This is a genomic window from Ruegeria sp. CDSB029 (assembly GCF_059611125.1).
This window is the reverse complement of sequence record NZ_JBXWOX010000006.1, coordinates 227519-278354: the sequence shown is the minus strand read 5'-3', so window position 1 is coordinate 278354 and position 50836 is coordinate 227519. Positions and strand designations below refer to the sequence as shown.

Annotated in this window: 53 protein-coding genes (1 of these 53 only partly in view); 26 read left to right on the top strand and 27 right to left on the bottom strand. The window is 57.3% G+C overall.

All coding sequences use genetic code 11. From position 1 onward, the window contains the following. Positions 1–32 precede the first annotated feature (32 nt). From AC2FI8_RS10050 to AC2FI8_RS10025, 6 genes are all read right to left on the bottom strand, one after another. The gene (locus AC2FI8_RS10050; protein ID WP_496778830.1) at positions 33–566 is read right to left on the bottom strand and encodes a hypothetical protein; all 534 of its coding nucleotides are present in this window, start codon (positions 564–566) and stop codon (positions 33–35) included. Next, the gene (locus tag AC2FI8_RS10045; protein WP_496778828.1) at positions 559–1656 is read right to left on the bottom strand and encodes a site-specific integrase; all 1098 of its coding nucleotides are present in this window, start codon (positions 1654–1656) and stop codon (positions 559–561) included. The genes AC2FI8_RS10050 and AC2FI8_RS10045 overlap by 8 nt, the downstream gene beginning before the upstream one ends. 302 nt (positions 1657–1958) lie before the next feature. Further along, positions 1959–3095 carry an N-acetylglucosamine-6-phosphate deacetylase gene (gene nagA / locus AC2FI8_RS10040; protein ID WP_496778826.1) on the bottom strand — a complete coding sequence of 379 codons (1137 nt, stop codon included), beginning with the start codon at positions 3093–3095 and terminating at the stop codon, positions 1959–1961. Then, the gene (locus AC2FI8_RS10035; RefSeq protein ID WP_496720966.1) at positions 3092–4120 is read right to left on the bottom strand and encodes an SIS domain-containing protein; all 1029 of its coding nucleotides are present in this window, start codon (positions 4118–4120) and stop codon (positions 3092–3094) included. Before AC2FI8_RS10035 ends, nagA begins: the two co-directional genes overlap by 4 nt. A gap of 19 nt (positions 4121–4139) precedes the next feature. Beyond that, positions 4140–4889 (bottom strand): GntR family transcriptional regulator, encoded by a 750-nt coding sequence (locus AC2FI8_RS10030; RefSeq protein ID WP_496778824.1) that lies wholly within the window; start codon positions 4887–4889, stop codon positions 4140–4142. Then, positions 4876–5751, bottom strand: a complete 876-nt coding sequence (locus tag AC2FI8_RS10025; RefSeq protein WP_496778822.1) for a glucosamine kinase nucleotide-binding domain-containing protein — start codon at positions 5749–5751, stop codon at positions 4876–4878. The genes AC2FI8_RS10030 and AC2FI8_RS10025 overlap by 14 nt, the downstream gene beginning before the upstream one ends. A gap of 169 nt (positions 5752–5920) precedes the next feature. Here AC2FI8_RS10025 and AC2FI8_RS10020 point away from each other — a divergent pair, with 169 nt between their 5' ends. The 7 genes from AC2FI8_RS10020 (at position 5921) to AC2FI8_RS09990 (ending at position 14051) form a co-directional block, all read left to right on the top strand. Next, the gene (locus AC2FI8_RS10020) at positions 5921–6808 is read left to right on the top strand and encodes an N-acetylmuramic acid 6-phosphate etherase (RefSeq protein WP_496778820.1); all 888 of its coding nucleotides are present in this window, start codon (positions 5921–5923) and stop codon (positions 6806–6808) included. A gap of 25 nt (positions 6809–6833) precedes the next feature. Then, entirely contained in the window at positions 6834–8087 is a 1254-nt protein-coding gene (locus AC2FI8_RS10015; RefSeq protein ID WP_496778818.1) for an ABC transporter substrate-binding protein, read from the top strand. Between the two features lie 72 nt (positions 8088–8159). Then, a complete protein-coding gene (locus AC2FI8_RS10010) occupies positions 8160–9074 on the top strand; it encodes a carbohydrate ABC transporter permease (RefSeq protein WP_170558883.1) in 915 nt (304 codons plus the stop codon). Positions 9075–9084: 10 nt separating this feature from the next. Beyond that, positions 9085–9924 carry a carbohydrate ABC transporter permease gene (locus AC2FI8_RS10005; RefSeq protein WP_496778816.1) on the top strand — a complete coding sequence of 280 codons (840 nt, stop codon included), beginning with the start codon at positions 9085–9087 and terminating at the stop codon, positions 9922–9924. After that, positions 9921–10955 (top strand): Gfo/Idh/MocA family protein, encoded by a 1035-nt coding sequence (locus AC2FI8_RS10000; RefSeq protein ID WP_496778814.1) that lies wholly within the window; start codon positions 9921–9923, stop codon positions 10953–10955. The genes AC2FI8_RS10005 and AC2FI8_RS10000 overlap by 4 nt, the downstream gene beginning before the upstream one ends. Further along, positions 10952–11947, top strand: a complete 996-nt coding sequence (locus tag AC2FI8_RS09995) for an ABC transporter ATP-binding protein (protein ID WP_496778812.1) — start codon at positions 10952–10954, stop codon at positions 11945–11947. Before AC2FI8_RS10000 ends, AC2FI8_RS09995 begins: the two co-directional genes overlap by 4 nt. A gap of 214 nt (positions 11948–12161) precedes the next feature. Next, positions 12162–14051: a PhoX family protein gene (locus AC2FI8_RS09990; protein ID WP_496778810.1), complete on the top strand. Its 1890-nt coding sequence runs from the start codon at positions 12162–12164 to the stop codon at positions 14049–14051. A 52-nt stretch (positions 14052–14103) separates the two neighbouring features. Here the strand turns inward: AC2FI8_RS09990 and AC2FI8_RS09985 are convergent, their stop codons facing one another. Both AC2FI8_RS09985 and AC2FI8_RS09980 read right to left on the bottom strand, forming a co-directional pair. Next, on the bottom strand, positions 14104–14670 hold the full coding sequence (locus AC2FI8_RS09985) for a tetratricopeptide repeat protein (RefSeq protein WP_496778809.1): 567 nt from the start codon (positions 14668–14670) through the stop codon (positions 14104–14106). Positions 14671–14700: 30 nt separating this feature from the next. Further along, complete coding sequence (locus tag AC2FI8_RS09980) at positions 14701–15189, bottom strand: Lrp/AsnC family transcriptional regulator (protein WP_496733979.1); 489 nt, start codon at positions 15187–15189, stop codon at positions 14701–14703. Between the two features lie 102 nt (positions 15190–15291). Between AC2FI8_RS09980 and putA the strand changes: the two genes are divergently transcribed. Both putA and AC2FI8_RS09970 read left to right on the top strand, forming a co-directional pair. After that, positions 15292–18693, top strand: a complete 3402-nt coding sequence (gene putA / locus AC2FI8_RS09975) for a bifunctional proline dehydrogenase/L-glutamate gamma-semialdehyde dehydrogenase PutA (RefSeq protein WP_496778807.1) — start codon at positions 15292–15294, stop codon at positions 18691–18693. A 42-nt stretch (positions 18694–18735) separates the two neighbouring features. Beyond that, positions 18736–19479, top strand: a complete 744-nt coding sequence (locus AC2FI8_RS09970) for a rhomboid family intramembrane serine protease (RefSeq protein WP_496724112.1) — start codon at positions 18736–18738, stop codon at positions 19477–19479. A gap of 8 nt (positions 19480–19487) precedes the next feature. On the opposite strand, the gene AC2FI8_RS09965 is transcribed toward AC2FI8_RS09970, so the two are convergent. Further along, the gene (locus AC2FI8_RS09965; protein ID WP_496724110.1) at positions 19488–20309 is read right to left on the bottom strand and encodes an IclR family transcriptional regulator; all 822 of its coding nucleotides are present in this window, start codon (positions 20307–20309) and stop codon (positions 19488–19490) included. Positions 20310–20499: 190 nt separating this feature from the next. Between AC2FI8_RS09965 and bhcA the strand changes: the two genes are divergently transcribed. Genes bhcA through bhcD form a run of 4 tightly spaced genes read left to right on the top strand, consistent with a single transcriptional unit; the run spans position 20500 to position 24842 of the window. Next, on the top strand, positions 20500–21690 hold the full coding sequence (gene bhcA, locus AC2FI8_RS09960; protein WP_496778805.1) for an L-aspartate--glyoxylate aminotransferase BhcA: 1191 nt from the start codon (positions 20500–20502) through the stop codon (positions 21688–21690). Between the two features lie 10 nt (positions 21691–21700). After that, positions 21701–22672, top strand: a complete 972-nt coding sequence (bhcB, locus tag AC2FI8_RS09955) for a beta-hydroxyaspartate dehydratase BhcB (protein WP_496778803.1) — start codon at positions 21701–21703, stop codon at positions 22670–22672. 11 nt (positions 22673–22683) lie between these two features. Further along, on the top strand, positions 22684–23847 hold the full coding sequence (bhcC, locus tag AC2FI8_RS09950) for a 3-hydroxy-D-aspartate aldolase BhcC (protein WP_496778801.1): 1164 nt from the start codon (positions 22684–22686) through the stop codon (positions 23845–23847). A gap of 11 nt (positions 23848–23858) precedes the next feature. After that, positions 23859–24842, top strand: a complete 984-nt coding sequence (bhcD, locus tag AC2FI8_RS09945) for an iminosuccinate reductase BhcD (RefSeq protein WP_496778799.1) — start codon at positions 23859–23861, stop codon at positions 24840–24842. A gap of 55 nt (positions 24843–24897) precedes the next feature. Here the strand turns inward: bhcD and AC2FI8_RS09940 are convergent, their stop codons facing one another. Further along, positions 24898–25683, bottom strand: a complete 786-nt coding sequence (locus AC2FI8_RS09940; RefSeq protein WP_496738164.1) for an inositol monophosphatase family protein — start codon at positions 25681–25683, stop codon at positions 24898–24900. A 96-nt stretch (positions 25684–25779) separates the two neighbouring features. Then, positions 25780–26685 (bottom strand): LysR family transcriptional regulator, encoded by a 906-nt coding sequence (locus AC2FI8_RS09935; protein WP_496738331.1) that lies wholly within the window; start codon positions 26683–26685, stop codon positions 25780–25782. A gap of 94 nt (positions 26686–26779) precedes the next feature. Between AC2FI8_RS09935 and metF the strand changes: the two genes are divergently transcribed. Both metF and AC2FI8_RS09925 read left to right on the top strand, forming a co-directional pair. Continuing rightward, positions 26780–27646, top strand: a complete 867-nt coding sequence (metF, locus tag AC2FI8_RS09930) for a methylenetetrahydrofolate reductase [NAD(P)H] (protein WP_496724099.1) — start codon at positions 26780–26782, stop codon at positions 27644–27646. Between the two features lie 170 nt (positions 27647–27816). Further along, positions 27817–28467 (top strand): J domain-containing protein, encoded by a 651-nt coding sequence (locus AC2FI8_RS09925; RefSeq protein ID WP_496778797.1) that lies wholly within the window; start codon positions 27817–27819, stop codon positions 28465–28467. A 50-nt stretch (positions 28468–28517) separates the two neighbouring features. On the opposite strand, the gene AC2FI8_RS09920 is transcribed toward AC2FI8_RS09925, so the two are convergent. Further along, positions 28518–29036 (bottom strand): YHS domain-containing (seleno)protein, encoded by a 519-nt coding sequence (locus AC2FI8_RS09920; RefSeq protein ID WP_058275938.1) that lies wholly within the window; start codon positions 29034–29036, stop codon positions 28518–28520. Positions 29037–29286: 250 nt separating this feature from the next. On the opposite strand from AC2FI8_RS09920, the gene yghU reads away from it, so the two are divergent. Next, on the top strand, positions 29287–30165 hold the full coding sequence (gene yghU / locus AC2FI8_RS09915) for a glutathione-dependent disulfide-bond oxidoreductase (protein WP_496769015.1): 879 nt from the start codon (positions 29287–29289) through the stop codon (positions 30163–30165). A gap of 42 nt (positions 30166–30207) precedes the next feature. Here the strand turns inward: yghU and AC2FI8_RS09910 are convergent, their stop codons facing one another. Both AC2FI8_RS09910 and AC2FI8_RS09905 read right to left on the bottom strand, forming a co-directional pair. Next, the gene (locus AC2FI8_RS09910) at positions 30208–30996 is read right to left on the bottom strand and encodes an SseB family protein (protein ID WP_496769017.1); all 789 of its coding nucleotides are present in this window, start codon (positions 30994–30996) and stop codon (positions 30208–30210) included. Beyond that, complete coding sequence (locus tag AC2FI8_RS09905; RefSeq protein ID WP_496778795.1) at positions 30989–31576, bottom strand: uracil-DNA glycosylase family protein; 588 nt, start codon at positions 31574–31576, stop codon at positions 30989–30991. Before AC2FI8_RS09905 ends, AC2FI8_RS09910 begins: the two co-directional genes overlap by 8 nt. A gap of 230 nt (positions 31577–31806) precedes the next feature. Between AC2FI8_RS09905 and AC2FI8_RS09900 the strand changes: the two genes are divergently transcribed. From AC2FI8_RS09900 to AC2FI8_RS09885, 4 genes are read left to right on the top strand one after another with little or no spacing between them, the layout of a single operon-like run. Further along, entirely contained in the window at positions 31807–32466 is a 660-nt protein-coding gene (locus tag AC2FI8_RS09900) for an ABC transporter ATP-binding protein (RefSeq protein ID WP_282151737.1), read from the top strand. After that, entirely contained in the window at positions 32444–34018 is a 1575-nt protein-coding gene (locus AC2FI8_RS09895) for a KpsE/RkpR family capsule polysaccharide export protein (RefSeq protein ID WP_496778793.1), read from the top strand. The genes AC2FI8_RS09900 and AC2FI8_RS09895 overlap by 23 nt, the downstream gene beginning before the upstream one ends. A 5-nt stretch (positions 34019–34023) precedes the next feature. Further along, positions 34024–34857, top strand: a complete 834-nt coding sequence (gene kdsA / locus AC2FI8_RS09890; protein WP_496778791.1) for a 3-deoxy-8-phosphooctulonate synthase — start codon at positions 34024–34026, stop codon at positions 34855–34857. A gap of 14 nt (positions 34858–34871) precedes the next feature. Continuing rightward, positions 34872–36368: a phosphomannomutase/phosphoglucomutase gene (locus AC2FI8_RS09885; protein WP_496778789.1), complete on the top strand. Its 1497-nt coding sequence runs from the start codon at positions 34872–34874 to the stop codon at positions 36366–36368. Positions 36369–36424: 56 nt separating this feature from the next. Here AC2FI8_RS09885 and AC2FI8_RS09880 read toward each other — a convergent pair whose 3' ends face one another. Next, positions 36425–38374, bottom strand: coding sequence for an AsmA family protein (locus tag AC2FI8_RS09880; RefSeq protein WP_496778787.1), 1950 nt, complete (start codon positions 38372–38374; stop codon positions 36425–36427). Between the two features lie 93 nt (positions 38375–38467). Between AC2FI8_RS09880 and rimO the strand changes: the two genes are divergently transcribed. Continuing rightward, positions 38468–39856 (top strand): 30S ribosomal protein S12 methylthiotransferase RimO, encoded by a 1389-nt coding sequence (gene rimO, locus AC2FI8_RS09875; RefSeq protein WP_496778784.1) that lies wholly within the window; start codon positions 38468–38470, stop codon positions 39854–39856. A 609-nt stretch (positions 39857–40465) separates the two neighbouring features. Here the strand turns inward: rimO and AC2FI8_RS09870 are convergent. After that, positions 40466–40654, bottom strand: a complete 189-nt coding sequence (locus AC2FI8_RS09870) for a hypothetical protein (RefSeq protein WP_058275732.1) — start codon at positions 40652–40654, stop codon at positions 40466–40468. A gap of 214 nt (positions 40655–40868) precedes the next feature. On the opposite strand from AC2FI8_RS09870, the gene AC2FI8_RS09865 reads away from it, so the two are divergent. Continuing rightward, on the top strand, positions 40869–41111 hold the full coding sequence (locus AC2FI8_RS09865; RefSeq protein WP_496724077.1) for a CDGSH iron-sulfur domain-containing protein: 243 nt from the start codon (positions 40869–40871) through the stop codon (positions 41109–41111). Here the strand turns inward: AC2FI8_RS09865 and AC2FI8_RS09860 are convergent, their stop codons facing one another. The 4 genes from AC2FI8_RS09860 to AC2FI8_RS09845 form a co-directional block, all read right to left on the bottom strand. Continuing rightward, a complete protein-coding gene (locus AC2FI8_RS09860) occupies positions 41112–41372 on the bottom strand; it encodes a DUF6455 family protein (RefSeq protein ID WP_496724075.1) in 261 nt (86 codons plus the stop codon). It abuts the gene before it with no gap. Positions 41373–41427: 55 nt separating this feature from the next. After that, a complete protein-coding gene (locus AC2FI8_RS09855) occupies positions 41428–41703 on the bottom strand; it encodes a DUF6455 family protein (RefSeq protein WP_496778782.1) in 276 nt (91 codons plus the stop codon). Between the two features lie 68 nt (positions 41704–41771). Further along, positions 41772–42140 (bottom strand): YigZ family protein, encoded by a 369-nt coding sequence (locus tag AC2FI8_RS09850; RefSeq protein ID WP_496778780.1) that lies wholly within the window; start codon positions 42138–42140, stop codon positions 41772–41774. Next, positions 42137–42844, bottom strand: coding sequence for a M48 family metallopeptidase (locus AC2FI8_RS09845; RefSeq protein ID WP_496778778.1), 708 nt, complete (start codon positions 42842–42844; stop codon positions 42137–42139). The genes AC2FI8_RS09850 and AC2FI8_RS09845 overlap by 4 nt, the downstream gene beginning before the upstream one ends. A gap of 122 nt (positions 42845–42966) precedes the next feature. Between AC2FI8_RS09845 and AC2FI8_RS09840 the strand changes: the two genes are divergently transcribed. Continuing rightward, entirely contained in the window at positions 42967–43215 is a 249-nt protein-coding gene (locus AC2FI8_RS09840) for a DUF8831 family protein (protein WP_108859312.1), read from the top strand. On the opposite strand, the gene AC2FI8_RS09835 is transcribed toward AC2FI8_RS09840, so the two are convergent. Continuing rightward, a complete protein-coding gene (locus tag AC2FI8_RS09835) occupies positions 43203–43478 on the bottom strand; it encodes a DUF167 domain-containing protein (protein WP_496724578.1) in 276 nt (91 codons plus the stop codon). The genes AC2FI8_RS09840 and AC2FI8_RS09835 overlap by 13 nt on opposite strands. A gap of 138 nt (positions 43479–43616) precedes the next feature. Between AC2FI8_RS09835 and AC2FI8_RS09830 the strand changes: the two genes are divergently transcribed. Continuing rightward, positions 43617–44195 (top strand): nitroreductase family protein, encoded by a 579-nt coding sequence (locus AC2FI8_RS09830; protein WP_496778776.1) that lies wholly within the window; start codon positions 43617–43619, stop codon positions 44193–44195. Then, positions 44192–44890 carry an EI24 domain-containing protein gene (locus AC2FI8_RS09825; RefSeq protein ID WP_496724065.1) on the top strand — a complete coding sequence of 233 codons (699 nt, stop codon included), beginning with the start codon at positions 44192–44194 and terminating at the stop codon, positions 44888–44890. The genes AC2FI8_RS09830 and AC2FI8_RS09825 overlap by 4 nt, the downstream gene beginning before the upstream one ends. A gap of 3 nt (positions 44891–44893) precedes the next feature. Here the strand turns inward: AC2FI8_RS09825 and AC2FI8_RS09820 are convergent, their stop codons facing one another. Beyond that, on the bottom strand, positions 44894–45169 hold the full coding sequence (locus AC2FI8_RS09820; RefSeq protein WP_496778774.1) for a DUF1467 family protein: 276 nt from the start codon (positions 45167–45169) through the stop codon (positions 44894–44896). Between the two features lie 21 nt (positions 45170–45190). Beyond that, positions 45191–45595 carry a methylmalonyl-CoA epimerase gene (gene mce / locus AC2FI8_RS09815; protein WP_058275955.1) on the bottom strand — a complete coding sequence of 135 codons (405 nt, stop codon included), beginning with the start codon at positions 45593–45595 and terminating at the stop codon, positions 45191–45193. A gap of 134 nt (positions 45596–45729) precedes the next feature. On the opposite strand from mce, the gene AC2FI8_RS09810 reads away from it, so the two are divergent. Beyond that, the gene (locus tag AC2FI8_RS09810; RefSeq protein ID WP_496724060.1) at positions 45730–46446 is read left to right on the top strand and encodes a response regulator; all 717 of its coding nucleotides are present in this window, start codon (positions 45730–45732) and stop codon (positions 46444–46446) included. A gap of 247 nt (positions 46447–46693) precedes the next feature. Here AC2FI8_RS09810 and aspS read toward each other — a convergent pair whose 3' ends face one another. From aspS to AC2FI8_RS09790, 4 genes are all read right to left on the bottom strand, one after another. After that, positions 46694–48469: an aspartate--tRNA ligase gene (aspS, locus tag AC2FI8_RS09805; protein ID WP_496769043.1), complete on the bottom strand. Its 1776-nt coding sequence runs from the start codon at positions 48467–48469 to the stop codon at positions 46694–46696. Positions 48470–48547: 78 nt separating this feature from the next. Continuing rightward, complete coding sequence (locus AC2FI8_RS09800) at positions 48548–49219, bottom strand: CPBP family intramembrane glutamic endopeptidase (RefSeq protein WP_496778772.1); 672 nt, start codon at positions 49217–49219, stop codon at positions 48548–48550. Further along, positions 49216–49863, bottom strand: coding sequence for an aminotransferase class IV family protein (locus AC2FI8_RS09795; protein WP_496778770.1), 648 nt, complete (start codon positions 49861–49863; stop codon positions 49216–49218). Before AC2FI8_RS09795 ends, AC2FI8_RS09800 begins: the two co-directional genes overlap by 4 nt. Beyond that, positions 49818–50836 carry the 3' portion of an aminodeoxychorismate synthase component I gene (locus tag AC2FI8_RS09790; protein WP_496704780.1) on the bottom strand. The gene runs 109 nt beyond the window's last position, so the window shows 1019 of its 1128 coding nt (coding positions 110–1128); its start codon lies beyond the right edge, outside the window — the gene reads right to left on this strand; its stop codon occupies positions 49818–49820. Before AC2FI8_RS09790 ends, AC2FI8_RS09795 begins: the two co-directional genes overlap by 46 nt.

Sequence of the window (50836 nt, the reverse complement as noted above, 5' to 3'; positions counted from 1 at the left end):
AAACTCAAACAGAAATCGAACCAGAGCCTCCGTTACGAAAACGCCTCAGCTCTCCGAAAAACTCTGAAGACGGACACTTTAATCAATTCAATATAGTAGCGAAGTCTTTTGAAGAACTCTACTTTGGCCATCATTGCCTTCCAATGTGGTGTTTCTTCAATTGCATCGTTAAACCAGACGTTACGAATATCAGCCACTTTGTTTTGATTGCGCAAACCACTCCTGTTAAATGCGCCGATGCGAAACGCATCACTGACGGGCGCAGGAAGCCGATCTAAGATTTCTCCTGCTTCGTTTAAGCGTGTTTTGAGCCTAGCGAGGTCTTCCAGCACCTCTTTAGATGACCAGAACACGTCTAGTTCATGAGCTTGGTCGAAATTTAGGTAATGGGCCACCCAGCTATAGCTTTCGTCATCAAAGCGTTCGTACTTGTCAAAGTGCTTTCTCAGGAGGCGAATTAACTCCATATTGAATTCGCTGGGCCCACTATCAAACTCCTCTGGATCTGGCATATCCAATTCAGGTAAGTCGGAATCGACAGGCCAAATCCAATCCCGCTTAGACATTACAATCCACCGCGTTCCACCTTGTTCTGCGGGCCAATTCCCGACACACAGTATCCATCGCTGGTGTGAGGGCTTTCAGCGACGGCTTCACGTAGCGCTGACCGGTGATTGATAGCGGCGTGTGATTGAGAAGGCGTCCTACAATCTCTTCCAATATTCCAGCCTCCATGGCGACCGTCGCGAATGTCCGACGATGGGATTGAATGGACCATTGCATACGCTGGGGCCCCTTCAAATGGCCACTCGGTGACTTCGGAGAGGGGAAGACCCATTGGCGATGAAGGCCCCGTAAAGGAGCAAGTATCTCGTGATGCACTTGCGATATGGGGAGATCAAAACTGCGCCCGTTCTTGGTCATCGGCAAATGTATGTGATCTTCCTGCACGTTCTTCCATTCGAGCGTCAGTGCCTCGGTTTTGCGAAAGCCTGTGAACAAGAGTAATTCGTAGAATACCCTGTGGATCGGGTTGTAGAGCTCATCAACGGCCTCGCGCCATGCGTTCAAATCCTCAATTGTCGAGCCATTTGGTTGTTCCGCATACCACTCTATGGCCATCGTTGGGCTTTCCGGCAGATCATGTACCCGCCGCGCATGGTTCCAGACTGTCCGAAAGTACTTCAAAGTGTGATTTGCGGAGGACGGTGTCGCGGCCATTGACCCATGGCGCTGAACCACCATGGATTTTGTGATCTCATCCAGCGGCAGGCGTAGCCAATCTTTCAAATGAAGCTCGAACTGCTGTCGCAACCCGGACCGGTGGGCCTCAGACCGAAGCTTTGGACGTGCCAGATAAGTCTCCATAGCTGTCTCAAGAGTGGGAGCTCCAATCTGCAGCTGCCTGCCTGCTCCCCTGCCCCAGTCCAACGCAAAACCCAATGCAGTTTGTCGTGCGACGTCCGCAGAGATCAGTGGGCACCGCCCGATCAAAACCCGCCGGGTTTGCCCTCCAACATCTTTCTGGAAGTACCAGGTTTTGGACTGCTTGCCGACGAACAGAACGAGCCCTTTGACCTCGTTATCCCAGTGCTTGGCAGTGCCCTTTTTTGTCTGTGGAACCTTGCGGGCGAAGGTCTCTGTGAGTTTTGGCATTTTGTCAGTTTTTTGTCGGAAATGAATTAAAACTCAGGGAAACTCAAGGAAGGAGCAGAAATCAAATAAATACATATTATGAATAGTTTGGCAGCTGCAGGAATGCCTGGGAAACATATAACATCTGCTTGGAAGGCTGAGGTAATAGCCAGTATACGACGCCCGCTCAGCGCTGGTCGATTTAAGCGATGCGTCAGATGTCGTCAAGCGCAGTTCGAAGCCCGATTTCAAATTCGTCGACAAAAATTGACAGGCGATAGTCTGCATCCAGAAGACAGTCGTTCTGGCAGTTAAAGACAAACTCAAGACTGCGAGGGCAGCCATTCGCAACGGCTGAAATCGGCAGATATCTGGATCACCGAACCGTATTCAAAGACCGTTGGCGGGGCCAATCCGATCAGCTGAGCCGGATAAGAAGTGGCCGCCGCCAATGCGTCCTGCAACGGCACGCCGACTTGCTTGACCAGCACGCCTACGGCGGTGGTCAGGTCCAGGTCTGCGCCAGCCAGCGTTCCGTCCGCCAGTGTCAACCTGCCGTCGGTTCGCGTGATTTTACGGCCTTCAAGGGTGAATTCCGTTTGATCAGTACCCGCCACAGCCATCGCATCGCTGACCAGAAAGATTTGACCTGGCGCAGTTTTCGCAGCCCAGGCTGCGCGCATCGCGGCGGGGTGCACATGGACACCGTCGGCAATTAGCCCTGCAGACAGCGTTCCGCTGGCCAGCGCTGCGCCGACGAGGCCGGGTTCACGATTGCCCAACTGGCTCATCGCATTGAACAGATGGGTTACGCAACGCGCACCGGCGGCGGTATAGCTCTGGCAGGTCGCAAAATTTGCATCGCTGTGCCCGAGCGAGACAAGGATGCCAGCGTCGCTCATGGCGCGGACCTGCTGCTCGGAAACACCCTCCGGCGCGACAGTTACCTTGAGGCAAGGAAGTGCATTAGCCGCTTCTATCAGCGTGTCCAGATCCGATCGTTCCATCGGCCGTATCAAATTACCGTCGTGCGCCCCTTTCCGCGCGACCGACAAATGCGGTCCTTCCAAATGCAATCCGGTAACGCCCGGCACCTGTGCACGTACCGCGTCGATCGTCGCATCTATTGCTGCACGGGTTTTGGCGGGTTCGTCGGTGATCAGCGTAGGCAGTAGCGAAACCACACCCAATCGGCGATGGGCACCGGCAATTCTGCGGATCGTTTCGACCGACGGATCATCGTTGAACATAACACCATCACCGCCATTGACCTGCAGATCCACGTAACCGGGGCTGAGTATGTCGCCGTTCAGATCGACAACGTCCTTTTCCTGGGCGACCTCGGCGTCGGGCAAAACTTCCCCCGAACGCCCCTCGCGAAAAACAAGCGCGTGGTCGTGTAACAACCGGCTGCCGTCAAAGATTGGCCCGTTTCGAAAGATCACCTTGCGCTCTGTCATACCGTCTCGGTCACTTTCTTAAGGTGCCGCGGTGCGTCCGGGTCGATTCCCCGCGCACTGGCGACGGCCTCTACCATGCTGTAAAAAGACGTAATCGCCGTTATCGGGTCCGTGATCCAATGATCCGTTCGAACCACTGGCAGAGCCTGCGCACGCGATACTTTGGTGGTCGTCGCAAAAACCGCAGCACCTTTTTCGGCCAAGGCATCAGCCGCATCGGCAGTCGCCTGTTCGGCTGCATCATTGGCCGCGAACGAAATCACCGGAAACCCTTCTTCGACAATCGACACCGGGCCATGCAGCACTTCGGCCGCTGAATAGCTCTCGGCATGGATTTGGCATGTCTCTTTGATCTTCAATGCAGCTTCGTCAGAGATCGCATAAGAAGGCCCCCGACCAAGCGTAAACAAAGACCGCCCGCTGATTGTTTCGGCTGCAGACGACCAATCGCATTGGGCCGCTCGCGCCAGGTATTCGGGCAAGGATTGGATCGCCCCGATCAATTCAGCATCCTCTTTGACCTCGGCCAGCAACCATAGACCTGACACCAACGAGGTCACAAATGTCTTGGTTGCTGCGACGCTCAGTTCCGGCCCCGCGTGCAATGGCAGAACTGCATCCGCCACGTCGGCCAGGCGCGATTCCGAGTTGTTGGTCACCGCAATTGTCAGTGCGCCAGAGTTTCGCAAAGACCCTGTGAGGCCAACGATATCCGGGCTTTGGCCGGATTGCGAAATGGACAGGCAGACAGATCCTTTTGCCCTGAGATCCACCCCGTAAATCGAACTGACGGATGGCCCTACTGAGGCAACCGGTAATCCAAGAAGCAGTTCACTGGCATATTTCAAATAGCTGCAGGCATGGTCGGATGATCCCCGGGCGACCGAGATCAAAAAACGTGGATCCGTATCCCTTACGCTTTGCGCAGCTGCTCGGATATTGTCTGCCCCCGTGCTGAGCAATCTGTCGACGGCATCAGGGATCTCCAGAATTTCCTGACGCATTTTCGAGTTCTTTTCGGACATTTGATCCCGGTCCTTCCGGTTATAGGCGCAATTCAGCGACAAAGTCATAAGCGTCGCCGCGATAGAGCGACCGCGTCATCTCTGCGACCCGCCCGTTTTTCAAAAATGAGATACGCTCGATGTTCAGCCCCGCCGCACCTTCGGGCACCTCCAGCAGTTCCGCTTCTCGCGCGGCTAGATTCAGAGCCGATATCTTTTGCACCGCGCGCACCGGGCGGCGCCCCAGACCATCAAGCACTTCGTACAGAGACGTCGTGACTTCGATTGGGTTCGGCAGGATATCCAGTGGCAGCGCAGCACGTTCCAACGCCAGCGGACGCCCGTCCGCCTCGCGCAGGCGGTAAATGCGGGATATCTGCTCACCATCTGACAGATTCAGCGCAGTGACCTCTTCCGGGGTTGGCGCAAATACTCCGCGCTCCAACCACTTTGAAGTTGTCTCCATTCCTCGGCTCGACATATCTTCGGTGAACGAGGTCAGGTGTTTCAGCGATTGTTCAACCCTTTGAACACGTTCCCGAATGAAGGACCCTGACCCCTGACGCTGCTCGATTACACCTTCCTGCACCAGCTCCTGAATCGCCTTGCGCACGGTTACGCGGGATAGTTCCGTGATTTCTACCAGTTCCCGTTCAGATGGCAGCGATGAGTTCGGCGCAAGGACGCCCGTATCGATCCCCTCTTGCAACCTGCGCCGCAACTGCACGTAGCGGGGACCATTTTCCGGGGTCAGCCAAAGATCAGAGCGTAGGAATTCAGCAATGCTCATGCTGGACCTCCTTCGCCAAAGCCAGCGCCCCGGTCAACGGCTCGCCCGACGGAGGGCGTATCTCTGACTGCATGGCAGCAGGCAGATAGTCCGCATAATGCGGAGAGATGCCGCCGGTCAGGCAGATCGCGACTTCTGGCAGCCATCCGAGACGTGCCGCCATATCGGCGATGTAAGTAGCACCGGCCTGCATAATTTTTCTGGCGACGTCGTCTCCGGAAACTGCTGCAGCGGTAACCACCGGGGCCAACGCGCCGAACTCTGTCGGCGTCGCCCGTCCGGCAAATTCGACGATCCCAGCACTACCGCCAAAATCAACCAGCAATTTCTGTGTAAGATCGCTAGTGACCTGAATTCCATCCACGGAACTCAATGCTTCTGCCAATGCAAAACGACCAACCCATTGCGCGGATGCTTCATCCCCCAATACTGGCCCCCACCCCCCGGCAAACCGCATCACTCGATCCTTCTGCGAAGCAACAAAGGACCCCGTGCCACAATGGGCGATCAAGCCGTCTTGAGACCCGAGCGCACCCCGCAGCGCGGCTGGTCGATCATCTGAAACGCGTGCACACGTCAGGCCCAGCGCGCTCTGCACGCGACTGGCAATATGGTCATCTGTGACGCCAGCCAATCCGACAAAGGCGGGCAACTGAGTCAGGTCCGAGACACCTACAGCAAGTATTTGTGCAATCTGGGTGATCCCCGATTTCATCTGCAGGACGGACGCATCGAAATCTGTCGAGACATTGGCAGCCCCGGTCTCAACAGAATGGACAATACCAGCGACTTCACATGCAACCCTGCATCGGGTTCCGCCACCATCTATGGCCAGTACAGCGTTGCTCAGAGACTCAGTCATGACAATACCATTATAATACCTATTTGAATTTAGGAAGGCCAAAATAGGCCGATTTCTGCAGCTTTTCTTTGCTTTAATACAGAATACGTTGATTTCCGCTGAAAAAATAAAATTATGGACAAGTGGTATTGAATAGGTATTGTATTGGGAACCGCAAAGGGGGATTCTTTTGACGCTGCCGCCGACCGAACAACTGCATCCAGACGCCATCAAGCTGGACCCACAAGACCCTGTCGCTTCTGCTCGGGCGCTGGTTGAGGGTCAGATTGAAGCCGCGACCTCGGCACGGGGCGCATTGGACGCGATCGCGCGGGGCGGCAACGCCATGGCGCAGACCATCCGCGCGGGCGGCGTTTTACACTATGTGGCGGCTGGCTCATCCGGGTTGATGGCTGCTGCCGACGCGCAAGAGCTGGGCGGCACCTTTTCAATCCCCGCGAACCAGCTCCGTATACATATGGCAGGCGGCCTGCCGATCGGTGTCGAAATGCCCGGAGGCGCAGAAGACGAAGCCGACGGATTAGCAGACGCGCTTTCGACATTGCAACCGACGGATACAATCATCGCAGTGTCCGCAAGCGGATCGACGCCATACACCCTGACCGCCAGCAATATCGCACAGTCATTTGGCGCAACCGTTATCGGAATTGCCAATAACGCAGACAGCCCTTTGCTGGAAAGCGCAGATATCCCAATTCTTTTGGCGACGCCGCCGGAATTGATCTCGGGTTCGACGCGTATGGGTGCCGGAACAGCTCAAAAAATCGCTCTGAACATGCTGTCGTCACTTATGGCACTGCAACTTGGCCATGTTCACGGCGGCATGATGGTCAACCTGCGCGCCGACAACGACAAGTTGCGCGCGCGGGCGACGGGGATCGTCGCGCGGATCGCCAATGTTGATACGGAAAAAGCAAAACTCGCGCTGGACGCCGCGAACGGAGACGTGAAGCCGGCGGTGCTAATCGCTGCACGTGGCATATCACCCAAGGATGCCTCTGCTGTTCTTAACGCAAGCAACGGGGTTCTGAAATCCGCACTGGAACAAGATAAATAACTGCTAACCAACTGGGAGAACACGAATGAAACGCAATAGCCTGAAACTGGCCTTACTGGGCACGACCCTGATGGCTTCAAGCGCCTATGCCGAGGACGTCACGCTGATCATCGAAAGCTGGCGCAATGACGACCTGACCTTGTGGCAGGAGCAGATCATCCCGGCCTTCGAAGCCAAACACCCTGGGATCAAACTGCAGTTCACCCCGTCAGCTCCGGCGGAATACAACGCTGTGCTGAACTCGAAACTGGATGCAGGTTCGGCCGGTGATCTTATCACGTGCCGTCCGTTTGATGCGTCGCTGGCACTTTATGAGGCCGGGCATCTGACCGATCTGTCCTCGGTCGACGCGATGAGCAACTTCTCGGACGTGGCAAAATCGGCATGGCAGACGGATGACGGCTCGGCCAGTTTCTGCGTTCCGATGGCATCGGTGATCCACGGCTTCATCTACAACAAAGATGCGTTTGCCGAGCTTGGCATCGAAGTGCCGACCACCGAAGACGAGTTCTTTGCTGCCCTCGACAAGATCAAGGAAGACGGCACTTACATCCCAATGGCGATGGGCACCAACGATCAGTGGGAAGCCGCCACAATGGGCTACAACAACATCGGCCCAAACTATTGGAAAGGTGAAGAAGGTCGCCAGGCTCTGATTGCAGGTGAACAGAAACTGACGGACGAAGCCTGGACTGCACCCTATGCAACGTTGGCCCGTTGGGGACAGTATCTTGGTGACGGGTACGAGGCGCAGACCTATCCGGACAGCCAGAACATTTTCACCCTGGGCCGGGCCGCTATCTACCCTGCCGGATCGTGGGAAATCGCTGGCTTCAACACACAAGCCGACTTTGAGATGGGCGCATTCAAGCCGCCAGTCCAAAACGCAGGCGACACCTGCTATATCTCTGACCACACGGATATCGGCATCGGCATGAACGCCGCCACCGAACACCCCGAAGCGGCCGAAACATTCCTGGCGTGGGTCGCAAGCCCCGAGTTTGCCGAAATCTTTGGCAACGCCGTTCCGGGCTTCTTCCCGCTGTCCAACACACCAGTCGAACTGCAGGACCCGCTGGCCAAGGAGTTCGTCGGTTGGCGTGATGAGTGTGAATCGACCATCCGTTCGACATACCAGATCCTGTCGCGCGGCACGCCGAACTTAGAGAACGAGACCTGGGGCGCGTCGGTTGCTGCAATCAAAGGCGCAAACAGCCCTGAGGAATTGGGCGCAGACCTGCAAAAGGGCCTGTCCTCCTGGTACGCTCCGCACCAGTAAGCGCTGATCTGACACATACCCGGGCGGCGGTGATCGCCCGGGTATCCCCGACACCCCATTGAAAGCAGTCCCATGAACCGCCCCCGCTTCCGCTGGCATATCCTTGTGTTTCTTGCACCGGCCGTTCTTGTCTACACGGCGGTCATGATCTTCCCTCTGTTCAACACATTGCGACTGGCGCTTTACTCCGAAGTCGATCAGAGCCGCGTCTTCGTTGGATTGCAGAACTTTCAAACCCTATTCTTTGATCCGATCTGGTCGGAACAGTTTTGGAATGCATTAGGCAACAACTTCTGGTTCTTCCTGATCCACATGCTGGTTCAAAACCCAATTGGGATTGCTCTGGCCGCCTTACTCAGCCACCCGCGCCTGCGATTTGCCGCGCTGTACCGGTCGGCAATCTTCATTCCCACGATCCTGAGCTTTGTGATTGTCGGGTTTGCCTGGAAACTGATCCTCTCACCGATCTGGGGCATCGCGCCATCGATGCTGGACGCCGTCGGGCTCAAGTCGCTGTTTGCGCCCTGGTTGGGAAAAGAAGAATACGCGCTGACCACGCTGGCCTTGATCTCGGTTTGGCAGTTCGTCGGTATCCCGATGATGCTGATCTATGCCGCACTACTGACCATCCCGGAAGAAATACTTGAGGCTGGCGAGATCGATGGGATCACCGGAACTTCAGCTTTCTGGAAGATCAAACTACCGCTGATCCTGCCCTCAATCGGCATCATCTCGATCCTGACATTCGTGGGCAATTTCAACGCATTCGACCTAATCTATGCGTCACAAGGCGCGCTGGCAGGGCCTGATTTCTCGACCGATATCCTTGGTACGTTTATGTACCGCACGTTCTTCGGCTTCCAATTGCAACTGGGCGACCCGCATATGGGCTCGGCAATCGCCGGAGCGATGTTTGCCATCATCCTTGTGGGCGTTTGCATTTATCTTTTCGGCATCCAGACCCGGATGCGTCGGTATCAACTCTGAGGGCATCACGATGAACAAAGCACGTCATAACTCCCTCAACATGGTCGCGATGCACGGCGCGCTGATCCTGTACACTCTGATCGCCCTGTTCCCGGTCTTTGTTATCTTGATCAACAGCTTCAAATCCCGCCGGGCAATCTTTCGCGAGCCACTGGCCCTGCCCAACGCAGATAGCTTTTCGATGATCGGCTATGAGACGGTAATGAAGCAGGGGGATTTCTTCCTCTATTTCCAGAACTCGATGATCGTCACCGTCGCGTCGCTGTTTTTTGTTCTCTTGTTCGGCGCGATGGCTGCGTATGCGCTGTCGGAATACCAGTTCAAGGGCAACATGGTGATGGGACTGTACCTTGCGCTGGGAATCATGATCCCGATCCGCATCGGCACTGTCGCGATCCTTGAGATGATGGTGGCGACCGGGTTGGTGAACACGCTTTGGGCGCTGATCCTGGTTTATACGGCGCAGGGGTTACCACTGGCCGTCTTCATCCTGTCCGAATTCATGAGACAAGTCAGTGATGACCTGAAAAACGCCGGGCGCATCGATGGGCTGTCCGAATACACTATTTTCTTCCGGCTGGTTCTTCCACTTGTCCGTCCCGCCATGGCAACGGTAGCAGTATTCAACATGATCCCGATCTGGAACGATCTGTGGTTCCCACTGATCCTCGCTCCGGCGGAAGAGACCAAGACGTTAACGCTGGGCAGCCAAGTGTTCATCGGTCAGTTCGTGACGGACTGGAACGCGGTCCTTTCGGCCCTGTCGATGGCGATCCTGCCGGTGCTGATCCTATACGTCATCTTCTCGCGCCAGCTGATCCGCGGCATCACCTCCGGAGCAGTCAAATGACCCGCGTTCTGATTGCAGGCCTTGGCAACATGGGGCTCAGCCACGCGTTGGCCCATCACCACCACCCTGACGCGCAGATCGTTGGCTTGGTGAACCGGTCTGGTCGTGTGGATCATCCAGACCTTGCTGGCTATCCAGCATATTCGGATTTCGCAATGGCGCTGGCCGAGACAAAACCCGGTCTGGTAGTGGTCGCCACCTACTCGGATAGCCATGCCGATTTTGCCTGTGCGGCGATGGAGGCCGGCGCGCATGTGTTCGTCGAAAAACCACTCGCCACCAATGTCACCGACGCGCGGCGTGTGGTCGAGACTGCCACACGGCTGAAACGCAAACTGGTGGTTGGGTATATCCTGCGCCACCACCCCTCTTGGGTGCGGTTGATCGACGAGGCGCGCAATCTTGGCGGGCCCTACGTGTTCCGGCTGAATTTGAACCAGCAGTCGTCAGGCGCGGAATGGGAAACGCATAAGGCACTGATGCAGACCACTTCGCCCATCGTCGATTGTGGCGTGCACTACGTCGATGTGATGTGCCAGATCACCGATGCGAAGCCTGTCCGCGTGCATGGCATGGGTTTGCGCCTGTCAGATGAGATCGCTGAAGATATGTACAATTACGGCCAGTTTCAGGTGGTCTTTGACGACAGCTCTGTCGGCTGGTACGAGGCCGGATGGGGCCCGATGATGTCGGAAACCGCGTTCTTCGTGAAAGATATCGTGTCGCCCAACGGGTCGGTCTCGATCACCGATGGGAACAAGGGTGCGTCTGCCGACATCGACGGCCATACCAAAGTCGGCGGCTTGCTGGTCCATACACCGCAAGGCGACCACACGATCGAGATGCCGGACGAACCCGGCCATCAAGACCTTTGTGATGCTGAGCAGGCTTATATGCTGCGCGCCATCGCCGAAGATATCGACCTGACCCGTCATATGAATGACGCCGTCCAATCGCTCGCCATTTGTCTGGCTGCGGATCAAAGCATCCGAACCGGCCAGCCCGTTTCCCTTGAGGAGCCCGCATCATGACCGCCCTGACGCTGAACAATGTGAACAAGTCCTTTGGCAACGTGCATGTCCTGAAAGACATCACGCTGGAGGTTGAAGAAGGCGAATTCGTCGTCTTCGTCGGCCCGTCGGGCTGTGGCAAGTCCACCCTGTTGCGCGTGATTGCGGGGCTAGAGGATGCATCGTCAGGTGAAATCAACATTGGCGGGCAGCAGGTCAATCTGGTGCCGCCCTCCAAGCGCGGGATCGCGATGGTGTTCCAAAGCTATGCGCTCTACCCTCACCTCAGCGTTCGGGGCAATATGACCCTTGCGCTGAAGCAGGAAAAGCAGCCCAAATCGGAAATCGAAGGCCGTGTCGCCAAAGCCAGCCGGATGCTGAACCTTGAACCGTATCTGGACCGGTTCCCCTCGGAATTGTCGGGCGGCCAACGCCAGCGTGTCGCCATCGGACGCGCCATCGTACGTGAACCGAAATTGTTCCTGTTTGATGAGCCGCTGTCCAATCTGGACGCCGCCCTGCGGATGAACACTCGGATCGAGATCGCCAATCTGCACCGTGCTCTGGATGCATCGATGATCTATGTGACCCATGATCAAACCGAAGCGATGACGCTGGCCGACAAGATCGTTGTGCTGCGCGATGGTCGGGTCGAGCAGATCGGTAGCCCGATGGAACTGTACAACAACCCCGCAAATCAATTCGTCGCCGGGTTCCTGGGCTCACCTTCCATGAACTTCCTGCCTGAAGCGTTAGTTCAAGAAAGCGGTCAGAACACGATCGGAATTCGCCCCGAGGACCTGTTCCTGTCAGATGACGGCCCGCTTGCCGCGCGTGTCAGCCATGTGGAAAAGTTGGGCGGGGACACCAATGTGATAGCCAAAGTTCAGGACCACGACGTCACAGCCCGTTTGTTTGGCCAGCATGCCATCGCCGAAGGTCAGGAGTTGCGATTCGGATATGCATCCGAGAAGGCCTATCGCTTTGACGAAGCAGGGCAGCGGCTGGCTTAAACCGGCATACTGCTGGCATCACGCAACCTGATCGTCACAACAACAGTTTTCCAAGATAACAAGCGCGGCTGGCAGAAAGCTTTGGTATGCTTTCGCCAGCCGATTGCTTTTTCTTGAGGGCCAAATGAAGCCATTAATAATGTTGTTAAGAACATGTCACAAAGTCGCCCTACATGCCTTTCATCGACTACTCTAAGACAGCCAGGAGCCATTCATGAAAGACGTTGATAACACCACCCTGTCCGCCGACGATTGGGACGAGCTGCATTTCCCCCGCCCCGAAGAAAACGATTTTGACCGCGTCGTCGAAAACGCCATCTCGCGCCGTGGGTTTCTGGCTGGCGTAGTGGCCTTTGGCTCGGGTGCCGGCGCAATGGGCACGGGCCTGCTGGGCTCAACTGCAGCACACGCTGTTACGGCCTCGCGCTTTGCCTTTACTCCGATTGCCGCACAGACTGACGGCACTGTTCACGTACCTGAAGGCTATGAGTGGAAGGTTATGACGCGCTGGGGCGACCCGCTGTTTTCCGATGCCGACGGCTATGACATCACCGATGGTGGCCCAGTTGAAAAATCGGACCGCATCTTCGGTGAAAACACCGACGGGATGGAGACATTCTCGTTCCAGGGCCACGAGTTGATCGCGATCAACCACGAATACCCGAACCGCAAGATCAACCTGCCCGCCGCGCAGGAAGGTTTTCCGGCCAACGCCGACGATGTTTTGAAGTTGCAGAACATTCAGGGTGTCACCGTGATGGAAATCACCGAAGGCCCCGATGGCTGGTCGGTCGTCAAGGACAGCCCTTTCAACCGTCGTATCCACCACAATACGCCGATGAAGATCGTTGGCCCGGCCGTAGGTCACGACCTGCTGAAAACTGAAGCTGATCCGACCGGAACCACGTCGCTAGGTACGATGAACAACTGTGGTGCGGGTAAAACTCCGTGGGGTACCTACCTGACCTGCGAAGAGAACTTTAACGGCTACTTCGGGTCTAGCGATGAAAACGCCACTTACGACCAAAAGGTTGCAGATGGCTTCAAGCGCTATGGTGTGAAGGCCGAAAGCTGGAACGGCTATGAACTGTTCGATGCTCGTTTCGATACGTCGAAAAACCCGAATGAACCGCACCGCGCGGGTTGGATCGTTGAAATCGACCCAACCAAGCCCGACAGCACACCGGTCAAGCACACCGGCCTGGGCCGTTTCAAGCACGAGAACGCTGAGGTCACTCTGGCCGCTGATGGCCGCGTCGTTGTGTACATGGGCGATGATGAGCGGGGCGAGTACCTGTACAAGTTCGTCTCGAACGGCACCTATCAGCCGGGTGGTGAAACCGAGAGTCTGCTGAACGATGGCACGCTTTATGTTGCCAAGTTCAATGACGACACGACAGGTGAGTGGCTGCCGCTCACACCAGAAACCACAGGTATGGATGCGGCTGAGATTTCCATCTTCACCCGCTTGGCGGCCTCAAAAGCTGGCGGCACCACGATGGACCGCCCCGAATGGGTGGCTTCCAGTCCAGTAGCGGTTGAGGCCTATTGCTGCCTGACCAACAACAAGAACCGTGGTGTTAAACCAAACGCAGGGGGTGATGACACTTCGGTCAATGCCGTCAACCCGCGTGAGGCCAACAAATACGGCCAGATCGTGCGCTGGCGCCCCGCAAATGACGATCATGCCGCCGAAGGGTTCGACTGGGACCTGTACGTCATGGCCGGTAACCCGACCGTGCACACAGATGATCGCGCCGGGTCAGCGAATGTGAACGACGGTAACCTGTTCAACTCGCCTGACGGAATGGTCATCGACTCGACCGGCCTGATCTGGATCCAGACGGACGGCAATGACGACAACGAGGGCGACTTCGAAGGCAACGGCAACAACCAGATGCTGGTTGGTGACCCGATCACCGGCGAGATCGCGCGTTTCATGACCGGTCCGAACGGCTGTGAGGTCACCGGTCTGGCCTGGTCCGGCGATCTGCGCACCATGTTCGTTGGCATTCAGCACCCCGGCAGCAACTGGCCGGACGGCGGCACGCCACGGTCGTCGGTTATCGCGATCAAGCGAACCGATAACGGTCTGGTCGGATAATCCCCACAAAGCCTAAACGCCCCCAACCTTGCGGTTTCGGGGGCGTTTTGTTTCAAATGTCCTCACCCGGTATGGCAAGTGGCCCACCCGGTGCCATGAGATGGCGCTCTGAAAGCCACGGGTTCAGCTCCAACGCCTGAGACAACGCTTCTCGCGCCTCGTCCATGCGCTGTAGTCCCATCAGGGTCAGCGCACGGCCACTGATCGCGGCGACGTGGTTGGGAGACAGCTCGATTGCCTTGTCCAAGTCAGGCAGCGCCGATTGAAAGTCCTGACGCAGATAGTGGGCAAAGGCCCGTTGGTTGTATCCTTCGGCATAAGACGGGCAGTACACGACCAGCTTGTCAAAATCTTCAATTGCGCCCAACAGGTCCCACGCATTTCGACGTGTCATGCCACGATCCAGAACAGCCTGCGCGCTTTCGTCAGGGGCATCGGTCCAGAACTCCCATAGCTGACCGGACAATGCACGGGCAGACTGTTCGGTTTCAGCGTCCTGTATCTGTTCCAGAACTGCCGATACATCCGCGGAATGGTCTGGCGCGACCGGACAATCCTGGGCATAGGCCGCAAAAACGGTCGCAGCATAGAAAATTGAGGCGTAAGCAATGCGTTTCATACGCCAATGGTGACGCGCGCAGGGCGTTCGTCAACCCATCGTGTCCAAGGCTCCAGACATCCCGGTCTCTTTCACAGCCTCCATCGCGACAAAGGTCGAGGTACTGGCGACATGTGGCAATGAGGAGATCTTTTCAGCCAGAACCGCGCGGTATTCCGACATCGACCCGGTGCGAATTTTCAGAAGATAGTCAAAATTCGACGCAATCATATGGGCTTGTTCGATCTCAGGCACTTTACGAACGGCGATGTTGAACTCTGATAAGGCTTTCTCGCGCGTGTCAGTCAATCGGACTTCGACAAAGGCTACGTGGTCCAAACCAAGGCGAATGGGGTCCAGCAAGGCACGATATCCGGTGATGATGCCATCGGCCTCAAGTCTCTTCACACGTGCTTGAGTTGGCGATTTTGAAAGCCCGATACGCCGCGCGAGATCAGCGATGGGGATCCGGCCGTCCTCGGCCAGAATCGCCAGAATTGATCTGTCGAACCGATCCAGCCCCGGAAAGTCTTTTTGCATCGCTCAAACCCCTGAAATCAGACCAATCGCCTAGCCGTAGATGAAACTAAGGCAATCGTCCCGCAAAATCGACACTATATTACTCAAAAGACCGGAGGACACATGTCACACAGCCTGCGCGCCCGAATTGATGCCAAAACCTATGCCGATCCGTCGGAAATTCTTGACGCGTTGATCGCGAATGCTGACCTGAGCGATGCCGACCGCGCCGCGATCTGCGCGTCCGCGGCGCAATTGGTGCGCGACATCCGATCCAGCACCTCACCCGGCATGATGGAGGTGTTCCTTGCCGAATACGGCCTGTCCACCGACGAAGGCATTGCGCTGATGTGCCTGGCCGAGGCGCTGCTGCGCGTTCCGGACGCTGACACGATCGACGCGCTGATTGAAGACAAGATCGCTCCGTCGGATTGGGGCAAGCATCTGGGTCGGTCTTCTTCGTCGCTGGTCAACGCGTCCACGTGGGCCCTGATGTTGACGGGCAAGGTGCTGGATGAAGACAACACCTCTCCGGTCGGTGTCTTGCGCGGTGCGATCAAACGGCTGGGCGAACCCGTAATCCGAACGGCCGTCGGGCGCGCGATGAAGGAAATGGGTCGCCAGTTTGTTTTAGGCGAGACCATCCAATCCGCCTTGGAGCGCGCCAGCGGCATGGAGGCTAAGGGCTACACCTATTCCTACGACATGCTGGGCGAAGCCGCGCGAACCGAAGCCGATGCCGCCCGCTATCACCTGTCCTACTCACGGGCGATTGCTGCAATCGCCGAAGCCTGCATTCACGACGATATCCGGGCCAATCCGGGGATTTCCGTCAAGTTGTCGGCACTCCATCCACGCTATGAGTTGGCGCAAGAAGCAGAAGTCATGGAAGAACTGGTGCCCCGGTTGCGGGCGTTGGCCCTTTTGGCCAAGGCGGCAGGCATGGGCCTGAATGTGGACGCTGAAGAAGCGGATCGCCTGTCCTTGTCTTTGCAGGTGATCGAGGCGGTGATGGCCGAACCGGCCCTGGATGGTTGGGGCGGCCTGGGTATCGTCGTTCAGGCTTATGGCCCGCGCGCCGGGATCGTGCTGGACACACTGTATGACATGGCTGGGCGTCACGATCGAAAGCTGATGGTTCGTTTAGTCAAAGGGGCCTACTGGGATACCGAGGTAAAACGAGCTCAGGTTGAAGGCATCGATGGCTTTCCCGTGTTCACCCGCAAGGCGGCCACGGACATTTCCTACATCTCGAATGCGCGCAAACTGCTGGGTATGACCGATCGAATTTACCCGCAATTTGCCACCCACAACGCCCATACGGTCAGTGCGATCCTTCACATGGCCGATGACCAGCCATTCGAGTTCCAGCGCCTGCATGGAATGGGCGAAAGCCTGCACCAGCTTGTCAAAGACCAAAACAACACACGGTGCCGGATCTATGCGCCGGTCGGGGCGCATCGGGACCTGCTGGCCTATCTGGTGCGGCGTCTGCTAGAGAACGGTGCAAACTCATCATTCGTAAACCAAATTGTAGACGAGAACGTACCACCGGAAGTGGTCGCCGCTGATCCGTTCCTGACCATTGTGGATCAGGCACGACCGCTGCCAACCGGGCCGGACCTGTTCCAACCGGAACGCGTCAATTCGAAGGGTTTCGACCTTCACCACACCCCGACTTTGGACAAGATCGACGCCGCGCGGGATGCTTTCCGGGCGCACCATTGGTATGCCCAGCCGCTGCTGTCCGGCGATGCAAGCCCGGAACAGGACCAACCGGTCACCAATCCGGCCCAACCACAGGATCGCCCGGGAGCTATCGCCCCCGCCAGCGCCGAGGATGTCGAGCTTGCCCTGAATTCCGCGGCACCGTGGCAGGCACCACCAGAAGAACGGTCGCGTATCTTGAATACTGCTGCCGATCTATATGAGGCTCATTTTGGCGAGCTTTTCGCCTTGCTCGCGCGCGAGGCAGGTAAGTCCCTGCCCGATGCCGTTGCCGAACTGCGTGAGGCGGTCGATTTCCTGCGCTACTACGCTGCGAACATTCCCGATGCGGAACCGGCAGGCGTTTTCACCTGCATTAGCCCTTGGAACTTCCCGCTCGCTATCTTCACAGGCCAGATTTCAGCGGCCTTGGCCACAGGCAACGCAGTTCTGGCCAAGCCCGCACCGCAAACGCCACTGATCTCGCATCGGGCCGTTCAATTGCTGCACGAGGCCGGAGTTCCCCGCGATGTGCTGCAATTATTGCCCGGCGGCCCATCCGTTGGCGCGGCGTTGACTTCTGACCCGCGCGTATCCGGCGTGGCTTTTACCGGATCGACGGCGACCGCGTTGAAAATACGCGCAGCCATGGCCGACAACCTGCGCCCCGGCACGCCTCTGATCGCCGAGACCGGCGGGTTGAACGCGATGATCGTGGACAGTACCGCCCTGCCTGAACAGGCCGTTCAGTCCATCATCGAAAGTGCGTTTCAATCTGCCGGGCAGCGATGTTCTGCCTTGCGGTGTCTCTATGTCCAGGAAGATATCGCCGACGATTTGCTGACAATGCTAACCGGTGCGATGCAGGTTCTGCAGGTCGGAGATCCTTGGTTGATCTCCACCGATTGCGGACCGGTTATTGACGAAACGGCGCGCCACGGCATCGCAGATCACGTCTCCAATGCCCGCGTCGAAGGCCGCGTTTTAAAGGACACGCCGATACCGGTGGAAGGGACATTCATCGCCCCAACACTTATTGAGATACCCGGCATTTCCGCACTGAAGCGTGAGATTTTTGGCCCTGTCCTGCATGTCGTTCGCTTCAAGGCATCTAAGATTGATCAGGTGATCGCCGACATTAACGCAACCGGGTACGGACTGACATTTGGTTTGCACACACGCATTGACGACCGGGTGCAACACATCACCGAAGCGGTGCATGCGGGCAATATCTACGTCAACCGCAACCAAATCGGCGCCATTGTGGGGTCTCAGCCATTTGGCGGTGAGGGGCTTTCGGGCACAGGCCCCAAGGCGGGTGGGCCGAACTACATGACGCGGTTCTGCGCCCCGGACCGGCAGCAGTCCGACGAACAATGGGAACACCCAATGAGCGAGCTTCCCGATGTTCAGGGTACGCCCGCGTCGGTGCAGACCCAATCCCTGCCCGGCCCGACAGGCGAATCCAACCGGTTGAGCGAATTCGCACGCCCGCCATTGCTGTGCATGGGACCCGGAACCGAGGCCGCGCGCGCGCAAGCCGACGCCGTTCAGGCGCTGGGTGGTACGGCCATTCAGGCCATCGGTTCGTTAGACTTGCATCGGCTGGAGAACGTGACCGGGATATCGGGCGTTCTTTGGTGGGGCGATGACGACACAGCGCGTGAGATCGAACGTCACCTCGCCCGTCGGGACGGCCCGATACTGCCGCTGATCCCCGGCCTTCCGGACCGCGCACGCGTTCTGGCCGAGCGTCACCTGTGCGTTGATACAACAGCCGCGGGCGGCAATGCCGCATTGCTTGGGGGTGCGGCGTAAGCATGCCTTGACGCTGGGCCGGGAAAAGCCCAGCGTCGCCTCATGTTTCCAATCCGCGACCATAACCCTTCGGGGCGAACACCCTATGTCGTCTATCTGCTGATGGCGGCCAATATCCTGATATTTCTCAGCTATGTGGGCATCATGAACGATGCTCGGCTGATCAATCAGCTGTACTACGACTATGCGATTATCCCGGCGCGGATCACTGACGGTTTTGCGTTTGAGACACTGGTGACCTCGATGTTCCTGCACGGAGGTTGGATGCATCTGGCCGGAAACATGCTGTTCCTGTGGATTTTCGGCGACAACCTCGAAGATGAAATGGGCCACCTGCCCTTTCTGTTGTTCTATACTGCAGCCGGGATCGGCGCGGGTCTGATCCATGTCTTCACGGCCCCGGGCTCGGTCGTGCCGACCATTGGGGCATCCGGTGCGATTGCAGGGGTTATGGGCGGTTACCTGCTGCTGTTCCCCAAGGCCCGCGTGGATATCCTGCTGATCCTCATTGTCTATTTCCGCATATTCACGATACCTGCCTTTGTCATGCTGGGGGTCTGGTTGGCTATGCAGTTCTTTGGCAGTCTGGCCAGCAACCCGGATGAAGGCGGGGTGGCCTATTGGGCGCATACGGGTGGGTTTTTCGTGGGTCTGATTTTGTGCATCCCAATCTGGCTGCGGCGCGGTGGCACTGATTTTTGGGGCCGCACGCACGGCCATCCGCCGCATCCTGAACACAAGTACAAGCTAACTCAGTCCCGTATTCCCCACGTACCACGCAAGTAGCAGGGACATCAGGGTTTCGGTATCTGGCCGCCGCTTAGGTGGGTGATTTCCCGCGCTGCGGCCAGAACCAATTCACCCAGTGCATGCGCACGATCCGCTCCGAACCGAGCGGTCGGACCCGATACCGAGATCCCTGCGCATGGCTCCCCCCGGTCATTGAAAATCGCCGAGCCGATACAGGACATGCCCTGATATCTTTCTTCTCGGTCATGCGACCAGCCGCGTGCGCGGGTATTGGCAAGATCCTGTTGTAGTCCGTCGCCCGGTATCTGCGTGTTCGCGGTGAATTCCACCGGATCAATCGCCGCTAGCGTTTTGGCCAACCCCATTTCGGTCATTGCTGCAAGGATCGCCTTGCCGGTGCCCGAGGCATACATCGGCGTTCGCGCCCCGGGCGGGAAAAAGGCGCGGATGGGATTCGGAGTTTCGACCTGACCGACAAAGACCACCTCGGACCCATCCGGCACCGCCAGGTTGGCGGTCTCACCGCTGTCCTGCATAAGACGTCTCAGAATTGGCCGCCCGATTTCAAGCACACTGTTGCGGCGCAGGAACGAGGCGCCGGTCCGGTACGCCTCGATCCCGATCATCCATTCCTGACGTTCGTCGTCAAAGGCCACAAAGCCGTGTTTCTGCAAGGTCACCAGAATGCGGTGCGTCGTGGCCGTCGGCACATCGATCTCGCGTGCCAGATCGCTGAGCGCTGCGCGTTCCAACCGAGCCACCGTGGTCAAAACGCCCAGCGCCCGATCCAGCGATTGCATGGTCCCGGCCGAGCTTTCCTTGAACAGGGATTTGGGCCTGCCACGCGGTCTTTTCTGATTGTCCATCGCCCTACTCCATTGCTCTACGCCAGATTATTTCTAAATCGTTCATTTTTGAGATCCAAAAATGAAAAACGAAAAACTGCATAAATACAGCGCGTTAAATATTTAATCGCAAAAATGAAAATATTTTTCAAGAAAATTGCACATCGTGAGGTTTTCCCGGACACTTACATCCAAAGCGGAGGAATAACAGATGTCCAACCAAAACCCGGTTTTCATACCCGGCCCAACCAACATCCCAGACCGGTTGCGTCTTGCCATGCAGGTTCAAACGCAGGATCACCGCGCACCGGATTTTGTCGAAACCTTTGCACCCGTTCTTGAGGACACGAAAAAGGTGTTCGGTACTACGACCGGCCAGATCGTGACCTTCCCAGCCAGCGGCACCGGTGGATGGGAAGCGGCCGTTACCAACACACTCAGCCCCGGCGACAAGGTTCTGGTCGCGCGCTACGGCGTGTTCAGCCATCGCTGGATAGACCTGTGCGAGCGTCACGGGCTGGACGTTCAGATCGTCGAATGTCCTTGGGGCACCGGCGCACCCGCTGATCAGTTTCAGGCCGCTTTGGCCGATGACAGCGCGCATGAAATCCGCGCTGTTCTGGTGACCCACAACGAAACAGCCACCGGGGTGCGTTCGGACATCGCAGCGGTTCGCCAAGCGATGGATTCGGAAAACCATCCCGCGATGCTGTTTGTCGACTGCGTCAGCTCTCTGGCTTCGATGCCGTTCGACTTTGACGCTTGGGGCGTCGATATCGCCGTGTCGGGGTCGCAAAAGGGATTCATGCTGGCGACCGGCATGGCAATTCTGTGCGTCAGCCCCAAGGCACAGGACGCGATGAAAAGCGCCAAGCTACCGCGCACCTTCTTTGACTTCGACGATATGATGGCGGCCAATGCATCGGGAGGGTTTCCCTATACACCACCGCTGCAACTGATCTACGGCATGCGCGAAAGCCTCAAGATGCTGTTCGAAGAAGGGCTTGAGAATGTTTATGCCCGGCATTTCCGACTGGCCGAAGGTGTACGCCGCGCCGTCGACGCCTGGGGGCTGAAACTAGTCGCGCAATCGCCCGATCTGTATTCTGACACTGTCAGCGCGATCTACGTGCCCGACGGGTTTGACAGCAATGTCCTGACTGACCACGCGTTCAATGCCTATGGCGTGTCTTTTGGTATTGGTTTGGGTCAGTTGAACGGTCAGGCGTTCCGCATCGGCCATCTGGGAAGTCTGACGGATGTGATGGTTCTGTCCGGCCTCAGCACAATCGAGATGGCGATGGCCGATCTGAACTATCCGATCACTTTGGGCAGCGGGGTCGCGGCGGCGCAGGATTATTATCGCACCGGCCCATCTGACCGTGCCCAGGCCGCAGCCTGAGGAGGATGGAATGCTGGATCACATCCCCGCAGCGGATCTGACGATCGAAGATATGCGCGCTGCGCATGAACGGATCAAACCCTTCATCCGGCGCACGCCGATCATGGAGTCGGATTATTTGAACGACCTGACCGGAGCGCAGCTGTTCTTTAAATGCGAGAACTTCCAAGAGGCTGGTGCGTTCAAAGTACGCGGTGCGAGCAATGCGGTTTTCGGCCTGAGTGATGATATGGCGACCAAGGGTGTTTGCACACACTCCAGTGGCAACCACGCTTTGTCCCTGTCTTATGCCGCCGGACGGCGGGGTATTCCCTGTAACGTGGTGATGCCGCGCACTGCGCCGCAAGCCAAGAAGGACGCCGTGCGCCGCTATGGAGGTACGATCACGGAGTGCGAGCCGTCAACCTCGTCCCGCGAGGCGACCTTTGCCGAAGTTCAAGCCAGAACAGGCGGAGAGTTCGTGCACCCCTATAACGACCCGCGCGTCATTGCGGGTCAGGCCACTTGCTCGGCCGAAATGTTGGAACAGACAGACGGAGTGGATGCGGTCATCGCCCCGATAGGAGGCGGGGGCATGGTCTCGGGCACGTGCCTGACTGTTTCGAACGTGGCCCCCGACACCGCGATCTATGCCGCCGAGCCAGAACAGGCGGACGACGCATACCGGTCCTTCAAAGCAGGTCACATCATCGCCGATGATGCGCCAAAAACGATCGCCGACGGGCTGCTGGTGCCGCTGAAAGAGAACACGTGGCACTTCGTGTCCCGAAATGTGACCGACATTTTCACCGCCTCTGACGACGAGATCATCGAAGCGATGAAGCTGACGTGGAAATACCTGCGCGTCGTGATGGAGCCGTCATCGGCCGTGCCTCTGGCAACCATACTCAAGAACCCGGACGTATTCCGCGGCAAGCGCGTCGGCGTGATCATCACCGGCGGCAATGTGGATCTGGACAAACTGCCCTGGCTGAAAGGGTAAGGAGGAACGACATGAACAAACCTGTAAACATCAAAGAGCTGGAAGTCGGGTTCGACATCCCCGCTGCCATCGGCATGGATGAAAGCGAAATCCAGACCCCTTGCCTGATCCTGGACCTTGATGCGCTGGAGCGGAACATCAAGAAGATGGGCGATTATGCGAAGGCCCAAGGTATGCGCCACCGCGTGCACGGCAAGATGCACAAGTCCGTCGACGTCGCCAAGCTGCAAGAGCAGCTCGGCGGTGCGGTTGGCGTCTGCTGTCAAAAGGTATCTGAGGCTGAGGTTTTCGCGCGGGGCGGCATCAAGGACGTTCTCGTGTCGAACCAGGTCCGTGATCCGGCCAAGATCGACCGGTTGGCGCAACTGCCCAAATTGGGCGCGCGCACTATTGTGTGCGTGGACGACATCGACAATGTCGCCGATTTGTCCAAAGCCGCTGTCGATCACGGCACGGAACTTGAAGTCTTTGTCGAAATTGACTGCGGTGCAGGTCGGTGCGGCGTGACCACGACCCAAGCCGTTGTCGATATCGCAAAAGCAGTCAGCGCTGCGCCAAACCTGAAGTTTACCGGCATTCAGGCCTATCAGGGCGCGATGCAGCACCTCGACACCTATGAGGCGCGCAAAGAGAAGCTGGATACAGCCATCGCCATGGTCAAAGACGCGGTTGACGGTTTGAAAGCCGAAGGCATCGACTGCGAGCTGGTTTCGGGCGGTGGAACAGGATCATACTACTTCGAGAGCAATTCAGGCGTTTACAACGAGTTGCAGTGCGGATCCTACGCTTTCATGGATGCGGATTATGGGCGCATTCTGGACGAGAACGGCAAGCGGATCGATCAGGGCGAATGGGAAAACGCGCTGTTCATTCTGACCAGCGTGATGAGCCATGCCAAGACTGACAAGGCCATCTGCGACGCCGGCCTCAAGGCGCAATCGGTCGATAGCGGCCTGCCCTTCATCTTTGGGCGCGACGATGTGGAATACCTCAAATGTTCGGACGAGCACGGTGTCATCGGCGACCCCGACGGCGTTTTGAAGGTGAACGACAAGCTTCGGCTTGTGCCCGGACATTGTGATCCCACCTGCAACGTCCACGATTGGTATGTCGGCGTGCGCGACGGCAAGGTCGAGGCTCTGTGGCCCGTGTCGGCCCGCGGAAAGGCTTATTGATGAGGGATGCTATGACCACGCAAGATGGCCTGCTGATTGTGGGCGAAGACCTATGCGAACAGCTGGTGGGCCGCCAACAGGCCTTTGACGCGGTTCAATCCGTGTTTGGTGCGATGGCCAACGGCGGGGCACGGAACTTTCCTGTCGTTCGCGAGGCACTGGGTTATGCCGATGCACTGTATGGGTTCAAATCCGGTTTTGATCGGGATGGGCAGGTTTTGGGCGTTAAGTCCGGCGGCTATTGGCCGGGCAATGCCGAACAAGGATTGACCAATCACCAATCCACGGTGTTTCTGTTCGATCCCGACACGGGGCGGCTTTCGGCATTGGTGGGTGGCAACTACCTAACGGCCGTGCGAACAGCGGCTTCATCAGCGGTTTCCATCGCACAACTTGCCCGAAAAGACGCCAAAGTGCTGGGCATGGTTGGCGCCGGACATCAGTCGGCCTTCCAGCTACGCGCCGCCGCTGAACAGCGGGACTTTGAAAAAGTTGTCGCCTGGAATCCGCACCCAGACATGCTGCCGCGTTTGGCGGCTGTCGCCGAGGAAATCGGACTGGAATTCGAAGCCGTCAGTCAACAAGAGCTGGGTGCCCAATCGGATGTCATCATCACCATCACTTCGGCGTTCGAGCCGCTATTGATGAAAGACTGGATCAAACCCGGAACGCATTTGGCCTGTATGGGCACAGACACGAAAGGCAAGATGGAGGTCGATCCGGCGTTGGTCGCCTCGGCCACCGTTTTCACCGACGAGGTCGCCCAATCCGCGACGATTGGCGAGGCACAGCACGCCATGGGAAGCGGGGCTTTGACCGAAACACAAATCACCCCAATTGGTGCAGTCATCAACGGCGATCACCCCGGGCGGACCAGTGCTGACGAGATCACCCTGTTCGATGGAACTGGCGTGGGTCTGCAGGACCTCGCTGTTGCATCCGTCGCGGCGCGGCTGGCGGACGAAGCAGGTCTGGCGCAACGCGCGACCCTCTGAAAACAAAAAAGCGCGCCTCAATCGGGGCGCGCTTGCGGAATTGCTATATGGCCGGTCAGCCTCGGATCACCTTGGAAAACTGATCGAAAATCGGCTCGTTCGAACAGATCACTTCACCGTCTTCCAAAACGTTGCCTTCAGGGTTTAGCGCCTGAACAAATCCGCCCGCTTCTTGGACGATGATGATTCCGGCGGCCACATCCCAGGAATTCAGGCGACGCTCCCAAAAGCCTTCGTAACGCCCCGCTGCCACATAGGCCATGTCCAGCGCGGCGGCACCCCAGCGGCGTACGCCAGCACAAGCAGGCATCAGACGCGCCAGATCCTGCAGGGTCGCAGGCAGGTCCGAACGGCCACCAAAAGGCAGGCCGGTCGAGAAAACCGACTCGATCATCCGATGACGGCCCGACACGCGGATACGCATGTCGTTCATCCAAGCACCCTCGCCTTTTTCGGCAAAGAACATCTCATCCTTGGCAGCGTCATAGATAACACCGGCGACGATCTTGCCCTTATGTTCCAGCGCGATTGAGATCGCCCAGTGCGGCAGGCCGTGCAAGAAGTTCGTGGTGCCGTCCAGCGGGTCGACGATCCAGCGGCGGGTCGGGTCTTCGCCGTCAATGGCGCCACCCTCTTCGGCCAGCCAGCCGTAGGTCGGACGTGCGCCCAGCAGTTCTTCTTTCAGGATCGCCTCGGCAGCAATGTCAGCTTTGGACACAAAGTCGCCTGCGCCTTTCATCGACACCTGAAGGTTCTCGACTTCACGGAAATCCTTGACCAAAGAACGCCCCGCCTTTCGCGCGGCTTTGATCATGATGTTGAGGTTTGCGCTGCCAACCATTGTCCAAAGGCTCCTGTCCGGTCAAACCGCGCGTATACTGATGCAAAGCGCCCTTGCCAAGAGGAATGATGCGCATAGCAGACCCGCGTTTTTTGCCTATTGCTCTTGCAGCTTGCGCGCCTCGGTCCCGGCCAGATGGATCAGCTCTTGCACAAAGGGTTTTTCCAGGTCCTCGCTGCGCACTGCCGCATATAGCCTGCGGGTGATGCCGTCCTTGGTCAGGGGGCGGGTGACGTAGTCGGAATTGTACTTCACTTCGCGCACAACCCAATCAGGCAGCACCGATACACCGCGGTTCGACGCAACGAGCAAAAGGATCACTGCAGTCAATTCGACCTGCCGGATTGCGGCCGGCTCGACCCGCGCGGATATCAGCAACTGGCTGAACACATCCAGCCGGGTGCGCTCGACCGGATAGGTAATCAGGGTCTGACCACGGAAATCCTCGGCCTCGATGAACTCTTTCTGCGCCAGCGGGTGGGATGAGGCAGCAACAAAAACAGCGTCATAGTCAAACAGTTCAATGAATTCGATGCCTGGCAGGTCCTCTGGATCGGACGAAACGACCAAATCGACTTCTTCTTTTTGCAGCGCAGGCAGGGCGTCAAATGCCAAACCCGGGCGGATATCGACGTCCACGTCACCCCAGGATTTCCGGAAAGATTCAAGCACCGGGAACAGCCATTCGAAACAGGCGTGACATTCGATCGCGATATGCATCCGCCCCGTGCGCCCATCCCGAAGCGACGAGAATTCCTGTTGTGTGGCCTGAACTTGCGGCAAAATCTGTTCGGCCAAACGCAGCAGACGCAGTCCGGCCGCTGACAGTTTCATCGGCTTGGACCGGCGCAGGAACAATTCAACCCCCGCCTGATCTTCCAGCCCTTTGATCTGATGGCTCAACGCCGATTGCGTGATGTTAAGTTGATCCGCCGCACGGGCAAGCCCACCGCATTCGTGGATCGCCTTGATCGTGCGCAGGTGGCGGAATTCGATATGCATTGCAGTGATACTCATGTTGTTCTTGAATAATATGAGTTTGTCTCACATTGCCCAAACTGGCACAAGATCCTTGTACCAATCAAATGAGGCCGTGATGACCAAGCCAGAAATTTCATTCGAGTTCTTTCCGCCCAAGACGCTCGAAGCCTCGTTTCGTCTTTGGGACACGGTTCAGACTCTGGCCCCGTTAGAGCCGCGATTTGTCTCGGTCACCTATGGTGCGGGTGGCACAACGCGGGAACTGACCCGCGATGCGGTGGCGACCCTGCACAAATCCTCGGGGCTGCCTGTTGCTGCGCATTTGACATGTGTTGATGCCTCGCGGCAGGAAACGCTGGAAATCGCGGATACTTTCGCGCGGGCGGGCGTACAGGATATCGTAGCCCTGCGCGGTGATCCGCCAAGCGGTCAGGATCGTTTTGAGCCACACCCCGAAGGTTTTGCAAATTCGGTTGAACTGATTTCGGCCCTGGCTGAGACCGAGATGTTCAACATTCGAGTCGGCGCCTACCCCGACATTCACCCCGAGGCACAAAATGCCCGCACCGATATTGAGTGGCTCAAGGCCAAACTGGATGCAGGCGCAGATGAGGCCCTGACCCAGTTCTTTTTTGAGGCCGAGACGTTTTTCCGGTTCCGGGACGCCTGCGAAAAAGCCGGCATCGACAAGCCTATCGTGCCCGGCATCCTGCCGATCGAGAACTGGAAAGGTGCACGCAATTTCGCCAAACGATGCGGCACGCGCATTCCCCAATGGGTCGAACAGGCGTTTGAAAAGGCCGTGCGCGACGATCGTGAGGATTTGCTGGCTACAGCATTGTGCACCGAGCTGTGCTCGGACCTGATCGACGGGGGCGTGGACAAACTGCATTTCTACACGCTGAACCGGCCGGAATTGACGCGTGATGTGTGTTTTGCCCTTGGCATAACGCCGAAAACTGATCTGCAAAACGTGGCCTGAATGGGGCTCGGGAAAAGGGCGCCTTCACCGGCAGGAATAAAACTGAGAACAATTGCTGCGCACTGCCGCAATTGTTCCTGCAGGCACTTCAATTTTATGTGAAATTTGACAAGTTCGCAGTCCTGTTCAAACTGGGACAGTAACATTTTTTGTAATGAGTATTTTGGGTTATGGAACCTGCTGACAAGATCAATGCCCGCACAGAGGCACTGTATGCGCTAGGGTTAAATCAAAGCGCTACCTCTGATGAAATCAGAAACGCCTGGCGAAACATTGCGTTTCATGGGCACCCTGACCAAGCCGAAGGCGATAGTTCTGGATTTACACGCGCCAAAGAAGCCTATGACCTTCTGCGCAAGGAAGGGCTGGCCGGGAAAGGCACCGGGCTGAGGAAACCGCTGCGTCCAAAGCTGCGGCGACGCGTTGTTACGTTGGAAGCAGCTGATATTAACGCATGCCGCGCTTTATTGAATACTGCATTGCCAGACCGATCAGAAGAGATCGAAACACCCGAATCCGAGCTTGCGTGCAAATCAGACCATGTTCCGGATGCGGTCGGGTTTTTCGGACGCCATTTGACGTTCTTTGTCTCGACGCCAGTCTACGAAGGGGCAAATCGTGTTGCTCTGCCAACGTCAGTTCTGGCCGGGTCGCGCCGAACGGAAACAGAGGTTTTGAATTTCCAGTCGAACGATTCCGGCGGCGGCGAGGTTGTTGTCCCCGACGCGATCATTACCCGGACGTTCCCCGGTGCCAAAAGCGTTCGCATTCGGTTCGATGCCGATCAGCAGATGCGGGACGAATTCTCGTTTGCGCATTGACGAAAAAGCCCGGCTGGAATGAGCCGGGCTTTGGTTTGGCGAGTGGCCACCTAGTTTGAAATCGGGCCTTCCGAAGTGAATTTCGGGATCACGCTGGAGGATGCGCCATCGGGTTCGATCCCCGGCCAGTTGCCTTCGGCGAGGTTGATATTGCCGGGCACGTCTTCTTCCCAGAAACCGACGACGACATCGGTGATGTTCAGATAAAGCTTGTCATCGACGATCCGCCACAGGTTCGGGTTCGCAGGGACTTTGCCGCCCTTCGAAACACCGTATGCGCAATGTCCGTCATATTGCGGTGCGTAGAAGGCTGGATTCTCCTGAAATTTGTCGCGGTTCTCTTCAGACGAAAATGCCCAGGTGGCACCATTGTATTCCGCAGTGATGTCTGCACGGCCGCGTACAGGTGCTGGCTGAGATTGGCCAACCGCAACCTGATCTAGGCCACGGTAGGCGACGACATCGTAGCCGGACACGGCGAACCCGGTGCCGTCAATATACTGGTCACCAGCAAAGGCCGGAGCGGCAAGGGTCAGTGCCGCGGCTACAGTCAGGGCAAAACGTTTCATGGTGGTAAGTCCTTTTGTCCTCGGGGTTGTTGATTTGCCCGAACTTGCGGGTCTGAATATACAATAGGCAATTCAGATCGCTTGCGAAGTCCCCCTCGCGTCGCTGTGACGTTGAATGAGAATTCGTGAGATGTCGGGTGAGGATTGTTACAAAAACGCTGCGCTCTGCGGGGTTGGACTCGGTGCTTTGCAACATTAGCTGTAGTGATGGACGGACAATTCACGTGCACTTTGCGAAGAAAGGCAAGAAATGAGCGAGCAACCGACCTATACGCCCCCAAAGGTCTGGACATGGGACAGCCAGAATGGCGGCCAATTTGCCAACATCAATCGCCCAATCGCTGGCGCCACTCACGACAAGGATCTGCCGGTTGGACGGCACCCGCTGCAACTATATTCGCTGGCCACCCCCAATGGCGTCAAAGTGACCGTGATGCTGGAGGAACTGCTGGCGCTGGGTCACGAAGGTGCCGAATACAACGCATGGCTGGTCAATATCGGCGAAGGCGATCAGTTCAGCTCGGGCTTTGTCGGGGCCAACCCTAATTCGAAAATCCCCGCTCTTTGGGATCGCTCAGGCGACAAGCCGACACGCGTGTTCGAAAGCGCGTCGATCCTGTTTCATCTGGCCGAAAAGTTTGGTGCGTTTTTGCCAGAGTCCGGACCGGAACGTGCGGAAGTCATGAACTGGGTCTTCTGGCAAATGGGCAGTGCACCCTATTTGGGCGGCGGATTTGGCCATTTCTACGCCTACGCGCCGGAAAAGTTCGAATACCCGATTAACCGCTTCACGATGGAAACCAAGCGTCAGTTGGACGTTCTCGATCGTGAACTGGCCAACAAGACGTATATCGCAGGCGAGGATTACACCATCGCGGACATGGCGATCTGGCCCTGGTATGGTCAACTGGTTCTGGGTCGCCTGTACAGCGCCGCGGAATTCCTGGATGTCGAATCGTACAAAAACGTCATGCGGTGGGCCAAGGCCATCGACGCGCGCCCTGCCGTACAGCGTGGCCGCATGGTCAACCGCCCATTCGGTGAGCCACATACCCAGCTGCACGAACGCCACGAGGCCAGCGATTTCGAAACCCGCACCCAGGACAAACTGGAAGCTGCTGCGGAATAATCCCCAAAGCCCCGCAGATCCTTCGTGCGCGGGGCTTTTTTCCTATTTTAGAATGGGTGGCTTATCCGGGTTGCTGCCAGGTATCGTCTGCGCGACAACACGAGCCTCTGGCTGCGGCAGATCGAACCGCAAACCAACCCGCGCCAATGAGGCAGCTGCCTGATCGTGCGCTCCGAAGAACCCGACATCCATTGCCCCTGCCTCAATCCCGGAAAACGTCAACGCCTCGGACGTGGCTTTAGCGAGTGCGGGCTCGGCGCCTTCGACAGCACCAATGAACCCAAGCAGGTGCCCGGAACCGCCGCCTTCGGACTTCGTTCCCACCAGATATGCGGCTTCAGCCAATCCAACGGCCGTGGCAAGTTTCGCATCCAGTGCGGTCAACAAATCGTCGGGCAGACCCGCAGGGGGCAAGAACTCTGCCAACCGTTGCTGAACCTCCTCTGGTCCATGCTGCAGAGTTTCCGCCAGCCAACCCAGCGCCTCGGACGGGATCAGCATAGAGGACGGCGCAACTTCGAGGTTGAGGCCCAGCCCGATCCCCTGCCCCGCCAGCATGGAGGACAACACCCGGCCCGACAACGCCACATAAGGAACAGGACGTTCGGCAAACCGCGCTAACCGGTCCTCTCGGTCAAAGGCCAGCACGAAGCGTCCATCAGCGACGTCAAACAACTCGGGCGAGATATTTTCGCCCTTCGCCTCTTCCGTCAGCATCAGAAACAGCTCGCTGTCGGCAAGCCGTTCGAAGAAACGCAATCGCGCTGAATCATCGTTTGGGGCGGCAGCCATTGCGGTGTGGGCAGTGTCCAAAGCGGTGGTTTCAGTCATTCAGAACCTCTTGCACCCGCGCACGCAGAACCGGCAGAAGGTCGGTCTGGAACCACGGGTTTTTCTTCATCCATGCCGTATTCCGCCACGAGGGATGAGGCAAGGCAAAGACGCGCGGCGCATGGTCCCGCCAGTTGCGAACCGTTTCCGTCACCGAGCTGCGCACATTCAGGTGGTATTTATGAGCATGCCCACCCACCAAAATAGTCAGGGGCATCTCCCCCAGCGTTTGCATGACTTTGTTGTGCCAGGTTTTGCCGCACACAGGGGGGGGCGGCAAATCCGCCTTGCGCGCATCATAACCCGGAAAACAAAAAGCCATCGGCACGATTGAAACCCGTGACCGGTCGTAGAACACGGCTTCATCCACCCCAAGCCAATCCCGCAAGCGATCTCCGGACGGATCGGTAAACGGCCGACCCGATTCATGCACCCGTGCACCCGGAGCCTGACCGGCGACCAAAATCGGCGTTCCCGGCTGAAACCAGACCACCGGGCGGGGCTGATGGGCGGTCTCTGTCGCGGCAAATCTATCCACGCAGATTCGGCAGGCCGAGATTTCTTTCTGTAGCGAATTCATCAGATGGCAAGGTTTCCTGCATCAAATTGGTTGACGGTCATCTTGAAAGATAGTCAACGCAATGCGTGGGTCCAACCGATGGAAAAGTCACAATACTAACAGCACACGTGCCAGTGGATTGATCATTGCCACCAAAACTCGACATAATATGGCCCACATAAAACGTAGGATAACAACCCGATTACCGACACATCCGGTAAGATTAACAAGGTGCAAGCAGCAGGCCCTCAATGCTTGAGTTTGAGAATGTTAGTAAGTCCTTCTGGACCGGGACACGCCGCAAGGTGATCCTGGACAGTGTCTCGTTTCGGGTCCAACTGGGCCGTTCGATTGGCATTCTTGCACCTAACGGAACCGGCAAGACCACCTTGATCAACATGATGGCAGGTCTGGAAAAGCCCGATGAAGGCGTGATTCGAAAGTCCTGCCGGGTATCTTTTCCTATGGGTTTCACCGGAGGTGTCGCAAACAAACTGTCCGCCCTGGAAAACGCGCGCTACGTCGCCAACATCTACGGGATGGACCCCGATTATGTCGAAGCCTACTGCAAATGGCTATGCGGATTGGGGGAGTATTTCGACCAACCCCTGGCCACTTATTCCAGCGGTATGAAGGGGCGCTTTACGTTTGCTTTGATGTTAGCTCTGGATTTCGACATGTACCTGATTGACGAAGGCATGCCGGCGTCGACTGATGTCGAATTCAACAGGAAGGCCGGCGACATCCTTCGGGAAAAACTACGCACGACAACATTGGTGATCGTGTCACACAGTCCCGCCGTGCTGGAGAAATTTGCGCAAGAGGCTGCCGTTTTGATGGATGGCCAGCTTTATATGTTCGACACCTTGGAAGAGGCAAAGCAGCTATATGACTACCAAACCCAAGGCTAGCATCTACAACTGGCGCCGCAAACGCCGCAATGCGGGAACGGAAGAAGACCGCGCTGACGCCATTTCGCGCATTCGCAACGCGACGCGGCCACCCGCTGCGGCCAATGACTCAGAGTCCATAACCGAGATTGACGCCATCAAAAACGAGGGGCTGACCGGGCGCCAATTGCGGATGGCACGCAGACTGGCGCAGAAGAACGGGCTGGAGGCGACTTCGGACTATGATGCGGTGCGTTTGCTACGCCAAAATGGCATCGATCCGTTTCATCGCGCCAATTTGCTGGGGATGGCGGGTGAAACGACGCAGACCGAGGATCAGACCAAGGACAAGGTCACGATTCATTTGCCGCAAACGGTCAGCGAAGGTGGAAGGACCCTGCCCGGGCCCGAGATGTCCCCTACGCAACGGCGAGAGTTTGAAATTGGCGAGATACAGAAAGACATCGCCCGCCGCCGCCGTCGCAAACTGCTTGCCCTGTTTGCCCGCCTTGCGGTTTTCGTCTTCCTGCCCACCTTTATTGTCGGGTTCTATTTCTACCGCGTGGCGACGCCCATGTATGCCAGCGACTCGGCCTTCTCGATCCTTCAGGCGGACGGCGGAGGGGCATCGTTTGGCGGGTTTTTGGCGGGCACACAATATGCCACCGCGCAGGATTCTGTCGCCACACAGGAATTCCTGGAGTCCAAGGATGCCTTGCTGAGGCTAGAGCGTGACATGGGCTTTGAGGAAATTTTCAAGCAGGAGTGGATCGATCCTATTCAACGGCTTTCGCCGGACGCCACGCTGGAAGAGGCCTACAAGCTCTTCCGACGCATGATCACCATCGGGTACGACCCGAGCGACGGCATTATCCGGATGGAAGTCGCGGCCCCTGATCCGCAGATTTCGGTGGCCATCTCTGACCGTCTTCTGTCCTACGCCGAAGAAACCATAAACGGGCTTACAGAACTTAAGCGCGAAGACCAGATGCGCGATGCGCTGGATGGTTTTGAAATGGCCCAGCAGGAACGCAGAAAAGCGCAGGAAGATCTGATCGAACTTCAGATTCAAGGCGCGTTGCTGGACCCTCAGAACGTCATCGCCAGCTTGCGTGGCCGCATAGACGCCATGGAAACGCAGATTCAGGACAAAGAACTACAATTGGCCGCATTGCTGGACAATCGTCGTCCGAACCAGGCCAAGGTGGATGGTGCCCGTGCGGACATCGCGCGATTTGAGGCTGTTTTGGCAGAACTTAACGCGGAAATGCTGGATGTGTCTGCAGGCGAAAACTCGCTTGCCCGGCTCAGTGTACGAATTCAAATGGCGCAGGCCGATCTTGTTGCCAGGGACATGATACTGCAGACAGCTATGCAGCAAATGGAAACCACACGGACTGAAGCAAACCGCAAAGTGCGCTATCTGACGGTGTCCGTAAGACCGGTGCCAAGTCAGGAACCCACCTATCCGCGCAAGTTCGAAAATACGATTTTGGCTTTTCTGTTGTTTGCTGGTATCTACCTGTTGATCTCGCTTACCGCGTCGGTCCTTCGTGAACAGGTATCCTCGTAAGACACATGAAACATGTAAAAATCTCCGACCTCACGGTCGGCAATGATCTGCCTCTGACGGTCATTGCCGGCCCCTGTCAGCTTGAAAGCGCGGATCATGCGCAGATGATCGCAGGCAAAATGAAAGAAGCCTGTGATGCCGCCGGTGCGCAGTACGTTTTTAAGGCCTCGTATGACAAGGCGAACCGCACCTCAATTTCAGGTGTCCGTGGACCCGGAATTGCCAAAGGTCTGGACATTCTGGATGGTGTGAAAAAACAAATTGGGGTACCTGTCCTGACTGACGTACATACGCCAGAGCAATGCGCAGACGCGGCCAATGTCTGTGATGTTTTGCAGATTCCCGCGTTATTGTGCCGTCAAACCGACCTGGTGTTGGCCGCAGCCCAAACAGGCGCGGCGATCAATGTCAAAAAAGGGCAATTTCTGGCACCATGGGATATGGCGAACATTGTCGCCAAGATCGAGAGTGTTGGTAACTCGAATATTCTGCTGACTGAACGTGGCACCTCGTTTGGGTACAACACCTTGGTGACAGATATGCGCTCGCTCCCGCAGATGGCGGCGACAGGCTATCCGGTTGTGATGGACGCAACCCACTCGGTTCAGCAGCCTGCAGGGCTTGGAGGTTCGACCGGCGGTCAGCGTGAATTTGCTCCGGTGATGGCACGCGCGGCTGCCGCCATAGGCGTCGGTGCTGTGTTTATTGAAACACACGAAGACCCGGACAAGTCTCCGTCAGACGGGCCTAACATGATCTATCTGGACCAAATGCCTCAATTGATTGACACTTTGATGCGCTTTGATGCATTGGCCAAAGCCAATCCTATACAGATTTGAGTAAGAGCAATAGCATGACCAAACCCATCCCCGAGGTGACCCCGAACACCTGGAGTTTTCTGCGCGATCCGATGATCAAGCCAACCGGTTTTCGCGAATATGACGCGCGCTGGAAATACCCGGAAGAGATCAACCTGCCCGGCATGACCGCGCTTGGCTTGGGTCTGGGCACACAGATGCGCAAGCGTGGGATCGAACCGGTGATCGCGGTGGGCAACGACTATCGCGACTACTCGCTGGCGATCAAGAATGCGCTGATCCTGGGGCTGATGCAGGCTGGCATTCAGGTCAAAGATATTGGCCCTGCGCTTAGCCCGATGGCCTATTTCGCGCAATTCCATCTGGATGTGCCCGCCGTAGCCATGGTCACAGCCAGCCACAATCCGAACGGCTGGACCGGGGTGAAGATGGGCTTTGACCGCCCGCTGACCCACGGCCCCGATGAGATGTCGGAATTGCGTGACATTGTCCTGAACGGCGAAGGCGTCACCCACGACGGTGGGTCCTACGAATTCGTCGAGGGCGTAAAAGAAGCCTATATCGACGATCTGGTCGGTGATTTCAAAATGTCCCGTCCCCTGAAAGTCGTATGCGCAACCGGAAACGGAACGGCTTCGGCCTTTGCACCTGAGATTTTCCAGCGCATTGGCGTCGAAATGGTGCCCAGCCACACCCAATTGGACTATACTTTCCCCCACTATAATCCCAACCCCGAGGCTATGGAGATGTTGCACGACATGTCCGCCTCTGTGAAAGCCAGCGGCGCCGATCTGGCTCTGGGCTTTGACGGCGACGGCGATCGCTGTGGTGTTGTGGATGATGAGGGTGAGGAGATCTTCGCCGATAAGGTCGGCGTGATCATGGCCCGCGATCTGGCCAAATTGTATCCGAACTCGACGTTTGTGGCAGATGTGAAATCCACTGGTCTGTTTGCCAGCGACCCTGAATTGCAGGCCCTTGGTGTCAAAGCGGATTATTGGAAAACCGGCCACAGCCACATGAAGCGGCGGGTCAAAGAGATCAACGCGCTGGCCGGCTTTGAGAAGTCTGGTCACTACTTTCTGGCTGAACCTATCGGGCGCGGCTACGACTGCGGGATGCGGGTTGCCGTTGAAATCTGCAAGCTGATGGATCGCAATCCGGATCAAAGCATGTCGGACCTGCGCAAGGCGCTGCCTAAAACCTGGTCGACGCCGACCATGTCGCCCTATGCAGCCGACACCGAGAAGTATGACATTCTTCAGCGGTTGGTCGACAAGCTGGTTGCCAAGGCAGATGCCGGAGGTACCTTTGCCGGTCGCGCGATCAAAGAGGTTGTCACCGTCAATGGCGCTCGTGTCATTCTGGACAATGGCAGTTGGGGTCTGGTTCGCGCATCCTCAAACACTCCGAACCTTGTCGTGGTCTGCGAAAGCAGCCAGAGCGAGGACGAAATGCGCGCAATCTTTGCCGATATCGACGCGGTCATTCGCACGGAACCCGGTGTGGGCGACTACGATCAAACCATCTAAGCGCTACTGCGTTTCGGGGCACCTTCTGCCCCGAAACCCTTGCGTATTGGCGCTGATTAGTTACCGCCAAACAGCTTCAGCAGCCCCTTGTTCACTTCGTCTTCGAGTTTGTTCTTGATCGCGTCTTCGATCTGATCGCTGTCCGTGATCGTCGTATTCAGCTCGTCTCCGACTTTGTCCAAGACTTTCTGCTTGGCCTCATCTTCAAGCTCTTTGGCCTTTCCTTCAGCAACAGCCTCGATAACTTTGGTCAGATCTGGCTTAATCGACGGGTTGCTCCACGGTCCGACGATTTTCACTGGCACTGCAATGCCGTTGCCCGAATTCGCGCGCAGCGCAACAGGCGTGAAAAGATAGTCGATATCGCGGTTGCCGATTCCGACCCGACCGGAACCGTCGGCCCGGAAGTTATCCAGGGACATCAACAGGTCGTTGTTCCACAACACCCCTTGATCCATGGTGAAGCTGGCGGACAGGCTGTTGAATACGGTTGTGCCGCCCTCGCCCCCGCTGCGGCCCATCAGGCGGTCCAGATCAAACCCCGAGATCACGCCCTTGCCCACGTCCACACGACCCTTGCCGCTGAGTGAGCGCACGATCTGATCCTCGGACTGTCCAACTCCCAGAAACTCAAACGACCCTGATCCGGTGCCGGACAACCGCTCGATCCCGCCAAGAGCGGACAGAGCTTGCTGTACGTCCATGCCATTCGCGGTCAGGTTACCGCCGACCGACAAACCGTTCCGGTTGTTGGCAACCACTTGCCCGTTCAGATGCCCTGAAAACAATGTGGCAGGATTAATCTGAAGAACCGCCCTGGATCGATCAAGGTTAAGCGTCAGATCGCTGGGTCCCAGCGTCAGGCCCGGTACGGCAATGGAATTGGCTTTGAGGCGGATTTTGCCATTCGCCAAGGCCAGCGCAGACGCATCAATCGGGGTGGTCGACCACCCTTGGTCAGGTGACGGCGCCGACCCGTCGCTAGCACCACCAGGCGTATCATTGAATTGAGTAAGATCCAGGTCACCGCCTTCCAGCCGCGCGGTAATCTGCGGCGGGTCCGAGATAACGATATCTGCCTCACCAGTCAGGCGATTATTATCCAGCAACGCCACCAAATTGCGCAGCGAAATCCGACCATCGCTGGTATAGGTCATTTGCCCGGCCACGTCGGCCTCGCGCCCCAGACCCAATGGCACCCCAACACCGGCCTGACCAAAAGCAGCCAGCATACGTTCCGTGTTCGTCGTTTTGGCCAGCATTCTGCCATCCATTTCACCAGCCAGATTGACCCGCCCTACAAAGCCGAACTCTCCGCCGGGCGCGGTCATGGTCAAATCCAGCGGCGTTACCGCGCCGGACGCGTAAGCTGGCAGATCTTGAATCTTGAGGTCGACATCGACCGCCCCCCCGGGCACTGCCATCTGAGCCTGAACCTGCAGAGGCGCCGAAACGTCCGGCCAACTGGCCGCCAGATTGACATTGGCAAAATCGAATTTAGTTGCACCGTTTTCGATATAGACCAAACGTGCATTCGTCAGCTTCAGATGATCCAGCGTCACCTCGCCCTGCTGCCCTTGCGGTGCCGCGCCACTTGCAGCGCTTGCCGAGGCTGTGTTTTCGGGTGCCGAAAGTTCCCAATTCCCACGCCCATCCGAAAGTTCCAACCGCAGAACCGGATTATCGGCGATCACCCGTTTGATGCGCAGGTCCCCGGAGATCAGCGCAGCAGCATCAACCCCCACGGCCAGGCTTTCGGCGCTCAGCATTGGTTCAGGACCGGCCCATTGTGCATTTCCAAAAGTCACCGGACCGGTTTCCAGCCCCAGCACGGGCCAGAAAGACAGGTTCACATCACCCGTAAGCTTCAGATCACGCCCGGTTTGGGTGCGGACCTGCTCGGCCAATATGGTGGCCAGCTTGTCGCCGGGCATCAGCAGCAAGGCCCCGATGACCAAGCCAAAAACCGCCACCAACAGGAAAACTATGCGCAACAGCCACTTCATATTCTGCTCTCCGCCTTTTTCATGCGTTAAAAAGATCATCCAAAGCCTGCGCCGCATTTGCAAGGGGAAGCGTTCCCCACTATATGCCGCGCAATGACAACGAACCCGCCAAACCTCCGCCCCGACCTGGCGCCTACCGCCCGGATGCCCGAGACGCCACGTTCGAACCAGCCGACCATCGGTATGGTATCCTTGGGCTGCCCCAAGGCCCTGGTCGATAGTGAGCGCATTCTGACGCGCCTGCGTGCCGAAGGATACGGCATCTCGCCCGACTATTCAGGCGCGGATGCCGTGATCGTGAATACCTGCGGGTTTCTCGACAGTGCCAAGGCCGAGTCGCTGGACGCGATCGGCGAGGCGCTGGTCGAGAATGGCAAGGTCATCGTGACCGGCTGTCTGGGCGCGGAACCGGATTACATCCGCGAACATCACCCGCGCATCATGGCTGTTACCGGCCCGCATCAATACGAGCAGGTACTGGATGCGGTGCATTCGGCAGTGCCGCCCGATCCTGATCCGTTTGTGGACCTGCTGCCCGCTGCAAGCGTACAGTTGACCCCCCGCCATTACAGCTATCTCAAGATTTCCGAGGGCTGTAACCACAAATGCAAGTTCTGCATCATCCCTGACATGCGCGGCAAGCTCGCCAGCCGCCCGGCCCACGCGGTGCTGCGCGAAGCCGAAAAGCTGGTCGACAATGGCGTGCGTGAATTGCTGGTGATCTCGCAGGACACATCCGCCTATGGGTTGGACCGGAAGTATGACGTAAACCCGTGGAAGGACCGCGAGGTGCGCAGCCACATCACCGATCTGGCGCGTGAGCTGGGGCAGTTGGATGCATGGGTTCGGCTCCACTATGTCTACCCCTACCCGCATGTGCGCGAGTTGATCCCCCTGATGGCCGACGCCGGATGCAACATCCTGCCCTATCTGGACATCCCGTTCCAGCATGCCCATCCGGACGTTCTGAAACGCATGGCACGCCCGGCAGCGGGAGCCAAGACTTTGGATGAGATCGCCGCATGGCGCGCAACCTGCCCGGACATCACGCTGCGGTCGACCTTTATCGTCGGTTATCCGGGCGAGACCGAGGCCGAGTTCCAGACCCTTCTGGATTGGATGGACGAGGCGCAACTGGATCGTGTTGGCTGCTTCCAATACGAAAACGTCGATGGCGCGCGATCAAACGACCTGCCGGATCACGTACCAGCCGAGGTCAAACAAGAGCGTTGGGACCGCTTCATGGAAAAAGCGCAGGCCATCTCCGAGGCTAAGCTGGCCGCCAAGGTTGGCCAGACCATGGACGTGATCGTGGACGAGGTTGATGACGAAGCCGCCACGTGCCGCACCAAGGCGGACGCGCCCGAGATCGACGGGAACCTGTTCATCGATGAGGGTTTCGATGATCTGAAGCCTGGTGACATCGTATCGGTCGAGATCGATGAGGCCGGCGAATACGATTTATGGGGCAAACGCACCTGACCCTAATATGCCCGTTCACCCCAGATGGGCAGAGCGTGATTTAAGTTTATTGGCTTGAGCCGGGATTTTCCCGGACCATGAATGAAAACCTCAACTTGCTGGAAGGAGGATTTTCATGGCGTACTTTAGTGCAATCTCATTCAATTGCTTGGCCGCGATACTTGCGTCCCAACTTTTTTCTGGCCCGGCAACTGCAGGCAGCATCACTGTTGGAACGAGCGGCCAAGTTGTTGTTGGGTCAAAATCGCAACATGTTCATAACAGCAATAACATCCGCATTCACCGGCACTATTACTCTCCTAAAGTCTACACACCAAAAGTCTACCACGCAAAACCGGCCCCTAAGAACGCGCCCTACGTTCAGCAAAAGCAAAAAAAGAAATCCTATCGCTACCTTTATGCACCACGGTACGAGTCAAGGCGTCAACACTATCACCGCAAGTCGTTTGGGCACGGATATTGACGGCTGGCGAGGCGATGATTGCCCATTTTCGACGCATTCTGATCTGACCCGCGCCGGCCTAAAGCGGGCACAAAAAAACCGCCCAACAAGGGCGGTCGGATGCGTTGAGTAAGCGGGCGGCCAAAACAAGACCGCCCGCAGAATTCTTACTGAGCGACCGGGTTACAGATGGTCTGTCCCGCTTCAGTCGTGGCCAGCTCGGTTCCAGCCGGGCAGCTCGGTGTGCCGAACTTGTCGTATTCAGGCGTGATGTAAACCGGCGTCGGCTCTTCCTGCTGCGAGCATGCAGCCAGAACCAGGGCAATTGCGCTAACGGCAGCAAATTTAAGTTTCATGTCCGTCATTCCTCTAAAAATTTTCTCATATTGCCCTATTATCTGGGGCCAGTCTCAAAATACGACCTCGTTGATATTATTGCAACAAAATCAATCACAGTTTTGTGAGAACGGCAAAACCATGCTGCTTGCATAAAGAAACATAAGCGCTCTACACGCCCCCGCGATGGCCTTATAGTTGTTTCACGACATTAGCCAAAAGCGGAGCAGCCACATGTCAGATGAGCCGAAACCTGCCCAAAAAGCCCCCTACCCGGTCGAAGTGACCGAAGGGAAAACCTATTTCTGGTGTGCCTGTGGCAAGTCAGAACGTCAGCCCTTCTGCGATGGTTCACACAAGGGAACCCAGTTTGAACCAGTGAAGTTTACTGCCGAAACCAGCAAGAAAGTATTCTTTTGCGGATGCAAACAAACGGCCAATCCGCCGCTGTGCGACGGTTCGCATTCCAAGCTCTGACTAAGTCTTCAAAGCGTTCAGCGTTTCTGCATTCACGCAGAATTCAGGGGCCGAATCGGCTTTGACCTGTTGTTTCGACAACCACAATTCGCATTGGTCGCTGCACCCAGAAGCACGACAGCGCGTCACGATCTCCGCATAACCATTGGTGGTCAACCGCCCCTCGGCCATTGCTTCGGTCAACGAAACATCCATACATCTGGCCACCGACCGAGTTAGCCAAAAGTGTTTCTCCACGTCGCCCAGAGTATCTCGGGTCATTGGCAGGTCTGCCTTTTGTTTGCACAAACGCAGCAATGGCGCGGCATGATTTTTCTTAACCGTCGCGCTTGCTTTCCGACAGCGAAGTGAGGCGGTCAAACAGCGCCGTGTTCCTGCAGTATTCCGGCGTTTTCTGGTCTTGGGCAGATTGGGCCAGAAACTGCGCGCAACGATCTGGGTTCGAACAATCTCTGCAACGCAGGACCGCATCAGAGATCTGGTCAATCGAGACGTCACCGCCTATGGCCGCATCTTCCAGATCGACCCCGACGTGGGTTGCCATCTGGTCGACCAGTTCCGCATGTCGTTTCAGAGTATTTTTGCCAAGCATTGCGCTGTCTCCCTGTCGCACAGTTCTGGCAGGATAGCGCAGCGGCCCGAACAGGCATTTGACTCAGGTCAAGACCCGGCGCCGATATGCTCCAGATAGGCGCGGGTGGCATCCTGCACCCTGCGAAACCGGTCACCGCCCAGTTTTTTGCCCCCGTACCAGCGGGTGACAATGATGACGTGGCCCTCCAGTCCGGCCCTTTCGAGCATGCGCAGGATGACCATTCCGGCACCGCTTTCTCCATCGTCCGCCTTTAGCGCCCCTGTCGGCAAGATCGCCGCCCAGGTATTGTGCGTTGCCTTGGCATAGGCTTTGTCGGATTTGAGGTCTTGCAGAACGGCATCCACGTCCTCGCGCATTTGCACCGCAGCCCCCGAAACCGCGTATTTTGATCCACGATCCGTCAGGATTACGCCCAGCCTTGTTATTTGGGTCATTGCGTCAGCCCAAGTTTTCGGGCGGTGTTCTGAACCATCTGCACACGCTGCGCATTCGGCGGATGTGACGCCAGAAAACTGTCCTCCGGGTCCGGGATGCGGTCAAAGTACTTTGCGCCGATCAACGGGTTGTATCCGGCATTGTGGGTAATAATTGTGCCCAACTGGTCAGCCTCAAGCTCGAAGGCCTTAACATTCAATTGCACACCCACTTCCGCCCCAATTTTCTGTGTACGCTCCAGGTCTTCGCCCTCTTCTCCAAAGAGCTTGCCCAGATTGTTGAATATTGCAGCGCTTTCTTGCGCGTTTTCCGACTGACGAGGGATATGGCGCAGAAGGTGATGGGCCGTTTCATGCCCAAGGACAAAAGCCAGTTCATTTGGGTTTTGTGCTGACTGAATCATGGAACGGGTCATAATGATCACCGGCTGGCCTCTGTTATCCAAGGTCTGAAACGCATTCGCTTCCGCTTGTGGATTGAGATCAACAAGAACCGTGAAATCGCAATTTTTGACTTTGGCCCGCTTCAGACACTCAGCCCGGGCTTCTTTGCCGATAGAGCGGCTGACATCCCGAACCGCGGCCGCCTCTACCTGGTACTCGCCCAAGGTCCCCGACCATTGGGTCGCGGGCTGCAATCGCATCTCGCCAGCACTACAGGCCGCCAGAAAAAGAGGAAGAAACAAACAGATCAGACGATACATTCATAATCCTTTGAAACGGTTGGCCCGTTTTCACGACCATAGCGCGGAGCCGCGCCAATCACCACAGCCCGATTGGTAAGGTACGGGTTGCATTGCATTCGGCTGACCTGCACTCTGCTTTCATGTTTTCGATTGAGCATGAATTCGACTCGACAGTCATTACTCTGGTGGACGAAGGCCCCAAGCCTTTGCAAGAGGATGTCGTCATCAACAGCTTCGCCGAATGTGTGACGCTTGAACAATTGGACCCGCGCACGGATCAGATTCAGAGGATCACGTTGTCCCCAGAACAGGTGCGCGATCTGGCGGCGGCTTTGGACTTGCCGGAAGGCGTGTACCAAATCCGGGAAACACCGGATCAGGGTGAATAGACAAATACCTTGTCGCGCGACGTCTGCCCCCGCTTGAGGATCAGAGTGGACGGTGCCACCCCCATGGCCACGGCCAAAATGTTGCGCACCGCCTCGTTTGCCTTGCCATTTTCGGGCGGCGCGGTGACGGTGATGCGAATGTTTCCCTGATCGGTTAAAATCCCATCCTTCGCAGCTTTCGGCGTGACCCGGACCTCGATCCCTTCATCGGGTACGGCGTGCGCGCTCAGATCCGGTACATTTCGCAGCTTTGGTTTGGCCATCTTCCCTCTCTTCTTCTTGAACATCCTTGCACGAACGCTCAGGGAGTGAAATTGATCTCCTGCATCCAGCCACTTGCCCTTGAAACCCGCCAGATGTTCAACCACATACACAACCGCCTATGTAAAGAAAGTTAACATATGTCCTTGAAGAATCCGGCCGCCCTGGAGTTTCTGCAATCGCGCCGGTCGCGCCCTGCAAAAACGCTGGTTGAACCCGCACCGACGCGGGAACAGCTGTTGCCCCTGCTGACAGCCGCCGCACGTAGCCCGGATCATGGCAAGCTGGAACCCTGGCGTTTCATCGTGCTTGAGAAAGGTGCCATGCCGCGTCTGGCGCAGCTGACCGAAGATTGTGGCGCGGCCCTGGGCAAGTCTGCTGAGGATATCGCCAAAGCCCGCAGTCAGTTCGACATGGGCCATCTGGCGGTCGCCGTGATCGAGGTTCATAAACCCTCCGCGAAAATCCCTGCAATCGAACAGACCTATTCCGCTGGCGCAGTGTGCCTGGCTTTGCTGAACGCGGCGCTTGCTGCGGGTTGGGGCGCGAACTGGCTGTCCGGTTGGCAGACCCACAACCGGGACTTTTGCAAAAAGGCGTTCGGGCTACAAGATAATGAACGCGTCGCGGGTCTGGTCCATATCGCGACCGAGGGCAAAGCACCGCCCGAAAGACCCCGCCCTGACGTGGATGGGTTGACGCAGTGGGTTTCGGAATGACCATTCTCAACGCCTTTTTTGCAGCGCTGGGACAGATCGGCGACCCAAAGTTCCGGGCTGTCCTGTTGCGCGGCGTTGGTCTGACGATTGTTTTGCTGATCGCCGCATGTGCTTTGGCGATCTGGCTGATAAACAGGCTGTCGGGGAACGAGATCTCTCTGCCCTTTATCGGTGCCGTGCCGTGGTTGAACGACGTGCTGAATTATTCCGGCATCTTTGTCGTCCTGATCCTGCCCGTATTTCTGATGGTCCCGGTGGCCTCGGCGATTACGTCGATGTTTCTGGAAGACGTCGCGCAAGCGGTCGAAGACAAGCATTACCCGTCTTTGCCTGCTGTACCGGGCATTCCATTCAGCGAAAGCCTGCGCGACGGGCTGAGCTTCATGGGAGTTCTGATCGTTGCCAACCTGCTGGCCCTGATTCTCTATGCAATCTTTACCCCACTCGCTCCCTTCATCTTCTGGGGCATGAACGGTTTCTTGTTGGGGCGGGAATACTTTACGCTGGCGGCCATGCGCAGGTTGGGTCGCGAAGGTGCACGTAAGCTGCGCGCCAAACACGCAACGACCATCTGGATGGCAGGCATTTTGATGGCGATCCCGCTATCCGTGCCCCTGGTGAACCTTGTGATCCCAATCCTTGGGGTCGCAACGTTCACCCATATCTACCACAAGCTATCAGGGTCTATGGCTTAAAGATCAGCGCTGCGGCTCCAGCTGGTTCAGCCAGTCGAAGTCTCGCACGGAAATTATGCCGGACAGGATGATGCCTGCGATAATGGCCCAGATCACCACCGTGATACCGGTGGTGATCCACATCTTTTTCTTCAGGTGATGCTCTTCAGGTGCGCCCGCGTGGGTGCCCGGAACGATATCACCCAGATCGCCCTGTGTCTTGATGCGAATTGGCAGCACCACCAGCAAGGTCATGAACCAGATCACAGCGAACAGAACGGCCGCACCAGTAATCGACATCTTATCCCCTCCGCGGTTAGGTTACACCTGTTCCAGCTCGACCAGGCAGCCGTTAAAATCTTTGGGGTGCAGGAACAGCACCGGTTTACCATGCGCACCGATCTTGGGCTCACCCGAACCCAGCACGCGCGCGCCGGTTTCTTTCAGGTGATCGCGGGCAGCGATGATATCCTCGACCTCATAGCAGACATGGTGGATGCCGCCAGCGGGGTTCTTTTCCAGAAACCCGTTGATCGGGCTGTCATCGCCCATCGGATAAAGCAGTTCGATCTTGGTATTGGGCAGTTCGATGAACACAACTGTGACGCCGTGATCCGGCTCATCCTGCGGCGCGCCGACTTTCGCGCCCAGCGCGTTGCGATACTGCTCCGAGGCGGCCTCAAGATCGGGTACGGCAATGGCTACGTGGTTCAGGCGACCAATCATGGAACTCTCCTCTGTTCTGCGTTGCAGCGGTTATGGGGGCTGATTGAACAAAGAACAAGTGCGCCAAATTGCCGTTAACGCCCTGTTAGCCAGAAGTTCCTAGCGTGAGGTATCTGCTGATTAGGAGTTCCGCCATGGACGATTCGAGCCCCTTCGCCTCTCCCGCGCAGCCGACGGCCACGCGGCCCCTGCTGGGACAAACTATTTTGGTTGTGGAAGACAGCCGCTATGCCTGCGACGCCATTCGGCTGATGTGCCTGCACAGCGGCGCACGCATCAGGCGGGCGGATTGCCTGCAATCGGCACGGCGTCACCTGCAGATCTACCGCCCGTCTGTCATCATCGTAGACATGGGTCTGCCGGACGGGTCCGGCGCGGATCTAATCGCTGATCTGTCTGAGGCTGCGCCCCGCATTGGGGCCATTCTTGGCATGTCCGGGGATGACCATATGAAACGCACCGCAATGCGGGCCGGTGCCGACGGGTTCTTAGCGAAACCCCTAAAGTCGCTGGCCTATTTTCAGACGTCCATCCTAGAACGTTTGCCCGAAGATCGCCGACCCAGCAGCCTGCATGCCGTCCGGGATGAGATCATTAACGCCGATCCGTTGGCCTATCAGGATGACATGGCGCATATCGCCGACATTCTGGCCGGTCCGAATGATCAGCGCACGCTGGATTACGCGGCACAGTTTCTGCGCGGGGTTGCCCGCGATGCCGAGGATACGGTTTTGGCCGAAGCGGCCCAGCGGCTTGCCGAGTCGCGGGCAGACGGAACCCCAGTAACGGCCGTGGCTGCTCAGGTCGCCGGGATTGTGCAGACCCGTTTGGAACAGCGTGAGGCGATTTGAGATGATGACCGCTTACTTCATAACCGCAACGATCTTGTGCCTTTGGGTCTACTGGCAAACCCGCGCCACCGCCCGCGATATTCGCTCTAGCCGGAAGTCATTTAGGGACCCATGGGAATAGGTCGCCAACAAACGAGCTATGCAAACCTGCGACCAAGCGATGAATACCGGTCCATAGCCATGACCTTTGTACAAGCACAAGCTATGAAAAAACCCGCTGCAGGGTCAGCAGCGGGTTTTGCTATTCTCAGTCCTGAGGGATGATCCGCAGGCCCAGCTCCATCATCTGATCCGAGGTCGGATCGGATGGTGCGTCCATCATTAGATCCTCGGCACGCTGGTTCATCGGAAACATCATGACCTCGCGGATGTTGGCTTCATCGGCCAGCAGCATCACGATACGGTCGATACCAGCGGCGCAGCCACCGTGCGGCGGCGCACCATAATGGAAGGCGTTGAACAGCGCACCAAAGCGGCTTTTTACTTCTTCTTCGCCGTATCCAGCCAGTTCAAAGGCTTTCAACATGATTTCCGGCTTGTGGTTCCGGATCGCGCCCGACACCAGCTCATACCCGTTACAGGCCAGGTCGTACTGATAGCCACGCACGTCCAGAGGATTGCCTTCCAGAGCCTCCATTCCGCCCTGCGGCATCGAGAACGGGTTGTGTTCAAAGTCGATCGCGCCGGTTTCTTCGTCCTGCTCGTAGATCGGGAAGTCCACGATCCAGGCAAAAGCAAAGCGGTTTTTCTCGGTCAGGTTCAGTTCCTCACCGATCACGTCGCGAGCCTTACCTGCGACTTTTTCAAAGGTTTTTGGCTTACCACCCAGGAAGAACGCCGCATCACCAACGCCCAACCCCAGTTGCTGACGGATCGCCTCGGTGCGCTCGGGGCCGATGTTTTTGGCCAGCGGTCCTGCGGCCTCCATCCCTTCGCCCTGATCGCGCCAGAAGATGTAGCCCATGCCGGGCAGACCCTCTTTCTGGGCAAAAGCGTTCATACGGTCACAGAACTTGCGGCTGCCGCCGGTCGGCGCCGGGATGGCGCGGATTTCGGTGCCTTCCTGCTCCAGCAGCTTCGCGAAAATCGCGAAGCCAGACCCGCGGAAGTGGTCAGAGACCACTTGCATTTTGATAGGGTTCCGCAGGTCGGGCTTGTCGGAACCGTACCACAATGCAGCATCCTTGTAGGAGATCTGCGGCCACTCCTGATCGACCTTGCGGCCACCGCCGAACTCTTCGAACACACCGGTTAGAACCGGCTGGATCGTGTCGAACACGTCCTGCTGTTCGACAAATGACATCTCAAGGTCAAGTTGGTAGAAATCGGTGGGCGAGCGGTCGGCACGTGGGTCTTCGTCACGGAAGCAGGGCGCGATCTGAAAATACTTGTCAAAGCCCGACACCATGATCAGCTGTTTGAACTGCTGCGGGGCCTGCGGCAGCGCGTAGAACTTGCCCGGGTGCAAACGCGACGGCACAAGGAAGTCACGCGCGCCTTCAGGCGACGATGCGGTGATGATCGGCGTCTGATACTCGCGGAAGCCCTGATCCCACATACGTTTGCGCATGGAAGAAACAACATCCGAGCGCAGGGTCATGTTGTTCTGCATCGCCTCGCGGCGCAGGTCCAGGTAACGGTAGCGCAGACGCGTTTCTTCGGGGTATTCCTGATCTCCGAACACCATCAGCGGCAGTTCGTCAGCCGCGCCCAGAACCTCAAGCTCCCGCACGTAAACTTCAATCTCACCGGTCGGCAGTTTCGAGTTCACCAGCTCCGGGTCACGTGCTTTGACGGTGCCGTCGATGCGGATACACCATTCCGAACGTACTTTCTCAAGCTCGGCAAAAGCTGCACTGTCGCCATCACACAGAACCTGTGTCACACCGAAATGATCGCGCAGATCGATGAACAGCACGCCGCCGTGATCTCGTACCCGATGCACCCAACCGGACAGGCGGACGGTTTCACCGACATTGGCGGCGGTCAGTGCGGCGCAGGTGTGGCTGCGGTAGGCGTGCATGGATTTATCCCTTCGGGCGTAGAATTCGTCGCGCCGGTACACCCTGTCAGGCTTGGAAAGTCAAGGCAGGTCGCGCCGTCAAAACGGCCTTTGCACGTTGCCGGAATAGAAATAGATGCCCAGACCCGCCGCAAAGATAACATTACCCGCAATCGCGTGCAGCAGGACCGCATAGACAAACGACCCGCGTTGGCGGTAGGCCCAAGTGAACAACAGCCCTCCGCCAAAGGTCATGACGGCGACGATCCAGCTCCAGTACATCAGGTGGGCCAGCGAAAACAGGGACGCGTTCAGTAGGTAAGCAGCCCTCCCGTTTGGCAGGATCGCCTGGTAGCGGCGGAAGAACAGCGACCGGAACAAAAGCTCTTGCGGAAGGGCCGAAGCAATCGTGTAAGCCAGCCAGATCACCGCCAGGAATTCGGGCCGGTAGATAAGCATGCGAAATGCAACATCCGGCCGCATCGCCATGACGACCGCCGAGCAAAACGCCGTCATGGTGACAGTGAAGAGAGCGAGCTCGCGCCACGTCCAATTGCGCCAGTTGTACCGAAGTTCGGCCCAGGCAAAACCCGGCGTGTAATGGAGCAGGATGATACCAATGGCCGTGAACGTGAACAAAGACGGAAACATCCAATTCGGAGGGAAGAAGACTGCAATCAGAACTGGCACTGCGATAAAGAACAGGCCGAACTCCAGCCGTAACCGCAGGTGAAGCGCCCCGTCATGCGCCCAATCGCTTTGTTTGCTCACAATACCGCCAACTCCGCCCGGATCAGGCCACGTAAGGAATTCCCTACGAAAACTTTTTCCGCGTTTTTCAGATCGGTCAAGAACAAGACGCTTTCGGTAACCTGTTTATTATCAATCAATTCTTCTCGCAGAATCCCCGGAAGCAAACCACAGGTCAGCTTTGGCGTCAGACGACGGCCGTCCGGCATATGCAGGAACAGGTTGGTGATGGTCCCTTCGCACAGTTCTTCACGTTCATTCAGAAACAGAAATTCATCTATTCCGTCCGGCAGCGATGCGCGGGCCGTGTCGTAAACAGAGCGTTGGGTCGTCTTGTGCTGCAACCAAACATCCGACGCGGAAAGCCGCATTTTGGTGACCGCGAGCCGCCATAATGATGGGTTGTCGGCCAAAGCTCCGGTTTTGACATCGTATGTTCCATCAACTGCCAGCGTAAGCCGGCAACGCAGAGGTGATTGCCCTACGACAGTGTCTAGTGCCTGGATGGCGGCGCACGCATCGAAAGGAATGCCCATGGCCGCAGCTGACCGAGCCATACGGGCCAGATGCCGATCTCGGCGAACGAACCCTTGCCCGGGTCGAAAGGCCAGTGTTTCGATCAGGCGGAAGTCAGGGTCAGCTGGTGGGCAAAGCGAGCTTTCCATAGCGCTTCCTCATATTCCGATGGGGCCGTGCTGTCCCAGATCACTCCACCGCCGACGTTGAGGGTGGCCGAGCCATCCTCGACCATCAGCGTCCGGATCGCCACGTTGAATTCTGAACGCCCGTCCGGCGCGGCCCAGCCAATCGCACCGCAATAAACATCGCGGGGCCAGGGTTCGAGATCGGACAGAATCTCCATGGCTCGAATTTTAGGGGCACCGGTGATGGAACCGCAGGGGAACAGAGCCGTCAGGATATCGGACAGCTCGGCGCCCATATGCAGCTGCGCCTGCACCAGCGAGATCATCTGATGCACGGTCGCATAGGTTTCGACCTTGAACAGCTCGGGCACCTTGACGGATCCGGGCATCGCGACTCGGCTGATATCGTTGCGCAACAGATCGACGATCATCAGGTTTTCAGCCCGGTTCTTTTCGTCGACTGCCAGGAACGCCCGACGCCGGGCGTCTTCCGCCATATCCTCGCTGCGGGGTTGGGTCCCCTTCATCGGGCGGGTTTCGATCCCGCGGTCCGCGTTTGTGCGGAAGAACAACTCGGGAGACCGGCTGAGTAGATCGGGCAACCCATCCTGCTGGATCAGCGCGCCGTGACCTACGGGCTGTCCGGCCGTGAGCGCGGCATAAAGCGCGGCGCTGTCGCCCTCTACAGTCATATCAATCGGGAATGTCAGGTTGGCCTGATAGATATCCCCTGCCCCAATGGCGTCATGTACGTGTTGAAACGCCTGCGTGTACCGTGCCTCGTCCCAGCGCGGTTCAAAATGGGTCACCCCACCGGATGCAGCGGGCAATTCCCGCTGAATGGGGCGATCATAAACGCCGAAGCATAGTAAAGGCAGCCGGCGGCCATCAGGCATGCGGTCAGACAGCCGCGGTTCCAGCACGTACCCCAGCTCATAGCTGGCATAGCCAGCTAACCAAGCCCCTTGCGCGCGCGCCTGGTCCAGCGCCTCCA

Coding starts and splice junctions, on each gene's coding strand:
- AC2FI8_RS10050 (WP_496778830.1), bottom strand. CDS start 566: ATGTCTAAGCGGGATTGGATTTGGCCTGTCGATTCCGACTTACCTGAA.
- AC2FI8_RS10045 (WP_496778828.1), bottom strand. CDS start 1,656: ATGCCAAAACTCACAGAGACCTTCGCCCGCAAGGTTCCACAGACAAAA.
- nagA (WP_496778826.1), bottom strand. CDS start 3,095: ATGACAGAGCGCAAGGTGATCTTTCGAAACGGGCCAATCTTTGACGGC.
- AC2FI8_RS10035 (WP_496720966.1), bottom strand. CDS start 4,120: ATGTCCGAAAAGAACTCGAAAATGCGTCAGGAAATTCTGGAGATCCCT.
- AC2FI8_RS10030 (WP_496778824.1), bottom strand. CDS start 4,889: ATGAGCATTGCTGAATTCCTACGCTCTGATCTTTGGCTGACCCCGGAA.
- AC2FI8_RS10025 (WP_496778822.1), bottom strand. CDS start 5,751: ATGACTGAGTCTCTGAGCAACGCTGTACTGGCCATAGATGGTGGCGGA.
- AC2FI8_RS10015 (WP_496778818.1), top strand. CDS start 6,834: ATGAAACGCAATAGCCTGAAACTGGCCTTACTGGGCACGACCCTGATG.
- AC2FI8_RS10010 (WP_170558883.1), top strand. CDS start 8,160: ATGAACCGCCCCCGCTTCCGCTGGCATATCCTTGTGTTTCTTGCACCG.
- AC2FI8_RS10005 (WP_496778816.1), top strand. CDS start 9,085: ATGAACAAAGCACGTCATAACTCCCTCAACATGGTCGCGATGCACGGC.
- AC2FI8_RS10000 (WP_496778814.1), top strand. CDS start 9,921: ATGACCCGCGTTCTGATTGCAGGCCTTGGCAACATGGGGCTCAGCCAC.
- AC2FI8_RS09995 (WP_496778812.1), top strand. CDS start 10,952: ATGACCGCCCTGACGCTGAACAATGTGAACAAGTCCTTTGGCAACGTG.
- AC2FI8_RS09990 (WP_496778810.1), top strand. CDS start 12,162: ATGAAAGACGTTGATAACACCACCCTGTCCGCCGACGATTGGGACGAG.
- AC2FI8_RS09985 (WP_496778809.1), bottom strand. CDS start 14,670: ATGAAACGCATTGCTTACGCCTCAATTTTCTATGCTGCGACCGTTTTT.
- AC2FI8_RS09980 (WP_496733979.1), bottom strand. CDS start 15,189: ATGCAAAAAGACTTTCCGGGGCTGGATCGGTTCGACAGATCAATTCTG.
- putA (WP_496778807.1), top strand. CDS start 15,292: ATGTCACACAGCCTGCGCGCCCGAATTGATGCCAAAACCTATGCCGAT.
- AC2FI8_RS09970 (WP_496724112.1), top strand. CDS start 18,736: ATGTTTCCAATCCGCGACCATAACCCTTCGGGGCGAACACCCTATGTC.
- AC2FI8_RS09965 (WP_496724110.1), bottom strand. CDS start 20,309: ATGGACAATCAGAAAAGACCGCGTGGCAGGCCCAAATCCCTGTTCAAG.
- bhcA (WP_496778805.1), top strand. CDS start 20,500: ATGTCCAACCAAAACCCGGTTTTCATACCCGGCCCAACCAACATCCCA.
- bhcB (WP_496778803.1), top strand. CDS start 21,701: ATGCTGGATCACATCCCCGCAGCGGATCTGACGATCGAAGATATGCGC.
- bhcC (WP_496778801.1), top strand. CDS start 22,684: ATGAACAAACCTGTAAACATCAAAGAGCTGGAAGTCGGGTTCGACATC.
- bhcD (WP_496778799.1), top strand. CDS start 23,859: ATGACCACGCAAGATGGCCTGCTGATTGTGGGCGAAGACCTATGCGAA.
- AC2FI8_RS09940 (WP_496738164.1), bottom strand. CDS start 25,683: ATGGTTGGCAGCGCAAACCTCAACATCATGATCAAAGCCGCGCGAAAG.
- AC2FI8_RS09935 (WP_496738331.1), bottom strand. CDS start 26,685: ATGCATATCGAATTCCGCCACCTGCGCACGATCAAGGCGATCCACGAA.
- metF (WP_496724099.1), top strand. CDS start 26,780: ATGACCAAGCCAGAAATTTCATTCGAGTTCTTTCCGCCCAAGACGCTC.
- AC2FI8_RS09925 (WP_496778797.1), top strand. CDS start 27,817: ATGGAACCTGCTGACAAGATCAATGCCCGCACAGAGGCACTGTATGCG.
- AC2FI8_RS09920 (WP_058275938.1), bottom strand. CDS start 29,036: ATGAAACGTTTTGCCCTGACTGTAGCCGCGGCACTGACCCTTGCCGCT.
- yghU (WP_496769015.1), top strand. CDS start 29,287: ATGAGCGAGCAACCGACCTATACGCCCCCAAAGGTCTGGACATGGGAC.
- AC2FI8_RS09910 (WP_496769017.1), bottom strand. CDS start 30,996: ATGACTGAAACCACCGCTTTGGACACTGCCCACACCGCAATGGCTGCC.
- AC2FI8_RS09905 (WP_496778795.1), bottom strand. CDS start 31,576: ATGAATTCGCTACAGAAAGAAATCTCGGCCTGCCGAATCTGCGTGGAT.
- AC2FI8_RS09900 (WP_282151737.1), top strand. CDS start 31,807: ATGCTTGAGTTTGAGAATGTTAGTAAGTCCTTCTGGACCGGGACACGC.
- AC2FI8_RS09895 (WP_496778793.1), top strand. CDS start 32,444: ATGACTACCAAACCCAAGGCTAGCATCTACAACTGGCGCCGCAAACGC.
- kdsA (WP_496778791.1), top strand. CDS start 34,024: ATGAAACATGTAAAAATCTCCGACCTCACGGTCGGCAATGATCTGCCT.
- AC2FI8_RS09885 (WP_496778789.1), top strand. CDS start 34,872: ATGACCAAACCCATCCCCGAGGTGACCCCGAACACCTGGAGTTTTCTG.
- AC2FI8_RS09880 (WP_496778787.1), bottom strand. CDS start 38,374: ATGAAGTGGCTGTTGCGCATAGTTTTCCTGTTGGTGGCGGTTTTTGGC.
- rimO (WP_496778784.1), top strand. CDS start 38,468: ATGACAACGAACCCGCCAAACCTCCGCCCCGACCTGGCGCCTACCGCC.
- AC2FI8_RS09870 (WP_058275732.1), bottom strand. CDS start 40,654: ATGAAACTTAAATTTGCTGCCGTTAGCGCAATTGCCCTGGTTCTGGCT.
- AC2FI8_RS09865 (WP_496724077.1), top strand. CDS start 40,869: ATGTCAGATGAGCCGAAACCTGCCCAAAAAGCCCCCTACCCGGTCGAA.
- AC2FI8_RS09860 (WP_496724075.1), bottom strand. CDS start 41,372: ATGACCCGAGATACTCTGGGCGACGTGGAGAAACACTTTTGGCTAACT.
- AC2FI8_RS09855 (WP_496778782.1), bottom strand. CDS start 41,703: ATGCTTGGCAAAAATACTCTGAAACGACATGCGGAACTGGTCGACCAG.
- AC2FI8_RS09850 (WP_496778780.1), bottom strand. CDS start 42,140: ATGACCCAAATAACAAGGCTGGGCGTAATCCTGACGGATCGTGGATCA.
- AC2FI8_RS09845 (WP_496778778.1), bottom strand. CDS start 42,844: ATGTATCGTCTGATCTGTTTGTTTCTTCCTCTTTTTCTGGCGGCCTGT.
- AC2FI8_RS09840 (WP_108859312.1), top strand. CDS start 42,967: ATGTTTTCGATTGAGCATGAATTCGACTCGACAGTCATTACTCTGGTG.
- AC2FI8_RS09835 (WP_496724578.1), bottom strand. CDS start 43,478: ATGGCCAAACCAAAGCTGCGAAATGTACCGGATCTGAGCGCGCACGCC.
- AC2FI8_RS09830 (WP_496778776.1), top strand. CDS start 43,617: ATGTCCTTGAAGAATCCGGCCGCCCTGGAGTTTCTGCAATCGCGCCGG.
- AC2FI8_RS09825 (WP_496724065.1), top strand. CDS start 44,192: ATGACCATTCTCAACGCCTTTTTTGCAGCGCTGGGACAGATCGGCGAC.
- AC2FI8_RS09820 (WP_496778774.1), bottom strand. CDS start 45,169: ATGTCGATTACTGGTGCGGCCGTTCTGTTCGCTGTGATCTGGTTCATG.
- mce (WP_058275955.1), bottom strand. CDS start 45,595: ATGATTGGTCGCCTGAACCACGTAGCCATTGCCGTACCCGATCTTGAG.
- AC2FI8_RS09810 (WP_496724060.1), top strand. CDS start 45,730: ATGGACGATTCGAGCCCCTTCGCCTCTCCCGCGCAGCCGACGGCCACG.
- aspS (WP_496769043.1), bottom strand. CDS start 48,469: ATGCACGCCTACCGCAGCCACACCTGCGCCGCACTGACCGCCGCCAAT.
- AC2FI8_RS09795 (WP_496778770.1), bottom strand. CDS start 49,863: ATGGAAAGCTCGCTTTGCCCACCAGCTGACCCTGACTTCCGCCTGATC.